Here is a 57,671-nt window from a genome sequence, read left to right as displayed (position 1 = left end):
AGGTAAAATAGAGGAGTCCGGTTTGAAGCTGAGCCGCATAATTTGATCCTTTATCATTGATGCTGTTCTGCAGTCTGTTGATCTTAAACAAACGCGGGAACTTAATTTCATACATGGCGAAGCGGCAGGATGCTATTTCTTGCTTTGCTTTAACTTTATAGTTATCGTTCACATCATACCTGGACAGGAACTCATTAAAAGCTTTGATGGCTTCGGGCATTTTCTGATTTGCCCTTAAAGTTTCACCATACCAAAAATAACTCAATACAAATTTGGGTTTATTAAAGCCGATAACCGTAGCGTACCATTTCTCTGCTTCCGCAAAGTTTTTGTATAACCTAAGCGCTTCTGCCAACTGAAATACTGTATTTTCATAGTCATCCCTTTTGGGACTATCCTCTTTTACCCTATTTTCGAACCCATAAGGCAACACCAGACTTCCACTGCTGTCTGCAGTTAGATTCAGTGCTTTTTTATAGTATTCAGCTGCTGCATAATACGCTCCGTTGTGAAAATACACATCTCCTACCCTTTTATTATTGGTTACAAATTGTGCATGCGCAGCAGCGGTGAATAAACAGAGGACCAGTAGTATCTTTATTTTCATTGGAGTATATTTTTATTTTTTGTGGTATTTTTTAATTGTCGAAGCTATACTGAGCTCCAGCTGAGCTTATAATCGTGGGCAAAAGAAGTTGGGTCCTGTGATTCCTTTCCTGCTGTTAAAGGAAACCGACAATTCCAGTCCACCCTTACTTCCTGTAGCCCTGTTTAAGTTAGAAGTATTGAAATCGTAACTTAATCCAAACACCATGTTTTTCAGGTGGAGGCCAAAAAAAGCAATCGCAGAATCGTCAACTCTATAGTTAGATCCAAACAATAAATCTGCTTCCGGATTTAAAAGGACTTGTGCGTAGGCTCCCGCTGCAATTTCACGAGCATTTCCTTGTTTCATATACAAACCGTTAGGCGTTATGCCGAGCATATCTGTCACCTTAATCCGCAGGCCACCATGAGCGGCATAGCGGATCGGCATCCGCACATCAGTACCCAAAAACTTATCAATAGGACGTGTAAGGTGAGCAGCCATTACGCCTCCAAAAACATTTACCACCTGATCGGGATTGCCATCAAAATACATCACGCCGAAATTCACGTCGGGGACCAAAGTATTGGTCGACGTAAAAGAATCAGAGATTCCAAAATTTGGATCATAACCTGTAACCGGATTAAACTGGCTGCCCAAAGTAATCTTGGAAGCATCAAAACTTTTATTGATTATACCGGCCTGCACACCAAAATTTAACATATTTAAGCCGAGCCGGCCAAACCTAACCCGATAAGCACCAGAAACCAGTGCACTCAAATGGTTATAGCTGATGTCACCGGCATTTTGATTCAATATCATCGCGCCAAAAGCTAAATTTTTAACTGGTGCCATATCAAATGAGGCTCCTGCAGTTAAAAACGAGTTGGGTAATGATCCCCACTGTTGCTTTGCGTTTAAAGACACCCGGTATTCTCCATCGGTAACGCCTGTTAAGGCAGGGTTTAACCAAAGTGGATTTGCGTAGTATTGGGAGAAATGGGGATCTATCTGTGCGGTAACCCTTATGGCACCTAAACATAGAAACGCGCCTACTGCCAGTATTTTGATTAGTTTCTTCATAACAAATTTGTTTTTCATCAGTATGTTTATTTTTCAATGGCTATGAGAATATCCCGGGGCTTAGCCATATGCCCAGGATATTCTCATTGTGACTCTGTTATCGCAATAGTGTAATTGTTCCTTTTTTAGTTGTTTTGGTACCGTCATTGAATTCGGCTTCCACGTAGTAAACATAAACACCGTTTGGCTGTATCTGTCCTTTAAAGGTTCCATCCCATCCACTCTGAATGTTGAGTGATTCGTAGATGAATTGTCCCCATTGGTTGTATACCCTTAATCTCATTTTAGCGATGGTATTTCCATAAACATAGAAGACATCATTTTTACCATCGTTATTTGGCGTGAATGTATTTGGAATAAAAATGGTATTGCCCAACGGATTGTCGCTTTTGCCGTTCAGACTGCTGGCATCACTCAACTGACAAGCCAATTGACCTACAGCCCTTACACTGATATTTACATTCTGATCTGGTTTCAAACCTGCAATCAGATAAGTAGTTCCTTGCGGTCCTGAACTTGGTGCAATCCAGCTTAGTCCACCATCGAGAGATACTTCATAAGCAGTAGCTCCCGGAACCGGTGCCCATGCAAAGATTACACTGGTTGCAGTACGTTCCTGAACAGATACCACTGGTGCAGCAAGTTTAGGCAATACCGTTACCGTAACAGCAGTTCTGCTGGCACTGATACATCCTGTAGTAGCATTTGAACTTTCTACATAGTAAATGGTTGTTGCATTTAAAGCAGGAACGGTAAAGGTATTCCCTACATTCAATGCAGTACCCCCGGTGGCTGAGGCGAACCATGAATATTTCAAAGCTGCATCTGGGTTATTTATGGTCAGCACCGTTCCGGTTCCGGCACATTGTGGTGTACTTGCACCAGTCACTGATGCCGGAGGAAGCGGTATGGTACCTGCATTTACAGTAACCATTGCTCTTGTTGTACTGGTACATGTTGCTGATTTGGCTTCTACGTAGAAGTTTGTTGTTGCAGCAGTAATTGCAGGCGTGGTAAAGCTATTGCCAGAACCCAGTATGGTGGTACTTGCTGCTGTAGCATACCAGTTGTAAGTTACACCTGCAACCGGATTGGAAATGCTTAAGGTTGCTGTGCTTCCTAAACAAGTGTTTACTGAATTTGAGGCGACAGTTGGCACATCCGGTCTGGTTGAAACCGTAACTGTTGCTTTAACCCTTCCTGTTGCATTTCCACAACCAGAAGCACTGGTTGCCTGCACATAGTAATCGGTAGTTGTGGTCAGCGGACCAACTGCAAGCGTTGGGCCGGCACCCAACAAGGTACCGTTTTGTGCCGCACTATACCATTGGTAAGTTACGCCGCTCTGAATGTTTTGAATACTTAATGTTGTACCATCACCAGAACAAATCGTTACTGCGCCGCCATTGTTTACAATTGGTACATCTGGTATGGCACTTACTGTAACCGTAACTGCTTTACCGGTACCTGGAAGATTTTCACATTTGTTAGCCCCTTTTACGGTTACATAATAAGTGGTTGTGACTGTAAGTGTTTTCTCCAGTACTGCTCCCGTAAATATTGCATTGGTTAAAGCAGCATCTGTGTACCAGGTAAATACCGGACTGGTCACTGTAGTACTGTTGGCAGTCAGCTTAACGGTATTACCTGCGCAGACTGGCGTTTCAGCTCCCGACACAATCACATCAGCAGCAGTAGCCGGAGTATTGACAATCAGAGTGACAATCTTTGCATCTCCAATGCTATTTTCGCATTTATTACTACCACGAACGGTTAAATAATAGGTCGTAGTAGTGGTTAATGTTGGTTTAAATACCGGATCATTAGAAGCTACATCTGTTAAAGCTGCATTTGTGTACCAGGTAAATACAGGGTTGGTTACCGTTGTACTTTCAGCGGTTAAAATGGCCTGAGTTCCATTACAGAATGGCGCATCATTACCTTTCACAGTGATATCTGAAGACAAAGCCGGAGGGTTAACAACTAAGGTTACGGCTTTGGCACTTGATTTTGTACTTTCACATCTGTTTGATCCGCGAACGGTTACATAATACGTAGTTGTTGCAGTCAATACAGGCTCGAAAACCGGACCGGTAAATATGGCATTGGTGAGGTCCGCATCGGTATACCAGGTGAAGACCGGATTGTTTACTGTAGTAGTCGTTGCCGTTAAAGTTGCTTTTGTTCCTTTACAGTACGCGGCATTATTTCCAGTAACTGACAGATCTGCTGCAGTTGCAGGTGTATTCACGGTAATGGCAACTACTTTTGCGTTACCAGGATCATTCGGACATCTGTTATCACCACTCACCGTAACATAGTAATTGGTTGTTGCCGTAACGATTGGTTCGTAAACTGCACCTCTGAATACTTCCTGGGTTAAATTGGCATCGCTATACCAGATGAACAGTGGATGGCCAACCAAAGCTGCAGTAGCCGTTAAAGTTGCTTTTGATCCGGCACAGAACGGTGTTCCGTTACCAGTTACCGCAATATCGGAAGGTGTAGCCGGATTATTTACGATGATCGAAACTACTTTCGCATCGGCAGGTAAATTCGGGCATTTGTTGGTTCCGCTAACCGTTACATAGAAATTGGTAGTTACCGTTACGACTGGCTGGTAAACCGCCCCCCTGAATACTTCCTGGGTTAAATTTGCATCACTATACCAAACAAATGTTGGTGTATTTACTGTAGTTGTTGTTGCTGTTAGTGTTGCTTTTGAACCCGCACAGTAAGCATTGGCATCTGCGGTTATGTTCAGATCTGCAGCTGTTGCCGGTGTGTTCACGGTTACAGTTACGGCTTTCGCACTTGCAGGCCCGCCAACGCAAGCCTCATCTCCACTTACTGTGACATAGAACGTGGTAGTTACACTTACTGTTGGTTCATAAATGGCATTGGTAGATACGCTTTGTGTTAATGCCGCATCAGTAAACCATTCAAATTTAGGGTTACTTAAAGCACTGCTCGCTGTTAACTTAGCTTTACTGTCTTTACAAACAGCAGTTTCTGCACCGGTAACAGTAACATCACCTGGCGTTGAGAAACGTTTCACTGTAATAGATATCAGTGTGCGTGCAGCGGTGCTCACACATGAATTTCCATTAGCGGCTTCCACGTAAAAATTGTAAACTCCAGGAGCCAGGTTTGCCGCTGTTGTATAAGTATTTGTATTGGTTGCCAGCTTATTACCAAGCGTTAAAGCATCGTACCAATTGTAGCTTACACCGTTTACAGGAGTAACGGCAAGTGTAACGGCTGTATTAGGGCAAACTGCTGTTGGATTACCAGGAGCAGGTACCGGTGCGTCAGGTGCAGCAAAAATGGTTACGTCTACTCCCGTTTTAGCACTTACGCAGTTGTTGCGGCTGGCAGTAACATAGTATTTATAGGTTCCGGCAGCAAGTGTCGCATCAGTAGTATAGGTAGTACCCGAAGCTATTGGACTGGCATCCGTTCCTTTATACCATTGATAAGTCAGACCTGCTACTGGGTTTAGAACAGATAAAGTAGCACCAGAACCTACACAAGCTGAGGCATTGGCACTTGATACGATTGGTGCCACAAGCACACGCTGTGCATAATTGAAATCCAGCGTAGACAGTACAGAAGCCAGACCAGATCTTAACCTGAGCTCTACACCATCAAATTGTTTTTGAGGAACAAAAGAGAAGATATAATCGCCATCCTGACTTAATACATCCAGTTTAATCAATGGGTTACTGGCCGTAATCATATCGTTATTGCTAACCAGGCCATTATAGGTAGTCAACTCGATAGAAGGGAAGACACCTACTGATAATAATTTACCCGGAGAACTTAATCGTACTCTAATCGTATCTCCGATAGTAGAAGGGCCGTTAAAACCGACCAGTTGATATACCGAAGCACCAAGCGCACCAACCGGCATAACCAGTGAGGAAGCGGTTTCTGTATTGTTATCTACAGCAAATTGTGGGTTAAATACAGCGGTCAGTAGTGCCACTCCGTCTACTCCTGCTCTTTTGCTCACCGTTGCTGGTTCACAAGGCACATCGGTTCCGTTTACAGCAGGTAATACGGTCACGTCTACCGTTGCCGCTGCAGACGCAGGACAGCCACCTGAGGTTTCTGCGGTTACATAAAAAGTATGAATAACAGGAGCATTGGTATTATTGATCAATGGATCTGTGATGTAACGTGAATCTGTAGATTTAACCGTCGTTAATGCCACGTCATCGTACCATTTAAACATTGCGCCGGCAGTACTGGATGTTGCAGTCAAAACTGCTGAGGTTCCCGATTTTATGGTTACCGCCATTGGCGTGATTACCGGTTTATCCAGGGTACCTATTTTAATCTCTGCCTTGGTTTTAGTAGCAGAAGGCACACCACAAATTGTAGTTGTAGCTTCTACATAGTAATCTACATTGGCAGTTACATTCGGAATATCAAATTTAACACCGTCTTTATTTGACTGGTATACATTGTTGCTGTCATACCATTTGTAAGTGATACCGGTTAATGGATTTTTAACTTCAAGCGTAACATCACTTCCTGAGCAGGTATTTACATTTGCGGATACCAGTTGAGGCGCATCCGGAACAGGTGTTACCATCACATCAACCTTAGTTCTGGCGCTTGCACATCCCGATGCAGAAGTTGCTGTAACGTAGAAAGTAACATTTTGTGTTCCTACAGTAGGGTTGTAAGTTGGGCCGGTACTCAATACCGTAGCACCAGTTGCATCGTACCATTTGTAGGTAAGCGCAGGGTTTGCATTTAGAATGCTTAATGCGACTTGTTGATTGGCACAGGCTGTTGGATTAGGTACCTGCAGCGTAGGTGCAACCAAAATGCGTCTTGCATAATTCACATCAACTGTGGAAAGCACTCCGGCCAAACCGGCATTCAGGCGTACTTGTACCTGATCAAAAGTTACTGTTGGCACAAAGCTGATTAAAGCCTGACTATTGTTGCTTAATAACTCCAGTTTAATGAGGTTGTTATTGATCGATACTGCATCGTTGTTGTTCGTTCCACCATTATAAGTACCTACCTGGATGCTGGACAATAAGCCAACAGACAAAAGTTTACCTGGTGCACTTAACAATACCTGTACGGTATCGCCCAACGTTGAAGGAGAACCGAATATGAGATTTTGAGAAACTGAGGCTCCTAAAAGTCCAACAGGCATCACCAGTGAAGAACCCGTCTTGGTGTCGTCATCAACAGCTAGTTGTGGGTTGAACACTGCAGAGAGCAAGGCAACACCATTTACACTGTGGGTTTCAGTGAGCGCCCTTTCGCAAGGAACCGGATTTGGGTTTCCACCATTATTTACATTGATGGTCACTTGTACCCTGCTTACTGAAGTACACCCTGTTACATTAGATTTCGCCTCAACATAATAGGTTGTTGTCACAGTGAGCGGAGGTGTTACATATACGGCTCCGGTATAGATCGGAGTCGTATCCGTTGCTGTAGCATACCAGTTGAAACTAACATCCGGATCAATCGGGCTGGCAGTTAAAATAACGGTCTGACCAGGATCAACGGTAGTGGATGAAGCTTGAACTTGTGGCAAAGCAATCATCGGATTTACTGTAACAGGCACTGCGGTACGTGTAGAAACACCACAACCTGGATTGGCCGCTTCTACATAATAAGTCGTATTGGCTGTTAAGGCCGGCGTAACAAATGTAGGGCCAGTGAAGATTGAGGTTCCACCGTTAGCTACAGTATACCAATTGTAATTTACGCCTGTAACCGGACTGTTTACCGAAATACTGGTTGTAGAACCGTAACAAACTGGCAATACCGTTGCAAATGCTGGTGCTGTTGGCACTGGAGTTACTGTTACTGTCACCGGTATACGTGTTGCATTTGGACAACCGGCTTTACTTACTTCTATATAATAGGTTGTTGTTGCTGCAAGTGCAGGTGTAGTAAAAGTCTCTCCCTCATGTAGTGAAGGTCCACCTGTAGCAGCGGCATACCAATTTAAGGTAGTACCGCCATTTGCTGTGGCGCTTAGGGTTGTGGTATTTCCGGCACAAACAGTCTGGCCTGTTGTGGCCACTGTTGGATTTGGATAGATGATGGTAGCCCCATAAATGTTATAATTACTTAGCAAACCAACTACAGCACCTACGCGAATTTCAACAGCGTCAAAATCGCCTGTTGCAGGGAAAGTTGCCTGGAACCTGTTGCCACTTAAAAGCTGCAGGTTCAACAAAGAAGAATTTAAAGGATAAACTTTAACTGGCGTATTGCCTTTATAAACAGTGATGGTGCCGCCATTGATCAAGCCGATATCGGCGAGTCCGACAGGTATCTCCATATCAATTCGGATGCTATCTGTGGCAGCACCTTGTTTTGAAAACTTCAGTTTCTGATACGCTACTCCAGCTACGTTAACCCCCAGGTTAATGGTAGTAAAAGTTGCAGGATCTGCATCTGTAGAACCAGAAGGATTGGTGATTCCACACAGCAGGCAAAGCAAAGATTCAATCTTAGTTTCCTGACTGGTAGCCGCATTACAATTCGGGTTCACAGGTCCGCTGGTTACGGTAACTGTAACAGGTACCCGGGTTAAACTCACGCAACCCGCAGCATTTTGTGTTTCCACATAATAGGTAGTTGTCGTATTCAGAATTGGTGTGGTATAGGTTGTACTGGTAGACAAGGCATTGCCGCCAGTTGCGGCACTGTACCAGGCCAGGGTATTTCCCGTACCGGCATCAGCCTGAAGCGTTGCCGTTTGTCCGGCACTGATAGACTGTCCCGAACTGACTACAGCCAATGCAGGTGCAGGGCGAACAGTAACTGTTACCGCAGTACGATCACTGGTTTCTGTTCCTGAAACGGCAGCTACGTAATAAGTTGTATTTGTTGTTAGTGCAGCAGTAGTATAGCTTGGCCCGGTAAAAATTGCGGTATTTCCAGTACCCGCATACCAGTTATAAGTTACCCCTGTAATTGTTGGTGCAACGGTTAATGTTGCTGTAGTGCCAGCACAAATTGTAGTAGAAGCTACTGCCGGAGCTGCAACTTTTACCAGAATGCTGAAGTTCGTTGTCGTAGCATTGTTGGCAGCATCTTTAGCTGTGATAGAGAAAGTAAATGTGCCACCCAATGTCGGTGTACCAGACACTTTACGTGTCAGGCGATCAAAAGTCAATCCCGGAGGCATATCGGCTTCCAGATAGGTATAAGGGCCAGTTCCGCCTGAAACTTCAGGTAAGGTTTCTCCAGGATAAACAGTACCTACTGTTCCATTCGCCAGGGCCGCTGTAGGCAAAGACAATGCACCAATCACACGCAGGGTGTAATTGGTAGTTACTGTTTTACCGGTTTGATCTTTTACGGTAACTGGTATAGTGAAAAGACCTGATTGACCTGGTGTACCAGAAATGATACGGGTTACCGGATCAAATTGCAAACCGGCGGGCAATGTTGGTGCAGAATAGGTATAAGGGCCTGTGCCACCAGTTGCAGATGGTAAAGCCTGCGAAGTATAAACTACATTCACATTTCCATCAGGAAGTGTGGCTACCGGTAATACCAATGGATCTTTTACAACAAGTGTATAAGGTGTAGTAACTGTTTTTCCATCCGCATCTTTAACGGTTACCGATACGGTATAGGTTCCGGAAGCAGTTGGTGTACCCGTAATTTCATGCGTAGTTTCATTGAAGATTAAACCATTAGGCAGACCCGTAGCTGTGTAAGCATATGGTCCTACGCCTCCTGTAACTGTAGGAATGGTTTGTGCAGGATAAAGTGTTCCAACAGTTCCCTCTGCTAAAGTAGCAGGAGCTAAGACCAATGGATCTCTTACGATAATGGAATAATCCTGTGTGGCTTTATTTCCATTGGCATCAGTTACGGTTACTTTAACCGGATAGGTGCCGGCTTGAGTTGGTGTGCCTGAAATGACATGGGTATCCGGATCCAGGATCAATCCCGGAGGCAGGTTCGTTGCTATATAATTATATGGACCTGTTCCACCTGTAGCAGCTGGAAGTGTCTGATTGGGATACAAAACATTGGTTGTACCATTTGGCAATATTGCAGTACCAATAGCCAAAGCATCGGTAACCACTAGATTAAATGTTGCAGTAGCGTTACAGCCTTTACTATCGGTAACGATAATAGAGAAAGATGCATTTCCGGCAGTGGTAGGTTTGCCAGTCAGCTCACCGGTACTTGACAACGACAAGCCCGCTGGAAGAGTACTGCCTGATGCAAGTGCATAGGTAAATGCCGGACTTCCACCTGTTGCAGGTGTGATTTGTCTGGTATAATTGGAGCCAATTGTTGCGTTTGTTAAAACAGTCGGTGCAAAAACAATGGCTGGATTAACTGTGACTTTTACAGGCATCCGTTCGGTATTCACACAAGTTCCTTTGCTTACTTCTATATAATAAGTAGTAGTTGCTGTTAAACCTGTTGGTGAATAGGTATTTCCCGTAGCCAGTTCAGTGCCGCCAATTGCATCAGCGTACCATTTTAGTGTGGTACCCGCAACCGGATTTGCAGTAAGGGTTGTTGAACCGCCAGAGCAAATGGCGAGGCCGGTATTCGAAATGGTTGGATTTGGATAAATCACTTCAGCACCGTACACATCCACTGAAGACAAGGCGCCTACGATAGCACCGAGACTAATTTCAACCCGATCATAAGCTGCACCAGCCGGTAAAGTTGCTTTAAATCGGCTACCGCTTAAAAGCTGCAGATTTAAAAGCTGTGAATTTAATGGATATGAATTCACAACTTGCTCTCCGTTCATTACATTCACAGTGATTCCACCTAAAACGCTAAGATCTGCCAGTCCAACCGGAACACCTAAATCCAACCTGATACTATCTGAAGCAACTCCGGCGTTAGGGAAAATTAAACGCTGATAAACGCTTGCTCCAACACTTATTGTTAAATTCAGTCTGCTAAAGTTGGTTGGATTGGCATCCACTGCATTTCCAGGATCTGTTACACCGCACAATAAACACAGCAGGCCTTTGATTCCATTCTGTTGCGCATTGGCTGATTTACAGGTTACCCCCGTAGTTACACCCAATACATTTATGGTAACGGCAATCCGATTGGTACTTGCGCAACCAGACGCACTTCTGGTACCTACATAATAAATTTTATTTGACGTTAATGCAGGGGTAGTAAAAGATGTACCCGCTGCTACTGCTATCCCTCCGTTAGGAAGCTCATACCATTCGATGGTACTTCCGGCAGTCGGAGCTACAGCTGTTAAAGTAGCCGTTTGTCCGGAGGAAATGGTTATGTTATTTGTGGAGACTTGTGCATCGGCAGGAAGGGAGTTGACCGTGATTCTTACCGCAGTACGCGTTGCTACCGAACAATTACCATTTAAAGTTTCAATATAATAGGTTCTATTGGCAGACAATGGTCCCACATCATATGTGGTTCCAGTGAACACAGATACACCACCTGTCTGTTCATTGTACCAATTGTAAGTCTGACCAGCTACGGCATTGTTAATCACAAAAATTCCGTTAGACCCCGCACAGATTGGTGCCGCAGTAGCAGTCGCTGCAACTGCATTGGCAGTAACGGTTACTTTAACACTGTCCAGGTCAGATTCCGCTGTACAGCCTGCTTTCTGTGCAGATAAATAATAGGTATAGACTCCGGGAGTTAATCCTGCCTCAGAAAAAACACCGCTTGCATTTGCTCCGGAAATTAGTGTTTTGGTATCAGTTCCGGTTTTTCTATATAAATTATATGTAAATGCCGCATTTGGTGCCGTTGCCGAAAGGTTAACTTGTGTACCGCAAACTCCGGTAATACCACCGTTGATCCCAGCAAATAAGGGTTTGGCAACCGTGCGTTCTACTTCGTGGATATTTAAACCACCCGATAATATGTTACCTCCTACTGCCACAACCTTGCCCATACTGATTTTAATCCGGTCAAATGGAACACCTGGTCTAAAAAAGACCGGCACAGCCCTGGTATTGGCAAATAACCCCAATAAATCAAGATTTAAAAGGGTACTAATTGAAGATGAGGGGCCAACTGGAGTATTTCCGTCATAAGCTTGCAAGGTCACGTTATTAAATAAATCAAGTGTGAGCAGACTTGCAGGTACAGATAAGGTAACTTTAGCATAATCATCTGTGCCAGACTTCCCGTTGAGGAAAACGGTTTGAGATATCGTAGATCCCACGCCAACCAATCCTGCCTGCAGCTGTGAAGAAGTAGCCAGGTTTTTATCAATAGCGAGGTTTGGAGTTTTAACAAGCTCTGTTAACGATACATTTACTCCGACAACCTCTCCTATATTTGCAAAAATAGATGGAGCACAGTTTTCAGGAGCAACTGTAAAAGCATTATATATTTTCATGCTGACCGTAGCGCCCAGGTTTAGCCCAAGCAGGCCAGTTCTAAATCTCAACCTTACCCTAACTGAATTGTAAGGAACGGTAGAAGTTACCGCGAAATAATTTAATCCGGCTGCATCTTTCACTGTTTGTACACTGATATTTGCATCAGGAATCAGATTACCATTATTTTGAGTATTCCCAACTGCTGCTGCTGCATTTGAATATACCTGAAATTCAACCAGATTATTTTTAAACAGATTGGTCAAATCGCCTACGATTTTTAATGCATCCAAGTTTAATCCTGTAGATGTGGGTGCATCAAACCGAATGAATGTGGTTTGGCCGGCAGCAACAGGTGTAGGATACTTAAGTTGCAACCAGGTTTCGCTTTCAGCACCAAGTACAAGTAAACTGAAGTATTTGGATGTGAGCGTGGCTGCAGTATTGTCTGCAGTTGCTGCATATTCCGGATGATCTATTTCTCCGTCAGCCGGCGCTGTTCCGACTGTAGGTCCTCCTAATCCTCCGCCCAATAATTGAGCATATGTAAAAATTCCGCTTGTTGGCGCAACAGTCGCATATGTCTTCGCCTGTCCATACGATTTCGTATTTATTAGCGTTATTGATATTAGTAATAGAAAGAGAAGAAAAGACTCTTTAAAGAATCGCGTTAAGGTAGATATCCTTTTCATAGCAGATAGGTTGAGATTTGTCTGAGTTTTACTGCTACAATTTTAGTCATTGAAGGCCTGCAATTCTCCGTTCGAATTGTTCATTCGCAATGATTAAAGTCCATTTATCTGTTCATTTTGTTCATTTTAAAAAAAAAGAATACCCCTAATCCCCGAACATGGGCCATTAAAGTCTTGTTAGATAGCTTTTTGATGTTTTTAGGCACTTTTTGTTCATTTCGCCTCAATTTTCCTGATGTTCATTATTCTCATTAAACAGTTATATTAGTTTAGTTGAATGTATTAATGCTCACCGAAAAGGTATATGGATGACGAATTTATCTTAGAAGGATTAAAAAATTTAATTCTAGTGAAGACTGGAATTAAAACAATCACTCCTGCGGATTGTAAAAGAATTTCGATTGAGATCAGTAAAAACTTGAACAAGAACGTTAGTGAAACCACCATTAAAAGATTGTTCGGATTTGCTGTTGCTAAACATAATTTTTCAAAATTCACCATAACCACGCTATCTGAATATGTAAATCGTGAAAGTTCAGGCAATTGGATCCCTCCTACAACTGTACCTATGGATATGTCCAGTTTAAACTGGACAACGATACGTACCCGCGCATCCAGAATTTCGGACTTTACCTTGAGGGGAATTAAAAACCGTTCGGGAATGCCATATCACATGACCGTTAGCCGAAAATTTGCCGAGCATGATTTTGATGATTTCTTAAAAAGCAAATACAATTTTAACGCATTTATATCACAGCCCGGTTATGGAAAAACCATACTGATGAGCCATCTGGCGGACAAGTTTTTCACTACAGAAACCGGATCAAATAAAGACTCTACGCTATTATTTCTACAGGCCAGTACGTTCATCAATAAAGAGCATACCTTCATTAGTTTTGAAGATCAGTTAAAGTCACTGCTGGGTATCCACCCCAAAGAAAATCTGATTGGATATATTGACAACAATTACAAAGCTACTAAAGGTAAATTTGTCATATTTCTGGATGGTTTCTCTGACATTACCTTAAAGCGGGATTTAAAGAAACAGTTGTTTGAAAGCATCATCAATTTCATCTGTACACTGGAAAACGTGGAAACGATCAAGATGGTGATGAGTATGCGCTCTACAACCTGGACCAGGTTTCATGAAATGATCAGGCATTCAGCCTATCTCAAATCAAAATGGTTTCCAGGTAATTACTTCAATCCTTCTGAAATATCCAATGTTCCGGAGTTGACTGAAAAAGAAATCGATATGATCATCTCCAAGATGAATCACAGCGCTATGCAGGAATTAAGTCCGAAGCTCAAAGCGCAACTTAAATTCCCTTTTCATATACAATTGTACTATCAGCTAAAGGAGGAAGAACCTCAGATTAATTACTCTACCAATATCACCTTTCATGAATTAATATCCAGATTCATCCAGGAAAATATATACCGTTCCAATTATTACACAGAAAAAATTCTTTTTTTAAAGAAATTGATCCAGTTGACCAATTATGGAAAAATGAGTGATTCTGTACCAAAGGATAACCTGATCAGCGAATTATCTGCATTTAAAAATGCTTATATGGAACTGCTATCCGATGGTATATTAATGGAAGAGAAACGCTTTGAAGATTTCCATCCAAGAGAGTTTGTTCGTTTTATTCATCCGCATATTTTTGAATATTTCCTGTTCATAGAATTACTGGAAAAGTTTCACTTACAAGTAGATTTTGATTTCTTCGCTTATATACAAAGCGCATTTGAATGCAGTAACATTCGTTTCCAACTATTGCAATGGACAATCAGATTTATTGTCAGAATAGGTGATTTCAAATCGCTGAAGCATATTTTTCAATTGGGCTTAGATCAGTTTGAGTTAAACTATCTCATTCTTTTCATAGCAGAAAACTTAAAATACAGATCAAAGTATAGTCCGGATACCATTCGCTTACTCAAAGAACATGAATTGCATGAGGTTATCATTGCAGAGCTGATTAATTTTGATCTGGTTGACTCCTCTTATAAAGAGTCCATCACGTTACTGGCAGATGTATCTGACTCTGTCGAACACCGAAGCATTTATATCGCCTTATTAACCGTACTCGATATCCTAAGTTTGGATGAGGACAAAATAACTGCGCGCATAGCGGAATTAAAATCCTTCCACCCTACGCAATGGGTAGTGAATCCTCATGAGGCAACCAAATTGATTTATGCCAAGTTGAGCAATAAACCTGTGGAAAGAAGCCAACTTTTAATTGACATTCAAAGTCTCAACCCTGAGTTCTTAAACCATGGACGAGCATTTAATACCCAAACGGGAATCTCTTATTTATTTGCCATTCTTTTGAGTTCATTTTATGGCAACCAGGAGTTCACAGTGAACATCGTCAAAACAATTGCGCAAATACACCCGTATGTGTTTTCTAAGCGCAGCCCTTTTTCAATTTTCATGTTGAGTATCATGGGCGTTTGCAAGGCACAATTCGCACCCGGGCAAAAAACAGATCAACTGGAAAACATATTGTTTAACCTGCACCAAAATAAAACACGTTTTAAAACCACACAGTATTCCTTCTATATTTTAAAGATGATGCAGGCTTATCAATTGCAGACTAATGGTAACCTGACACAGGCTATCCAATATTGTGAAGAATGCATCCAGGTTTTTAAACGCAACCAATTGAACATGAACTGCCTGCTGATGTATAACCTTTTAATTTCGATTTATGCGGAATTGAACAGTTATACCAAAGTGAACGAATTTAAATATGAGCGGCTTTGCTTTATGGAAGAACGAAAAATCTCCAACCAGATTTTGGCCCTGACCAAGGAAACCAAATCTTGTTAAAAAAGAAATCCCCTGACTACGACAGACAGGGGATTTTTTATGGATGAAAAAAATCAGTTTCTACTTTTTATATTCAGCAGCTAATTTTAAAGCATCATAAGCATTAACAATACCACCAGAAACACATAGATCTGCAAATGGAAGTGTTTTAGATGATCCGGCTTCGTCTTTAATTTCTACAGACTGATTTACTTTGACTACCGATTTCATAATGATGTCTTTCACCTGAACAGCACTTAGTTTTGGATAGTAAGAGCGAATCAATGCAGCAAGACCAGCTACAACAGGAGCGGCCATACTGGTACCATTTAATTTCTCATATTTTGAACCCGGCACAGTAGAATTGATGTTTACACCAGGTGCAAATACATCTACTTTGGTTTTACCGTAATTGGAGAAATTCGCCTTAATGGTTCCATCATTTTTATAGTCAGAGGCCCCAACAGTTAGCCAGCTACTTGCGACACCGCCGCTTAGATAGTCAGGATTCGGGTAGTTTGCTTCAACCTCCAAATCTTTATTGTCATTACCCGCTGCATGAACCAGCAACACGTCTTTAGATACGGCATATTTCACCGCTTCGTCTACCACTGCTTTATCCCATGAATATCCTTTACCGAAACTCATGTTGATTACTTTTGCGCCATTGTTTACCGCATAGCGAATTGAGTTGGCAACATCTTTATCACGCTCATCGCCATTAGGCGTGGTGCGAACACCCATAATCACTACATTATCTGCAACACCCTGGATACCTAAGTTATTGGTACGAACTGCAGCAATAATACCGGCAACGTGACTACCATGTCTTGCGTCCGGACCTGCAACATCATTGTTGCCGTAAAAGCGTTCTTTGCTATCATTTGGATTATCACCTACAATTGGTCTTGGATCATAGTCCAGGTTCAGATTGTAATCTACCTGAGATTTAAAGTGATCATATCCAGCTACAATCTGGCTGTTATAAAACTCTTCATAGCTGCTGTCTTTCAATTCAGAAACCATGATCCGCTGGATATTTGCTTCCATATCATTTCCTGGTTTGAAAGCCTGAAAATCGGCCACTGTCGGATTGTCTTTTCCAATTTTCTTGACAACCGCATCAATTGCATTTTTTATTGCTGTGAACCGCTCCAGACCAGTTTTGGCTTCAGCCAATTCTGTTTCCAGTTCAGCTTTGTTTTTCTGGTAAGCTTCAAAAGCAGGAAGCTCTGATGGTTTTACAGAAGTTGCATCTGCATTTGCAAATTTTGCATTATCTCTACGCACCAACCTGGTCAACTCCAGGGTTTCGTTGTTGATAGATCCTTTAGCAGAGCCCAGGAAGTTCCAGCCATTTACATCATCGATGTAACCATTCTTATCATCATCCTTGCCATTACCGGCCTTTTCTTTTTTATTAACCCAGATTATTGCTTTTAAGTCTTCATGATTGATATCTACTCCACCATCTAAAACCGCTACAACAACTGGAACAGATTTTTTACCCTTTAACAATTCATTATAAGCCTTTTCTGTACTTATGCCAAATGTAGAATCTGCTTTTAAATCCAGATTTTGCCAATTTGGTTTTTGAGCAAATGAGACAAAAGGCATGACAGCAATCGCAGCTATGCAGAGCCCTCTGCTCCAGAAAAAATTCATGTTAGTCTTATTCATATATTTAAATTTTGATCAAAGCTAATCAATTATAGCGCCAACATGTTAATGACAGATCAGCCAAACTCACCAGAAACACAAAAACCAGACATTTCTATCTGGTTTTTTACAAAACATAAATAAATAAAGAATATGTTAATCCCCAATAGGGTATTATTCGGCTTCTAAAGTATGATAAAAGTCTCTGATCCTGTAGAAATCAGGATGTAAGGAAACCACATCTCCGAACACCAGTAACGCAGGTGAGGAAATTTGATGATCAGTAATCAGTTCTTCAATGGTATCTACAATGCCAATCCGGATGTGTTCATGCACCGAAGAACCATTTTCTATCACTGCAACTGGTAGTCTGCTTTTACCCTCGGCCTGAAAAATGGCCGCAATTTCTTTGATCCGTTCGACACCCATTAAAACAACTACTGTAGCTTTTGACTTCGCAGCAACATATAAATCCGGCGATATGTCGCCAACAGCATTAGTTCCGGTAAGTACCCAGAAACTTTCACTTAACTTATCATAAGTCATTGGGATTTTATGCAATCCTGGCACACCTATGGCACTCGATATGCCAGGTATAATTTCTGTCTCAATACTGTAAGATTCAGCATAGTCAACTTCCTCAAAACCCCTGGCAAAGACAAAAGGGTCTCCGCTTTTTAAACGAACTACATGACCAAAGTTCAGGGCATAATCAATCATTAATTTATTAACGGCATCCTGAGAAAAGGATTCATCGTCTGACTTTTTGCCTACAAAGATTTTAATGGCAGTTTCGGAAGCATGATTTAAAAGTGCTTCATTTACCTGTGCATCGTATAAAATGACATCAGCCTTCATGATCGCTTTCAGGCCTTTCAAACTGATCAGTTCTGGATCACCGGGACCAGCACCAACCAAGGTAATTTTAGGTTCTTTTACTTTGCTATCAATTTTGTTTAAAATCATGGCCGACTATTTAAAATGAAACACATTTACTTATTTAAAAGCAAATATATAAAAATCTATAGAAATAGTAGGCTTTATTTTAAAATATTCTATTCTATCTGAATATCATCTGTTTCCCTTGCAATTACATCAGCAATTGAGGTTTGTGCAAGGACTTTTAAAGTGGCATCCCTGACATCAATGAATGTCTTGCGGATCCCGCAGGTCACTTCATCATGACATTCGTCGCATTTGCGATAAAACTTCAGACTTGCACATGGAACCATGGCAATCGGACCATCTGTGATTCGCAGTATATCAGCCAAATAAATATCCTTAGGATCTTTATTTAAACTGTATCCCCCTCCCGCACCTTTCTTACTATACAAATAGCCAGCGTTTCGCATATCCAGAAGTATCTGTTCCAGGAATTTCCTGGGTATCATCTCCTGTTCCGCCAAACGTACAATTTGCATAGGTGGATTTTCTCTGTTCTTGCCTAGAGCAACCAGTGCCTTTATTGCATATTTCGTTTTCTTAGACAGCATACTAGCAAAGCTAAGAAAAGATTTATGTATTTGTAAAGCTTTTCTTATCCACAGCGAAGTTGTCAAATCAGTCATTTTGCTTCCTAATTCAACATTATGTGGAATAAGTCTACAATTTCAAACGAAGCTAAATATTTATAAGGCACTATATATCAGCATTATAAATAAAAACTGGCACAGTGGCATCATTGTTCTATATAGCTACATGAAACAATTGAAAAGTAAATTAAAACTATAAGTTATGAAAAAGATCATTTTATCAGCAGCAATCTTAGCTGTAGCAGGATTAACCACAGTAAAAGCGAGTAACAACATTCAATCACCAGTAGCGGTAGTTGCTTATCAGGACAGTGTAACTAAAACTCCGGTAGAACTTAAAGATCTTCCAGACGCAGTAAAAGCAACTTTAGCATCAGATAAATATAAAGATTGGGCACCAAGTGCAGCATTCTTAGTGACTAAGGCTGATAAATCTGAATACTATCAGGTTGACGTTAAAAAACAGGAAGAAAGTGCTTCTTTAAAAATCGGAAAAGATGGCGCTGTAATTGAATAAGCCCATAAACTCCAAAATAATAACAATTTAACACCTTATAAAAGCCGGATTTCGTCCGGCTTTTGTATTTTTGCTATTATTCAAGCGAAATCCCTATGGCAAAAATACTAATCATTGAAGACGACTCCACTTTCTCTCAGTTATTAGAAGGCTTTTTAACGAAGCACGGCCATCAACCCGAAGTCGTTAACGATGTCAAGAAGAGTCTCAAATTATTAGATCAAAAAAGCTTCGACCTTTTACTCATCGATTACCGGCTACCCGATGGTACCGGCCTGGACGTGCTTTCTTATGTACTTCAAAAAAGTGCAATGCAACCCACCGTAATCATGACCAGTTTTAACGACGTGAGGACGGCTGTTAAATCCATGCAACTTGGTGCCTTTGATTACATCACCAAACCGGTAAATCCCGACGAGTTGTTGATGATCATAAAAAATGCATTGGGTAAGAAGGAAAGTCCGGCTTCCTCCTCGTCATCTTCGTCTGTAGAACACAGCGATGCCATTAAGGGAAAAAGTGAAACTGCCGATAAATTATATGCACACATTGCCCTGGTTGCACCAACAGATATGTCTGTGATTATCCAGGGTGAAAGTGGTACAGGGAAAGAATATGCCGCGCGAACCTTACATACGCAAAGCAAACGCAACAATAAACCTTTTGTCGCGATTGACTGTGGTGCATTATCCAAAGATCTCGCAGCCAGTGAATTATTCGGACATGCAAAGGGCGCTTTTACAGGTGCTTTAAACGATAAAAAAGGCCAGTTTGAGGCAGCCGATGGTGGTACACTGTTTTTAGATGAAGTGGGTAACCTGAGTTATGAAGTACAGGTGAAAATGCTCCGGGCTTTACAGGAGCGGGTGATTCAACCTCTTGGGAGCACCAAAAACATAAAAGTTGATGTGCGGATCATCACAGCTACCAATGACGACCTTAAAGCGAGTGTGCTGAATGGCAGCTTTCGCGAGGATCTCTACCACCGTTTGAATGAATTTAAAATACAATTACCGGCATTAAGGGAACGTGGTAAAGATATTGAACTGTTTATCAACCATTTCATTAACATTTCCAATGCAGAACTGAACCGAAATGTCAAAAACATTTCAGCGGAAGCAAAAGAATTGTTGCTAAAATACGATTGGCCGGGCAACTTACGCGAACTCAAGAATGTAATTAAGCGGATGGTGTTGTTAAGTCCGACAGAAACTGCCGAACTCGATTCGTTACCTGAAGAAATGTTCATTTCGATCAATCAACTACCCAAGCCAAATACTTCAGATCTGAAAGCCATTAACGAGGTCAACGAAAAAGCCTTGATCATCGAAACGCTCGTTAAAGTAAAATACAACAAATCAAAAGCTGCTAAACTGTTAAATATAGACAGAAAAACGCTGTACAGTAAGATGGACAGATACGACATCGAGTAAGCCTGGCTTTAGCGTTCTTTTACCAAACGGAGTAAAGCCATTAATTTTTGAAGTAAATCATTGATCTTGTCACTCTCCAAAGCAGTCAGTTCTTTTTGTGTGCTCAATTCCAACTCCATTGACCTGAATGATGCAGCGAGCTTGGCTGCGCCTATTTGAGCAATCCGCCCGGCTAAGCGATGGGTGACCAAACGAAGGCTAGCCATATCGACATGTGTTGAAGCACGCCTGATCTCCAGCGCATCGGCCTCGCAATCTCTCGCAAAGGTATTCAGGATTTTAGCCAATTGCTCTTCATCGCCAAAAGTCATCTTTTTTAGTACTGTTAAGTCCAACTCGACTTCTGCTTCTGAAACTAAAGGTGAATCTTGTACGCCCACTACTTCATAAAACACACTAAGGAGCCCTTCCTCTTTAAACGGCTTCATCAACAAACCGTCGAAGCCATTTTCCAGCAAAAAATCCCGTTCATCGGGTAATACCTGCGCCGTAATGGCGTATATCTTGATATCTTTGCCTATGCTTTCACGCAACTTTTTGCAAAGTTCTATCCCAGACATTTCCGGCATCCGCATGTCCATCAGCACAATTTTCACATCGGCTTCCCATTGGGCATTTAATAACTGGATCGGACTATTGAAACTTTGATAACGGATTCCATTCTTTTGAAGAATGATCCCGCAAAGATCCAGGATAAGCTGGTCATCATCAACAATCCATACCTGTTCGTTAGATTCAAATTTTGGCCTGGCGAGTTCCTTGACCAGAACCGGGCTTTCTGCAATTTCAAAAGTAAGGTATGCTGTAAAAGTGCTGCCCTCTCCCACTTTACTTTTGACATAAATTCTTCCCCCCTGATTTTCGATCAGGGCTTTAACAATATTTAGGCCCAAACCTGCGCCAGCTTGATTGGACGCTTCATAACCAGCTGCATGGATTTGCTCAAATTCATTAAAAATCAAGCTACTTTCTTTTTCAGACATTCCAATACCGGTATCTTTAACTACAAAGGTAAAATGGAGCTGATCAGATTGTCTCTTAAAAAAAACAGATAGCTTAACTTCGCCCTTAGCGGTAAATTTGATCGCATTTCCCAATAAATTGTACAAGATCTGTTTCAATCTAAAAGGATCACCTTTGACATAAGTAATGCCATTCAGTTCAAAATCTGTGACCAGATCCAGTTGTTTAGCACTGGCCTGGGGAATAATCACTGAAGTAACTTCGTTGAGCAGTGCCCGCAAATCAAATGTTCTATCCTGAAAAGTAAATTTACCCGAAATGATGCGGTTATAATCAAGGACCTCGTTGACAATCTGCAGCAAATGTTCGGAGGAATGATAGATGGCGTCGATATCTTTTCGCAAGGGCTTGTCCTGATTTCTGATGATTTCGGCGTAACCTATAATGGATTGCAATGGCGTGCGAATCTCGTGGCTCATGTTGGAAAGAAAACGTTGTTTGGCCCTTCCATGGTACTCGGCTTCATCCCTTGCAAGCTCGAGTTCGTTCCTGTATTTGTTACTGCGGGTGATGTCAGTAAAAATAAAATAGACCAGTAATACGGTTAAAAAGAAAAAGACAAGCATGATCATACCAATTGTTGTAATCCCTGTGTTTACAACCTTTTTAGCCTGTATACCACTCAATTCAATTTGTGCAACGACCTCACTTTCGACCTTGCGCAAAACATCAAGCATTTGACTGATCAATAAGTTGTTCGCATCGGTCAACACTGTTTCTGTGTTGAGGAATTTCGCATTTTTTAAGCGTTGTTCATTTTCAATCGTTTTTAAGGATTTTTCCAGGTTCCTGGTCATTTGTGCCTCAGCAGATAAGGCTATGGTATCCCTTTTTACCTTTTCTTCGTTAACAATTTTAAAAGAATTCTCTTTTTCCTCAGTTTTTTTACGGCCAAATAATTTACTAAAGAAGCCTTTTGGCTTTTCTTCATTGGGATATACCGTAGTTGTAGAGGTTTTTTCTTCTGTAGCCAATATGGTGCTATCTGACTGTTGTGCACCCCGTGATACCAATTCATTGAGTTTTTTTACCTGACCGGAAAAAGCCTTATTGTTTACCATCTTTTCCCTGACTTTCAGATACGTAATAAACTGCTTGTCGCGCTCAGCCAATAAACCTTTTAAGGTTTCAATACGTTCCAGTTGCAGCGAATCCGTATGGTATAAGCTACTGAGGGTATCCAGTAACAAGCGCAACTGCCTGGACTCTTTAAACAATTTGCTATAATTACCTGGATCATCAAAAGCCTGTTTCTTTTGCAGCTGATCAAGGGTACCTATTTTTCTGGAAAGTGCATTGACCAGGCGAAGGCGTTCACTAGGTGCTGAGATATTTTCTACTGTGATGAGCATTTCCTGAAAGGCAACTTTGCTCACTCCCCAGGCTAAAAGCAAGGCCAAACAACCCAGTAATAGGGCAAATATAATTTTGCCTTTGACCGCTTTAACTAAACCTCTTCTGGGGACACTACTCATTCTTTAATTATGCTTTAAAAATTAACAGTTATTGCTGCATTTAAGTTTTACTTCGGCTATTACCCTTTTAAAAAACTCCAGGGCATTTTCCGTACAGAACGTTCCTGTTCTGTTACCAATTGCTTTGCAATCTGGCTTAAACGGCTTTGGTTTTCACTCACCATCCGATCGCCCAGCGCCATTAGCTTTTCAATATTGGCCGGACTTGCCGCGTCCAACCCTTCTTTGATACTTTCCAGACTATCCGGTTCAATACGGATGTAGTTTTCCGATTTACCTACCGAATAAAAAAGCTGTTCCAAAAAGAAATCACTCGTTTCTGCAACGCCGCTCATCATGATGTCAATCAGTGCCGGCACAATGGCCATGGCACTGCTTTTCTTAAAATGATCATAATCATATGATCGTCTGGAACGTCCTGTTCCCAGGGATAACAATTGAATGTCATTAATGCGGGTTTGATTAAAGGCACGCGTTACTTCGATCAGACCACTTAATGCCGGATTTGTAGCAAATACCCCGCCATCTAATAAGGGATAGCGTACATTAGCAAGCGAATGTATTTCTGCTACACTAAAATAAGTTGGCGCAGCAGAAGTTGCGCGACAAACATCCCTGACATAAAAATCACGTGCATCGCCTCTGGAAATCGCATTCTGTTGTCTAAAAAAATGTGTTTTACGCAATTCAATGTTATATGCACTGATGATGCAGGGTTTAATCAGCTGACTGAGTTTGGTATCCTCAAAATAAGTTTTCAGTACACCCTCAAAGATTTCACTATTATAACGCTCGCCCGCCAGTCCCAGTTTGGCCCGGATTCGTTTCATGAAACTCATTTTAAAGATTTCATTGCCATGTTCCAGATACAAATCTAATGCTGCTTTAGCCGTAAATCTGGGCCTGCCTGGATGTTCGATTGAGGGACAAAGCAGTAAACATGTTAGAATCCCTCCCGTACTTGTACCCGCAAAGAAATCGAAGTAATCCACAATAGCAGCTCCAGGATTTTTACTTTCCTCTTTTAATTTCTCTTCCAAAGCCACCAGGAACATCCCGGGTATAATACCTCTTATGCCTCCCCCATCTATAGAAAGTATTTTTTTCATTAGCATATATTTTTTATCGGTGATGAAGTCAACCTAAACCTGTCTACCACCATTCTAATCACTAAGGTTTACAGGTAAATATAGCTTTTAACGTCAAAATAGATTAATACTTAGCCATAATATTTCAATACATTTTGTTCAATTTTATAAATATTTGAATCCCATGCAACAGACCAGACTTTACCTACTGATTTTATTCCTTTGCTATACTTTTAGCGCTGCTGCCCAACAATTAAACAACAAAGCAAATGCCGGAATCGAAATCAGTCCACTGGCTACGCATGTGGTCAGAATAACCGGCGACAGCCTGATTTTGGTGGACGGAAAAACCTATATCTATAGCGTCGATACTCCAGAAGGCCAGGGCATGGTTTCAACAAGACCAGGTGTACAAGCGCTTTTCAAGCAGATTAAAAGCATTGGTAACCAAGCACAAAGCCACCAGATTACAGATCAAAAGGGCAGAATCAAAACATCGGGACAAATTAATGATGGTGATCAATTGCTGGTAAAGACGAATCAGGCTAAGGTCAGCAAAAAATATATGATCAAACTTGAGCCCATGGCCGTAGGCGGAAAGCTTAGTCTGGAGCAAAGCAAAATCACCCTCAATTCCCTGACAGATCTCTGCCTGTATTTTACCGCCGGACAACGAAGCCCGGATGTTACTGTCCGGATTTTTTTACCCCGGGGGATTGATGTCAACCCGAACAACACCAGTGTTAACGTCATAGGCCGTGGCGAGGTCAAATTAAAGGATTTTTCGAGCCAATCTATCGGCCGTGTTGGCAGCGCTTATTCGTATTCAAAAGTTGGTCAGGTAGTTATTGAAAAGCCTGAAGCTGGCGGCTCAATTTTGACATTCAGCCACCTGGATCTCAGGCCGGCCAATGGTCCTGATCTCAAACTCACAATCAGGGGTATCAAAATGAGCAAAGCAGGTATTTATCCCATCCGTTCCAAGTATAGTACCAGTCAACCTGAGAACCTAATTAGCGCAGGTGTAGGCTCAGAAAGCACATTGCTTACAGTAAGCAAGCAAGTATCCGGTTTAATCCGGATTGCAACCAGGGATCTTCAATATCAGGATACCCCAGATCGATATACTAAGATCGATTTAAACTGGGGTAAAAATCCGAACATCCAGCGGGTAACTATAATGGAATCTATGGATCGCGGTAAAACCTGGAAACCCCGTTCTGCTGTTGTGAACTTGAAGGAAGCCAGCGCAAGTATATCTGGCTTACAAAAAAATCAAAACTATTTTTTTAAGCTGCTGGTTACGGATGGTCCAAACAAAGGTTTTTCCAATGAAATCTCTTTTTATTCTGGTAAGATGGACATCAAAAACTTCGGCAGGGCTGGCGATGGGGAGAAAGATGACACCGAACTCATCAACAATGCGATTGAATCCATACACCAAAGCGGTGGCGGAACATTGTTGTTTAACGAGGGCACCTACCTGGTTAGGACGGTACATTTGAAAAGCAACGTATATCTTTATATCAATAAATCAGCTACCATTAAGGCTATTAAAGGTGCTGATGCACCAGAATCAACGTGGTTTAGCGACAAAAAATACCGTTCTGGCTTGTCGCCCACCGATAAAGGCCCCTATGAGGATCCTGAAAACTACCTGACCAAACAAGATGTCGGACACCACTATTTTAAAAATGCCATGTTTTTCGGAGAACGGTTAGATAACGTTAAAATCATTGGCAATGGACTGATTACCGGCAATGGCAACCTGGTGAACGGGGATAAGGTCATGAACAACGAGCCGGATAACCGTGCAGATAAAATGTTCAGCTTAAAGCTTTGCAGCCAGGTGGAGATAGGCGGGATATACCGGCCGGAAGACCTATGGTATGATCCGGAGCAAGACGAACCATATTACATTGGAAAAGATGGGAAAAAGATATTTGACGACAGCAATATGTTAAAAATAGATCGCGCAGGACATTTCGTATTGCTGGCGACAGGTACTGATGGCATCAATGTACACAACACCTATCTGGGCAAAGCATCTTCATCCAATGCCCGGGACATTTATGATTTTATGGGCTGTAATGATGTGAACGCAACGAATATCTATTCAAAAGTCAGTTCAGATGACATCATTAAACCTGGTTCGGATTGCGCATTGGGCTTTACTCGACCAGCACGGAATTATAAAATCCGCAACATCATTGGCGACACAAACTGTAATCTCTTCCAGATTGGCTCTGAAACTGCCGACGACATTAAAGACATTTGTGTAGACAACATCTACGTATTGGGTGCCAATAAGGCTGGGTTTTCCATATCGACTAATGACGGTGCGCACATTAGTGACATCCATTTAAATTGCGGCCATACCGGAAAACTGCATTCCAGATCCAAAATGTACCGTACCCGGGCTCCTTTTTTTATATCCATTTCTAACCGGGCACGTATTCTTGGCGCCACTGCGGGGCGGTATGTATTTACAGAAAATGGGATTAAGCATGATGAATTGCTGATCAACAATGTTAATATTGGCAAGGTTGAGCGGATTATTCTAAATGGCATAGACATCGCTGAAGTCTATGCAGGAAGTTCTTACGGCGGTAGAGATAAGCGTTGGAAAGCATATGATGGCACACAGGAAAAGGCGACACCGATCATAGCTGGCTACGCGCTTCCGGCAACGGAAACTGTAGTTGGAGGACTTAAGTTCCGACTCCCAAATGCTGAACATACGGGCTATATCAGCGGCATCGAATTGAACGATGTGCATGTATTGGTTAAAGGTGGAAACCCCGCCGCAGACACGGCTAATCTTACGCCAGAATTGGGCGTCGGACAATACAATGTGGCCAATTTGAAAACCCAGCCTTCATACGGACTATGGGCCAGACATGTCAAGAACCTAAGCATTAAAAACAGCAGTTTTAACTATGAGTCCAGGGATGGCAGGTATCCGATTTTTCTGGATGATGTGATTGGTGCCAACATAAAGAATGTTAAAGTAGCTGCCACCAAGAGCGATATCTTTATCATCAAAAGTAAACATAGTAAGCACATCAGTTCAGAAGCCATCACTTTTTACGATGAATAGGAAGAACCTTTATTTTTTTCGCAGTACGGAGAAAATAAACGCCAGGCCAAGCACACCAGATATGATGATTCCAAATAGACCAAAGGCTGGTATATTGAAGATTTTAGGAGGTTTGTCGGCCACCATCAACAGTGCAGCAGCTATAGACAGGCCTGCAATAACAATGGCATAGCCCAGGCGGTTAAAACCATTATCAAAACTACTTTTCAGTTCGTTTAAGCCATTTACTTCTTGTATCACCTTCAGTTCGCCATGGTTTAATTTATCGATGATCTGTTTTACATTATCGGGTAAGTCTACCATGCCTTCACTTAAATTACGCAAGGTTTTCAGTCCTTTGTCCAATAAATAATCAGGGCTTAAACGCTGCTGAATAATTTTGGCTACATAGGGTTTGATGTTCGCCACGATATTCATTTCCGGATCCAGCTTTCTACCAATCCCCTCAATCAGTACTATGCCACGAATCAATAAATACAGATGGTCGGGCATTAAAATTTCATTGTCGTTCAATATATTAGAAAAACGGGTAAGTACCACTTTAACATCAATGTGTTGCAAAGCACTGCCATTCAGCAGGTCAAATACGCCATGTATTTCGCGTTCCAGTTTCTTTTCATCTCTGATGTCTGCCCTAATGGCCATTTTCCTAATCGTGGCCACCAATCTTCCAGCATCCTGAGCAATGAAATGCATGATAAAATTTTCCAGCAGTTCCTTTTCAGCCGGCATCATGCTGCCCATAGAACCAAAGTCTATAAATGCAATCTGCCCCGAGGGCAAAACAAACAGATTACCTGGATGGGGATCGGCATGAAAGAAGCCATGCTCTAATATTTGAGTGAGATACAGATCCAGTCCTTTGCGTGCAATTGATCCGGGATCAAGGCCATGTTCCAATAAAGCCTCCCGGTCAGTCACCTTTATTCCGGCAATAAACTCCATGCAAAGTACATTGTCGTTAGACAGCTCACGATAAGATTTCACCGCATACAAATCTTTATTCCCTTCAAAATTACGTGCAAATTGCTCCATATTGGCAATCTCCCTTAAAAAGGAAAGTTCATCGTGTATAGATTTTTCAAAGGCTTCCAAAACCTGCACCAGGTTGATCCTACGCAAACTATCACTATAGGCAACCAATAAGCGGGCTACATCTTTCATGATGAGCAGGTCCGCTTCAATCACTTCACGAATACCAGCCCTCTTGATTTTCAAAATCACAGGTTTTCCATCGCTCAGCGTAGCTTGATAAACCTGCGATATGGAGGCCGATGCCAGTGGTATTGGATTGATGAAACTAAAATATTCATCCGGATCAATACCCAGTTCGTCGGCCATCAACTGTTTAACATCCAGGTCAGCCGGCTCCACCCGATCCTGCAGTTTTTGCAACTCCAAAATCAGCTCTCCCGGCAAAAGATCCTCACGGTTACTAAAGGCCTGACCAAACTTGACATAAGTTGGCCCAAGCTCTTCCAATACCATTCTGATGCGTTCATACACGGTTGTACCAGGAGAATTCAAGGTATCCTCAATCTCAAGTTCAGCTTCCGTACCCAAAATATTTTTAAGGTTGCTCCGGATGATCAGTTCACCGAAACCATATTTACTAAGAATCCGGATCAGTGCTATCGTTCTTTTAATTTTCTTTTTTTGTTTTTGCATAGGGCAGATTTAAACAGAGAAAATAAAACGCTGAGAAACAAAAACATAGATTTAAAAGCCAATACTTCATCCACATTCAGCGTTTGGTAATATACTTCTTTTAGACAATTTGGTATGGTGTTTGTTTCCGGTTTTGCCGAAATAATCATTCTATTAATTAAAAAACAGCTATGAAAAGATTTACAAAGATCCTATCCCTTGCCCTTGTATTGGGTTTAACCCTATTATTTTCTTGTTCAAAAGACAAAGACAATTCCCCTTCAGGATCACACAAAGTTGTATTTAAAGCAATTGGTTCAACAGGGGTGTCAATCTCCAATGCAGTTTACGTTGATGGCTCAGGCAAAACGGAAACATTCACCAGTTTAACTGGCGAAACCTGGACAAGCAATGAGTATACCGTTGACGCATCAGCACATGCAGTTTCGTTTGGCGTATCAGGTACAGGTCCGAATGCAGCATCTACATTGGTTGTAGAAATCTGGGTAGACGGTGTTAAAAAAGCCGATGGAAAATCTACAGGTACCATCCTGTCACCTTCAGCAAGCTACTCGTTCTAATACAAGTTTGTATAAGTAAAACAAAAAAAACGGCCTTCTGAGAAGGCCGTTTTTTTTGTGCCGTCATTTAATTCACAAAGCATAAAAAATTGTATATTTAGTAAATTGCTATCCTACCTGAATAAATATACCATAAAAGGATAAACATTATCGGATTGAAAACCATTATACAAGGTAAATCCGGTTATACCAGAGCAAGATAAAGGATATGGAGGAGGGAGACTAAAGTATGCCCATTCTACAACGTTAGTTAAAAACAAGCCAAATTGATTTGGCATTAGGCACACTTAGTTTACATCCATGAAAATGATTATAAGGGTCTTGTTTATGTGCTTTTTAGGGCTTCCTACCCTAAGTTTGGCACAGCAGAACGACCACACAACCGCAGCGATAATAACTAAGCTGAGCGGCCAGGTATTAGATGCAACATCACTCCTGCCCCTACCCAATGTGACTATACAATTTGTTGGTGGCCACAAAGCTGCCCAAAGCAATGCCGAAGGTAGATTTACATTAAGCAGCCCTACAGCCATTTCGGAGGTAAAGTTTGCCTATGTGGGCTATCAAACAATCGTCAAAGCCATTCGTCCAGGTGAAACACAGGTCTTAAACGTGCACATGGAAAGTACCAAAACACAGCTAGAGGAAGTAACTGTACATGCTGGTAAAAAAATCCAATACCGAAACAAAGACAATCCTGCCGTAGCGCTGATCCAGCTGGTGATTAACCATAAGGAAAGCAATCGTATGCGCAACACCGATTATCTGCAATACAATCAATACGAAAGAATTGGCTTTTCCTTATTTGACTTGTCGGGCAAATTCCTGAATGGTAAATTGTTTAGCAAATACCGGTTTCTCTTAGATACCGGCATGGTCATCAACGATAGTATAAAAACAGCTTTACCAATTTACATGTCCGAAAAATACCTGGAGGTATACTCGCGGAAAGCACCTGCAAAAAAAATTAACATACTTAAAGCACATCAGGAAGTAAATTATAGTTCTTTTGTAGATACGGCAGCAGTAGATCTTTATCTGAATCGCCTTTACGGCAATCCGGATATTTATGCCAATAACATTTTCATTTTAACGTATCAATTTTTAAGTCCGATAGCTGATCATGCCCAGGACTTTTACAAGTTTTTCATTACTGACACCATACAAACCCCAACAGAAAAGCTGGTAGAAATCAGCTTTACCCCAAGAAATCTGGGTGATCTTTTATTTGAAGGTCGCTTATACATTACTATGGATGGCAGGTATGCTGTAAAGTCCAATTACCTTAAAATCAACAAACGCATCAACATCAATTTTGTGCGCAGGATGGACATCCGGCAGGATTATAAGCAATATCCAGATGGGCGCTTTTACCTGGTTAAAACCAATATCCAGTCAGACTTTGGCTTAATGAAGGAAAAGGGCATGAAGATTTTCGGCGATCGGACGGTATTCTTTACCGATTACCAAATACAGGTTGCAAAAGCAGCCGGATTCTACGAGGGGAAAAGTAACCAGACCATATTGTACGAAAATCAAAACAAGGGTAATTTCTGGACCGAACACAGGACCGATACCTTACGACTCGCCCAGGCCCAGGTATATCAGCACATTGACAGTTTGCAAAAAATGCCCTCTTTTAAAAGGGCATTGTGGATTACCAAATTGATAACAGGCGGGTATGCCGACTTGGGGCCTGTCCAGCTTGGCCCCTTGGGCAGCTTTTACGCTGTCAACAGCCTGGAGGGTAATAGAATTAATGTTGGCGGCCGCACAACGTCTCAGTTTAACCGGAATATTTATCTGAATGGTTTTACTGCTTATGGCTTTAAAGACCAGAAATTGAAGTATAACCTGGGCCTGGCCTATGCATTCAATCAGGTTGCCCCCATAGGGTATCCAAATGATTACCTCAAAATCAACTATCTATATGACACAGACATCCCCGGGCAAACCTTCCTGGTTGATAAATTTCAAAGTGCATTGGGATCCATTACACGTGGAAGAAGCGATTTATGGCAGTACAACCGGATTCTTACCCTCAACTATGTCAAAGATCTGGAAAACCACCTATCGTATAACCTGGGTATAAAATTTTGGAGTCAGCGGCCTGCCAACCGCCTGATTTTCCAACCTGCGGATCAGTCTGCACCGGTAAACCGGTTAACCACTACAGAAATACAATTGGGCCTCCGTTATGCCCTTAACGAGCAAATTTTTAAAGGAACCGAAGGTCGCCATACCATAATTAGCAAATATCCCATACTTAACCTGCAGGCCAATTATGGTGTAAAGGGATTACTTGGCGGCTCATATGAATATTTAAACCTGAGTACAGAGATCGGTAAACGTTTTTATATGTCGCAACTGGGCTATACCGACATTACCCTATTAGCCGGAAACTTATTTGGACAGGTGCCTTTTCCCTATTTGTCTATTTTGCCAGCTAACCAAACTTACCTTTACGATAAAGATGCTTACAACAGCATGAATTTTCTGGAATTTGTCGGCGATCATTATGTGGGGCTAAATGCAACGCATTCCTTTAGTGGCTTTTTACTGAACAAAGTCCCCTTAATCAAGCATCTTAAACTCCGGGAGTTTTTGTCTTTAAAAGTTATTTACGGTGGCTTGCGCGATGAAAACAATCCAGCCTTTCACCCAAAACTATTTGCACTACCACTGTCAGCTGATGGCACACCCTGGACTTACCCATTGGGAGATAAGCCTTATACCGAAGTCGGCGTTGGTATTGGGAATATTTTTAAAGTACTCAGAATTGACCTGATCAAGCGCTTCAATTATCTGGATCATTCCGGTGTAAAATCACTGGGTTTAAGATTTACGGTCAGTCCGGAGCTGTAAAAGCAAAAAAGCCGCTCTACTTTCGTAAAGCGGCTTTCGTAGCCCGTAGGGGAATCGAACCCCTGTTTCCAGAATGAAAATCTGGCGTCCTCACCCCTAGACGAACGGGCCATTTTAAAGATTGCCTCAGCTATTTAAAGCTGCGAACCTTTTGGTAGCGGGGACCAGACTCGAACTGATGACCTTCGGGTTATGAGCCCGACGAGCTACCAACTGCTCCACCCCGCACTATATACAATTCTTTCGTTTTTGTTATTTGATTAACTCTTCTTCCGAATTGGAATGCAAAGATATAATTCGTTTCTTTGTCCTGCAAATTTATTTTAAAAAATATTTTCATGTCACATAAAGCAGGTTTTGTAAGTATCATCGGTAAGCCCAATGTGGGCAAATCCACTCTAATGAATGCCCTGGTGGGCGAAAAGCTTTCTATCATCACACCAAAAGCCCAGACAACCCGTCACCGGATTCTGGGAATTGTGAACGAAGAAGACTATCAAATTGTTTTTTCTGACACCCCGGGCATCATAAAACCATTGTATGGTTTGCAAGATTCGATGATGAGTTCAGTAAAAGGTGCATTAACTGACGCGGATTTAATCATTTTTGTAACCGATATTAATGAGCAGCATGATGAGAACGATGTGCTTGAAAAAATCATCAATACCGATATCCCATTGGTGGTACTTTTAAATAAAATTGACAATGCTACTCAGGAACAAGTGGATGAGAAGTTTGCATACTGGCAGGAGAAATTAAACCCCAAACATATTTACGCCATTTCGGCCTTACACCAGTATAACCTGGAAGGTATTTTACCCATGGTATTGAGTTTTATTCCGGAGCACCCTGCTTATTATGATAAAGAAGAATTAACAGACCGCAGTCAGCGTTTCTTCGTTTCGGAAATCATCAGAGAGAAGATCTTTTTGAACTATAAAAAAGAAATCCCTTACAGCACAGAAGTTATTGTTACGGCTTTTAAAGAAGAACAGAGCAAGAGCGGACCGATGGTACGAATTACTGCAGAGATTGTGGTGGAACGTGATTCTCAAAAGAACATCCTGATCGGTACAGGCGGTGCCATGTTGAAAAAGGTAGGCATGGAATCCCGTAAGGACATTGAGAAGTTCCTGGATCAAAAAGTATTTCTGGAAACTTTTGTCAAAGTAATCCCAGACTGGAGAAGTAAGAAAAATTACCTGAAAAACTTCGGTTACGAATAGAGAATAAACAGTATAAAACTAATCACCTCCCATGTCAATGGGATTGTGTATCTTTGTGGCCTTTAAAATATTACTAGCGTAAAAAAACACCCATGTCAAATATTATTGCAATTGTCGGAAGACCAAACGTAGGCAAATCTACCCTTTTTAACCGCTTAACAGAAAGTCGCAAAGCCATTGTTGATGATTTTAGCGGTGTAACACGTGACAGGCATTATGGCGTATCCGAATGGACCGACAAACAGTTTACTGTCATTGATACTGGCGGTTATGTAGCCAATTCTGAAGATGTATTTGAAGCTGCGATCCGCGAACAAGTAGTTATAGCTATAGAAGAAGCAACCGTATTGTTGTTTATGGTTGACGTAACTACAGGCATTACTGATCTTGATGATGAGATTGCACAATTGCTAAGGAGAAGTAAAAAACCAGTTTTCACTGTAGTGAACAAGGTTGACAATACCCAATTGCAAAATGAAGCTGCTGTATTCTATGGTTTTGGTTTAGGAGAAATCTACCCGATCTCTTCCATGACCGGTTCTGGCACCGGGGACTTACTCGATGATGTGATTACCCATTTCGAAGATGTTCCGGAAGAAGAAAATGCCCTTCCTAAAATCACCATTGTTGGTCGCCCTAACGTAGGAAAATCATCATTGATCAATGCGCTGATTGGAAAAGAAAGAAACATTGTGACACCAATTGCCGGAACTACCCGCGATTCCATACACATTCACTACAACCAGTTCGGACACGAGTTTATGTTTATTGACACGGCCGGATTGCGTAAAAAAACCAAGGTAAAGGAAAACATCGAGTTTTACTCCGTAATGCGTACCATCAAGGCTTTAGAAGAAGCTGATGTTGTCGTTTTAATGATTGATGCTGTAGAAGGCCTGGAATCTCAGGATGTAAACATTTTCCACCTGGCAGAAAAGAATAAGAAAGGTATTGTAATCCTGGTAAACAAATGGGATTTGATTGAAAAGAACTCCAAAACAATTAATGCATTTGAAGATCAGATCCGTCAAAAATTACAACCTTTTACAGATGTACCGATCATCTTTGTTTCTGTGCTGAATAAACAACGTATCTTCCAGGCGGTAGAAACAGCCTTAGAAGTACACAAAAACAGAAGTAAGAAAATCCCTACTTCGAAATTAAATGATGTGATGCTGCCGATTATTGAAAATTATCCGCCACCGGCTCTGAAAGGTAAATACATTAAAGTAAAATACATTACACAGATCAATGGCACTTCACCAATGTTTGCCTTCTTCTGTAACTTACCTCAGTACATCAAAGAGCCTTATAAGCGTTTCATCGAAAACAAATTACGTGAGCACTTTGATTTCAGCGGCGTACCGATTCAGATCTACTTCAGACAAAAATAAGATTATTGCAGGGTAGTAATGGCCTGCTTTACCATAGGATCACTTAGGTTGATTGCCCTGTAATAACCGGCATCACCTAAGTGATACTTACACAACAATCCCTTTACATCGTTACAGATTACCGGCTTCGCGGCCATCAGCTGCTTTGGATCCAGCTCAATGTTGCGTCCATGAATGTATTTTAGCAAATCCTTATAATCGATTTCACTGATGGCAAAAGTAGCCAGGTGATTGTCCAGATAAGCTGCGGTATACCTGTTGGCCAATACATCATACACAAAATCAAACAATACCTTTTTAGAAATTAGTTTGTTGTATAAACGGTTATAACCTGTGGTATCCATCTTCACATAAATATCCGGACGAATGCCGCCAGGAGTAAAGTCCTTACTTTTCAAGCTATCCTTTAGCAGCGCAGTCTTTGTCAACTCCCCATCATTGAAACGATCTTCAATTTCATTTTGATAAGCGGTATATCCCTTTTTATACGATTTCTGAATGCTTCTACCCAACGGTGTGTAATAACGGGCGATGGTTAAGTTTAAAGCGGATCCGTCTTCAAAAGGAAATTGTTCCTGCACCAAGCCCTTGCCAAAAGAGCGTCTGCCAATAATGACCCCTCTACCCCAGTCCTGTATGGCCCCAGCCAGAATTTCACTTGCCGAAGCGGAGTTCTCATTAATCAGCACGGCCAGTTTGCCCTGCTCAAACTCCCCCCCACCAGTCGCTATATAATCCGTTCGCGGTTCATGTTTACCTTCTGTATATACAATCAGTTTATTTTCCTGTAAAATTTGATTGGCCAGCCCCGTAGCAGCAGTTAAATAACCGCCCCCGTTATCTCTCAGGTCCAGAACCAGTTTTTTCATTCCCCTTGCTTTCAGATTTCGCACCGCGTCTACAAAGTCTTTATCTGTCTCGGTGCCAAATTTACTGATCCGCACATAGCCAACATCTGCATTTAACAGGTAACTGGCATCGATACTACTCAGCTTTACCCGATCGCGGTTCACATTCAATACCAGCGGAATCCGATCCCCCTGTCGCACAATGGTCAGCTTCACAGCAGTACCTTTACGTCCTTTAATCCGGCCAATCATCTGATCCCGGGGCAAAGATCGTCCGCTAACTGTGGCGGTATCTATTTTAATAATCCGGTCGCCCTGTTTAATACCAGCCAAAAAAGCAGGTCCATCTTTCACCACGTTGGTAACCAGTAAGGAATCATTTAAGATGTAATACTCCACACCAATTCCCTGAAATTCACCACCGAGCGTCTCCGTCAGCTCATTGGCTTTTGCAGGTGGCAAATACATACTGTGTGGGTCTAATGAATGGAGTAAGCTATCAATCGGCAAATGGTGCAGGGTATCTGCATTTACATCGTCTACATAATTTCCATTGATGATGTGGATAATTTCATCCACCTTTTCGGTATTGTTGTAGGCAACCTGTGTAGTTTTCTGAAATTTATACCCCTGGTCTTTTAAAAATTTAAAACCTAAAACCATCCCCCCTATTAAGGTAACTGAATAAGTAAGGGCAATTAAAAGATTATATTGGGTATTCTTTTTCATGGAGGTAAATACTGCGTAAAGTTACGAAATAACCCGATTAATAATAAATTAAACCACATTCATTTGCAATTGTTTCTGATATTTCGCAATCCTTAAGATTATAGCCCGATTGCTGATAATTTTGTTGATTTTTGGCTATTATTTCGGGTTTAAAAAGAAATTGACGAATTTTATAAAATCAAAATTGAAAGCCAGGCTTTAAGGCCAGGGATCACAACTAAGGAAAAATATATGATAAGAGTTACCGAGCAGGAATCAAAGTACCATGATATAGACCAAATGTCTGTACTTGAAATTCTACAAGGCATAAATAATGAAGACAAAACTGTACCAGACGCTGTCGAAAAATCCATTCCACAGATTGAAAAACTAGCTTCTGCAGTTGCAGCACGTATGGTTAATGGCGGCCGGTTATTTTATATCGGAGCAGGGACCAGCGGTCGTCTGGGTGTGGTAGATGCCTCTGAGTGCCCGCCAACTTTTGGTGTCCCGTTCGACTGGGTGGTTGGGATCATTGCTGGTGGCGATACAGCCATCAGGAAGGCTGTGGAGAATGCGGAAGACGATCCTGATCAGGCATGGATTGACCTGCAGGAATTCAACATCAATGAAAAAGACTGTCTGATTGGTCTTGCTGCCTCAGGCACCACACCCTATGTAATTGGCGGACTACACACTGCACGTGCGAACGGCGTATTAACTGGCTGTATTGTATGTAATGAAGGTGGTCCCATTGCCGCAGAAAGTGACTTCCCCGTGGAGGTTGTTGTCGGACCCGAGTTTCTTACTGGTTCTACGCGTATGAAATCAGGCACGGCACAAAAGCTGGTTCTCAACATGCTCAGTACCACAGTAATGATCCGCTTGGGCCGCGTTAAAGGCAACAAAATGGTAGACATGCAACTTACCAACCATAAATTGGTTGATCGTGGAACGCAAATGGTCATGGAAGAACTGAACATTGACCACGACAGTGCCGCAGCACTCCTGATACGTTATGGCAGTGTACGTAAAGCAGTAGAAGCAAGTAGGTAATTTAAATCCAGGTCATGCACGAAATTGAACCTTTTTATCTTTGGCGGGACGATTATATAGCGGCCGAAGATGAACGTTCTCCATTTTACAACACAGAATACTCCGAGTTCTATTTCGATAAGCAGTTGTACAACTTCCTGATTCATCCGCAATGGGATGATTTTGGTTCGAATACACTTTACATCAAAGTGCTGTATGTCGATTATGACCGTCAGTATGCGATCATCGAGTTTATCGGGGAATGGAATGATGCCATCAGCAATGACATCATGCTACTCAAACGAGAGATTCTTGAACTGATGATGGATGAAGGTATCAATAAATTTATCCTCATTGGTGAAAACATCCTCAATTTTCATGCTTCAGAGGACAGTTATTACGAAGAATGGTTCCAGGAGGTTGAAGATGGCTGGATTACAGGCATCAATTTCCAGGAACATGTCATCAGTGAGCTGCGGGCAAGCAATATCGATTACTACATTAACGTAGGCGGCGCACTTGACGATTTGGCATGGCGAACGCTAAAACCCCTTCAATTATTTAAAAAAGTTGAAGAAACGCTGACAAAAAGGCTCGGGGCATAGCTTTTGTAGATATAAAACTATTAGTATCTTTAAATAAATTTAAAACAAATGGATAACAACAATAATTACGATTGGGCACAAAAATCAGTTTTTGTGCAGGAACAAACCGGAATGGTTGCCAAGAAATTCTTTGCAAATGTATTTATGTGGATGTTTGTGGCATTAGCATTGTCAACCGCAGCAGCCGTTTTTGTATCTTCTTCCGAAGCCGCATTACGTCAATTGGTTAATTTTGAAACTGGACAAAGAACCATATTGGGTTATATCGCTATGTTCGCCCCACTTGGCTTAGTTTTAATCATGGGCACTGGCTTTAGCCGACTTTCTTACGGAGCTATCTTAGGTGCTTTTGTATTATTCTCCATCTTATTGGGTGTAAGCTTAAGCTTTATTTTGGTTTATTATAAAATAGGATCTATAGTTGCCTGCTTTGCCGCAGCAGCGGGTATATTTGGTATCATGGCTGTTTTGGGTTACACTACAGATGTAGACCTAACTAAATTCGGCCCGATATTAATGGTCGGTGTGGTTGGTTTATTCATCGCCAGTATCATCAATATGTTCCTTGGAAGTCCAACTTTCAGCTATGTGATGAGCTTCTTTGGTGTAGCTATTTTTACTGCATTGACTGCTTATGATGTACAGAAATTGAAACGCATTGGAGCAGGTATCGAAGAAGATGGAAGTCAGATTGCTGCAACTGATGCTAAAAAAATGGCGATCATGGGTGCTTTATCTCTGTATTTAGACTTTATCAATATCTTCTTATTCCTATTACGGATTTTTGGAGGAAGAAAATAATTCTTAAATAGAACACGTCTTAAGGCTTCTGAATTTCAGGAGCCTTATTTGTTTACACTACCCTGTAGAACACTCCGGATTACAGCATATAAGTACACAGGTCTTGCTCAAGCATTTCTGAGGCTAGGATTTCAACAAGGCTCCATCAACGCCTGCTGACCAGCCCTGTGTTAGCGAACTGAACAACAACTACCTTCGCACCAAATCAACAAAAAACAGAATATAATTCCAATAAAGAACTTAAAAAACTACGTCTTTGCAATATTATATGCTTTAAGCTTCATTTTTTTGGAAATGATTTTTCTTTGTTGCACCTTTGTAGAGCTTATAGAGAAAGACGGAGGGATTAGACCCGGCGATGTCTTAGCAACCTGTGCTTACAAGGTGCTACATTCTACTGGAACCAAAGGACTGGTTCCCGAAAGATAAGTTGGTTAGTACCACATGCTAGTTTCATATAGCTGGACCGCAATCTTCTCTTAGGCTTTGTATGTAATGAGTTCGGCACTTGTTTAGGCTTTCGCCTCTATCAAAAATAGCTTATTACCTGCTCATATGATTTTTTTTAAATGAACATTAGAGAAGAATTAGAAAAACGAATCCTAATTATCGATGGTGCAATGGGCACTATGATACAGCGTTACGTTTTAACTGAAGAAGATTTTAGAGGCGAGCGCTTCAAAGATCACCCATGTGATGTAAAAGGGAACAACGATTTACTAAATTTAACCCGCCCTGACATCATTAAAGAGATACATACCGAATACCTGAAGGCCGGTACAGATATCATCGAAACCAATACTTTTAGTACGCAGCGTATTTCACTGGCCGATTACCAGATGGAAGAGCTGGACTATGAAATGAGTTTTGAAGGCGCTAAAATTGCCAAAGAAGCCACAACTGAATTTATGGCCGCCAATCCTGGCCGTACTTGTTTTGTGGCAGGTGCAGTGGGCCCAACCAACAGAACACTGTCTATATCTCCGGATGTGAACGATCCTGGCTTTAGGGCCATCACTTTTGACGAGCTTGTAGATGCCTACGATCAACAGGTCCGCGGTCTGGTTGATGGCGGTGCTGACCTGCTGTTAATTGAAACTATTTTTGATACTTTAAATGCCAAGGCCGCCATATTTTCCATTAAAAAATATGAGGCGGAAATTGGTAGAAAAATTGAGATCATGATCTCAGGGACCATTACCGACGCGTCGGGAAGAACACTTAGCGGACAAACTGCAGAGGCCTTCCTGAACTCGGTAATCCATGCCAACCCAATCAGCATTGGCTTTAACTGCGCATTGGGTGCTAAAGACATGCGCCCACACATTGAAGAACTTTCTGCGAAAGCCCCGTGTTATGTATCGGCCTATCCTAATGCAGGTTTGCCAAACGAATTTGGTGCTTACGATGAAATGCCGCATGAAACCGCGCATTTGGTTGAAGACTTTATACAACATGGGTTTGTAAATATTGTAGGCGGCTGCTGTGGTACTACGCCAGAACATATCGGCTGTATTGCCGCTAAAGCTAAAAATGTAGCTCCGCGTAAAATCCCTGCACTGGAGCCTTACATGCGCCTAAGTGGTTTAGAACCGGTTACCATTACACCAGAAAGCATCTTTGTAAACATTGGAGAGCGTACAAACATTACCGGATCTCCAAAGTTTTCTAAATTAATCTTAAGTGGAGATTTTGAAGCGGCCCTGACTGTTGCCCGTCAGCAGGTAGAGGGTGGCGCACAGGTGATCGACGTGAACATGGACGAAGGAATGATTGATTCCGAAGCGTCGATGACCAAATTCCTGAACCTGATTGCTTCTGAACCTGATATTTCCAAATTACCAATCATGGTCGATTCGTCCAAATGGACAGTAATTGAGGCCGGATTAAAATGCTTGCAGGGAAAAGGTATTGTCAACTCGATCTCCCTGAAAGAAGGTGAAGATAAATTCAGGGAAAGTGCACGCAAAATCATGACCTATGGTGCTGCCGTAGTGGTCATGGCTTTTGACGAGCTGGGACAGGCTGATAATTTTGAAAGAAGGAAAGAGATTTGTAAAAGATCTTATGACATTTTAGTAGATGAAATAGGTTTCCCAGCTCAGGATATCATTTTTGACCCGAATATCCTGACTGTTGCAACAGGTTTGGAAGAACACAATAACTATGCAGTGGATTTCATCAATGCGACCCGCTGGATTAAAGAGAACCTGCCACATGCCAAAGTAAGTGGTGGGGTATCTAACATATCCTTCTCTTTCAGAGGAAACAATACTGTACGTGAAGCCATGCACTCGGCCTTTTTATACCATGCCATCCAGGCTGGTTTAGATATGGGGATCGTCAATGCGGGTATGCTGGAGGTTTACCAGGAAATCCCACCAGAGCTGTTGGTGCTGGTAGAAGATGTCTTGTTAAACCGCAGGGACGATGCGACTGAACGTTTGGTAGAATTTGCCGATACCATCAAAACCAAGGGAAAAGAAATTGTAAGAGACGAGGAGTGGCGTAAAACGTCTGTAGAAGAAAGATTATCACATTCCCTGGTTAAGGGAATTATAGAATACCTGGATGCTGATGTTGAAGAAGCACGCCAGAAATATGCCCGTCCGATACAAGTGATTGAAGGTCCTTTAATGGATGGGATGAATATTGTTGGTGACTTATTCGGTGCCGGAAAAATGTTCCTGCCGCAGGTGGTAAAATCGGCCCGGGTAATGAAAAAGGCAGTGGCCTACTTACTGCCATTTATTGAACAGGAAAAGCTAGACAATCCGGATCAGGATCAGAACTCTTCTGCAGGCAGGATCTTAATGGCTACTGTAAAGGGGGATGTTCACGATATCGGAAAAAATATTGTGGGTGTTGTTTTGGCCTGTAACAATTTTGAAATTGTAGATATGGGCGTAATGGTTCCTGCACAGGATATCATTAAAAAAGCCAAAGAAATTAATGCCGACATCATTGGTTTAAGTGGCCTGATCACTCCTTCACTAGACGAGATGGTTCATTTTGCCAAGGAAATGGAGCGTGAAGGCTTCACCATTCCATTGATGATTGGTGGCGCTACAACATCCAGAATCCATGCGGCAGTCAAGGTGGCTCCCAACTACTCCGGACCAGCGATCCATGTGTTGGATGCGTCCAGAAGTGTAACGGTAGCCAGTACCCTGATGAATCAGGATACCCGCGAAGCCTATATTGCAGGCATTCGTGCAGAGTACGACAAAGCACGTGAAGCCCATTTAAACAAGCGCTCAGATAAACGTTTCAAAACACTGGAAGAAGCCAGAAAAGACCATTTTAAAATTGATCCAGCCCTGGTGGCCCCTGCTCCTGCTTTTACGGGAACACGGGTATTTGAAAATTACCCCCTGGAAGAATTGGTACCTTATATTGACTGGACACCATTTTTCCAGACCTGGGAATTGCGTGGCAGTTATCCAAGAATACTGGAGGATAAAACAGTTGGCGATGAAGCGCGTAAATTATTTGATGATGCACAGACATTGCTGAAACGAATTGTGGACGAGAAATTACTAACTGCCAAAGCGGTAATTGGTTTCTGGCCGGCAAATGCTATTGGTGATGATATTGTTTTAGATGTAGAAGGGAAAGAAGTGGTGATCCATACTTTACGCCAGCAGGCAGAGAAAGTAGATGGACAACCTTATTATGCTTTGTCTGACTTTGTTGCACAGAAAGAAACGGGTATCCCTGATTATTTTGGTGGCTTTGCACTAACAACTGGTATCGGTTGTGATGAACTGGTGGCTGAATTTGAGGCCGTATATGACGATTACAACAGCATCATGGCAAAAGCATTGGCCGACAGGTTAGCAGAGGCTTTTGCTGAAAAGATGCATGAACTGGTGAGGAAAGAATACTGGGGTTATGCCAAAGATGAAAACCTGAGTAATGAAGCCTTGATTAAGGAAGAATATGCAGGGATCAGACCGGCACCAGGTTATCCTGCTTGTCCGGAGCATACCGAAAAAGGGACGCTGTTCGAGTTACTCGATGCTGAAAACAGGATCGGACTCCGGTTGACCGAAAGCTATGCCATGTATCCTACTGCTGCAGTAAGCGGTTTTTACTTTGCACATCCGCAATCCAGATATTTTGGTTTGGGTAAAATCACCAAAGATCAGATCGAAGATTACGCCATCCGTAAAAACATGCCAATTGAAGAAGTTGAAAGATGGCTTAGCCCGAATTTAGCTTATTAAGAGAACCACCTCAATCACCAAACCAAGAATACAAAACCATTACGAATGAAAATTACAGACCATATCAATAACGCACAGGGCAAAACCTTGTTTTCTTTTGAACTGTTACCGCCGATCAAAGGACAAAGCATTAAAGGCATTTTTGACGCCATTGATCCGCTAATGGAATTTAACCCGCCTTTTATTGATGTAACCTATCTTCGCGAAGATTATATTTACAAACAACACACCAATGGCCTGCTGGAAAAAGTTGCCTATCGCAAACGTCCAAGTACGGTAGCTACTTGTGCAGCCATCATGAACAAATATAAGGTAGATGCTGTACCACATTTGATTTGCGGTGGTTTTACAAAGGATGAAACAGAAAATGCACTGATCGACCTGCAGTTTTTGGGTATCGATAATGTACTGGTATTGCGTGGCGATGCCCGAAAAAGCGACAATGCCTTTATTCCTACACCAAATGGGCATGCCTATGCTTCTGAATTGTTACAGCATGTAGTTGACATGAACAATGGCAAATACTTACATGATGACATCGAAAACAATGAAAAAACAGATTTCTGTATTGGTGTAGCCGGCTATCCGGAAAAGCATTTTGAATCCCCAAACCTAGACACAGATTTCAAATGGTTGAAACACAAAGTAGATTCAGGGGCTGATTTTATCGTGACTCAAATGTTTTTTGACAATCAAAAATATAAAGCTTTTGTAGATAAATGCCGTGCAAATGGCATCAATGTACCGATTATTCCGGGATTGAAACCCATTACCAATACCAAGCAGCTGATCAGTTTACCGAAGATATTTCACCTGGACATTCCATTGGAACTGAGTGAGGCCATACAAGCCTGTAAGTCGGAAAAAGATGCCAGGGAAGTCGGTATCGAATGGATGATCCATCAGTGTAAGGAGCTAAAAGAAATGGGTGCACCAGTACTACATTTTTACACGATGGGCAATCCGGAGCCGACTAAAAGAATCGCAAGAGCAGTGTTTTAACGTTTTTTGGAATACTCTTTGTATCTTCAATAATCTTTACATCATAAAAGAATACAAATGAGAAGATTGATGCTATTTACGGTGGTTATTGCCAGCGCTTTAACAGCTTGTACGACGATGAAATCAGGATCGGTGAGTAACGGTGGCTTATCACAATTGAGCGGCACCTGGGAATTGAATTACATCTCCGGCCCAAGAATAGCATTTAACGGACTATATCCGGGTAAAAAACCCACCATCAAATTTGAAGTAACAGAGAAACGCTTTAGCGGGAATACCAGCTGCAACTCTTTCTCCGGCATATTGATCGCAGATGATTCCACGATTAATTTCACCAAGCCCTTTGCCATAACCAGGATGGCTTGTCCCGGTGAAGGTGAAAGTACTTTTGTAGAGATGCTGAGAAAAGCCAGCTCTTATTCCATTACTGGCGACAGTACGCTAAACTTCCTGATGGGAGATATTGCGATCATGCGGTTCCACAAGAAATAGAAATTTAGCCTGTATACAATCATGCAGGCTAAATTTATCTTAGTACTGGTTCAGATACTTTTTAAAAGAATCGAAAGCTGCATCCATTTCAGTAGCGTGTTTTTGCTTAGCAGCCAGACTCCTGACCTGTTCCGGAATTTCGATCTTTGCTTTGATGGCCTCAGGAAATACATCCGGAAATTTACAGGCATGGGCAGTGGATAAGAACACACCTTCAAAATCCTCGTGCGGATGTGATTTCCGATAATCCTGTAAAGCCAGCCAGGCAATCGCGGTATGCGGACAAGCAATATAATTTAAGTCTTCGTATAAGTGGTTCATACCCACTAAAGTCTGCTCATCCGTATACACATAACTTTGCAACACTTGCTGTAATGCGGCTTTATCGTTGTTAAACAAATCCATAATCCGCACCCAGTTACTTGGCGCACCTACATCCATGGCATTGGCATAGGTTTGTACCGAAGGCCTGGTTTCATAAATACCGGTTTCCAGAAAGCGTGGCACCGTATCATTCACATTGGTAGCTGCAATAAACTGCTTTACAGGAAGTCCCATCTTATAGGCAAGCAATCCCGCAGCAATGTTACCAAAGTTACCGCTGGGTACTACAAATACCACATCCTTCTTACCTGCTTTAAGTAACTGTGCATAAGCGTTGAAATAGTAAAAAGTTTGAGGGATTAACCTCGATATATTGATCGAATTGGCAGAAGTTAATCTTAGCTTTTCATTCAATTCAGCATCTGCAAAAGCCTGTTTCACCAAGGCCTGGCAATCGTCAAATGTACCATCCACCTCAATGGCATGAATATTCTGTCCGTTGGTACACAATTGCAGTTCTTGTATGTCGCTCACCTTTCCTTTAGGATAAAGAATGGTTACGCGGGTATTGGGTACCCCAAGGAAACCCAGAGCTACCGCTCCCCCGGTATCACCGGAAGTCGCCACCAGCACATCCAGTGTTTTCTCATTGTCTTTTAAGAAGTAAGCCATAATGCGGCTCATAAACCTGGCACCAAAATCTTTAAAAGCTAAAGATGGTCCATGGAACAGTTCAAGTACATATTCATGGTCCTTAAGCGGCACGATTGGTGCCTCAAAATTAATGGCATCGTCAATGATGCTTTTGAGATCGGCAGCGGGAATGGTATCTCCCAATAAAGCTGAAGCTACATGAAAAGCAATTTGTGGCATGCTGTATTCATCCAGATGCTGAATAAATTCAGCTTCCAGTTGCGGGATCTCCACAGGCATATATAAACCCTTATCCAGGGGCATGCTGTTGAAAACAGCAGTAGGAAAATCTACGTTTAAATCGTGGTTGTTGGTGCTGTATAATTTCATTTGGTTTAGTCTAAAATTACTGGTCCTTTTTTATTTACTTCAGACACGAAAGCCAGGCTATTGATGGCTAATTTTTGTAAGTGCTGCTGCAGCTTTTGCGTAATCGCTGTTGCAGTCTCGCGGTCTTTGGTTAATGCAAAAACAGAAGGTCCGGAACCAGAAATACCAAAACCTACGGCACCTGCTTCCATAGCCAGCACACGCAGGTTATAAAAATCAGGAATCAGAATGGAACGGGTCGGCTCTACCAAAACATCCGTCATGCTGTTGCCAATCAATTCATAATCGTTCATAAACAAACCACTAACCAAACCAGCTACATTTCCCCATTGGGTAACCGCATCTTTCAGCAATACTTTAGAACGAATCATCTGACGGGCATCTTTTGTAGGCACATCTACTTCTGGATAAACGATGGCGGCATGCATACCTTGTGGACAAGGTAAGCTGATGATGTCTAAAGGCTCATAGCTTCTGATCAACACAAAGCCGCCCATCAAAGCCGGAGCAACGTTGTCGGCATGGCCATAACCGCAGGCCAGTTCTTCACCCTTCATGGCAAAAGGAACCAGCTCTTTATTGGTCAGCAGGTTGTCCATCAGTGTATTGATGGCAAATAAGCCACCTACAGTGCTGGCAGAACTCGATCCCAGACCACTACCTATCGGCATTTTTTTGTGGAGTTCAATTTCAACGCCTATGTCCTGGCGACCTACATGGTTCAGGTAATGCTTAACTACCGCACTCACGGTGTTTTTATCCGGATCTAAAGGCAAACGGCCTTCATCTCCCGTAATTTTCAAAAGCGAAACACCAGGTTTATCGTTTAGGCGCATGATCACCTCATCTCCAGGTTCATCAACCGCAAAACCCAACACATCATAACCGCACACAACATTGGCCACTGTGGCCGGGGCAAATACTTTTACTGATTTCATCTTTTTCCTACGTTTATTATGTCGGCAAATACACCTGCGGCAGTGACTTCGGCACCGGCGCCCGGGCCTTTAATCACCAATGGACGTTCTTTATAGCGATCTGTAGTAAACGAAATGATGTTGTCACTACCCGAAAGCATATAAAAAGGATGGTTATCATCAACCATTTGTAAGGTAATTGCAACCTTACCACTTTCCAGTTTCCCTATATATCTCAATACTTTATTGCCTGTTGCAGCTTCCTGTTTCAATTTCTCAAAAAATGAAGCGTTGTTTTCCAGCTCCTGGTAAAAATCAGCTACAGTAGCCGCATTTAAGGCCGCCTCCGGAAGCATGCTTTCAATCGTCACATCACGTTCTTCCAAGGCGTAACCCGCATCACGGGCCAGGATCAGCATTTTTCGCATGAAATCTTTGCCGTTCAGGTCATCTCTTGGATCGGGTTCGGTATAGCCCTTATCCTGAGCTTCTTTAACCACTTCATGAAATAAACGATCCCCTTTAAAGCTATTGAAGATATAAGAAATGGTACCCGATAAGATGGCTTCAATGCTGGCAATACGGTCGCCACTCATCATCAGGTCTTTCAAAGTACGGATAATCGGTAATCCGGCGCCCACATTAGTCTCATAGTAAAAGTCTACACCATGTTTTCTCGCCGCGTTTTTAAAGGCAGCATATTGTTCGTATTCTGCAGAATTACCAATTTTATTACAAGTCACGACAGAAATGCTGGACTGCAGGATATCGCGATAGAATTGGATTGGGTTGTGACTGGCAGTATTGTCTACAAATACACAATTCGGCAGGTTCATCGCCTTCATTTTTTTAACAAAGTCCGCCAATTCTGCCGGCTCTCCATGCGCCTCTAAATCGGCTTCCCAGTTTTCCAGACCGATTCCCTCTGCATTTAAATACATTTTTCGGGTATTGCTCAGGCCCATCACTTTAACCTGCAAATCGTTGTTTTTAGCCAGGAATGGCATTTGATGCTGTAACTGTGCAAACAGCGTTTTACCAATATTCCCGGTACCCAGACAAAATACGTACAAGGTTTTTTTAAGGTCGGCATAAAATGCATCGTGTACTGCATTTACTGCTTTAGACAAATCGGAATGAGATATGATTACAGAAATGTTGTACTCTGATGAACCTTGTGCAATGGCGCGGATGTTTACACCATTACGTCCCAAAGCACTAAACAAGCGACCAGAGATCCCTGGAGTACGTTTCATGTTTTCGCCTACAATGGCCAAAATGGACAATCCATTTTCTACCTCTGGGTATTCCAGCTTACGTGCCTGGAGTTCCAGTTCAAATTCCTTATTGATCAATGCCAGCGCTTTCAGTGCATCAGAAGGCTTAACAGCAAAAGTGATGCTATGTTCGGAAGAACTTTGTGTAATTAACACCACATTAACCTGTTCGCGGGATAATAAAGAAAACAAACGGCCGCTAAAACCAGCCTTTCCCACCATGCCACTACCTGAAAGGTTCAAAATACTGATTTCATCAATAGAAGAAATCCCCTTGATTGGCAGATTGGAGACCTGCGTTCCGTGTTTGATATATGTACCTTCAAAATCAACATTAAAAGTATTTTTAATGACAATTGGAATGCGCTTTAAAAACGCAGGTGTCATGGTAGGCGGATAAATTACTTTGGCGCCAAAGTAAGAAAGCTCCATGGCTTCGGTATAGCTCAGTTCCGGTAAGGAAAAAGCTTTTTTTACGATACGCGGATCGGCAGTCAGCATTCCATCTACATCAGTCCAGATCTGGATTTCTGCAGCATTTAAAGCAGCCCCCCAAATGGCAGCAGTGTAATCGCTACCGCCGCGGCCCAGCGTAGTTACCCGACCTTCTTCATTACTGGAAATGAAACCGGTAACAAACAAAAGTTTATCCGTGTTGGACTGGTAAAAGTCCTGTATTAAAATCTCTGTCAATTGGGTATTGACTTTAGCCTGTCCGAAATTGCTATCTGTTTTGATCAGTTCAGCGCCATCAACATAAATAGCATTGGCAAAATGTTGTTTCGCAATGTGGCTGATCATCACATTAGAACAGCGCTCACCATAACTCAGAATCAGGTCTTTGGTTTGGAGACTCAATTCACGGAGGTTGTAAACCGATTGCAAAATATCTTCCAGCTCATTAAAATAGATCTTGAGTTTCGTCAGTACCGGATTTTGCGCACCTGCCGGCAATAAAGCCCGGATCACGTCAAAGTGCTTTTTTTCTACTTTTTTAAGCTCCTCTACATAGTCTGCCGAGTCTTTTGCAGCTTCGGCCATGGCCAGCAGGGAGTTGGTTACGCCCCCCATGGCTGACAAGACGACGATCGGGTTTTCCGCTCCTTTTTCTTGCTTCAGGATCTCAATCAGCGCCTTGATGCTCTCTACAGAACCTACCGATGTGCCTCCAAATTTTAAAATATTCATAGTTCTTGGTTAAAAAAAAAGCGCCTTCCCTGGTTAGAGGAAGGCGCTTTTTGTGGTTTTTATATTTTTATTTTTTTACCCCACTAGCTTACCTTCCTCCGTGCTGCGCCGGTGGTTGTGGTAATCGTAGTAATGGTCGAATAGTTGTACATTGTATATTTTACACTTATTGTGCGGTGGCGTAAAGTAAGTACATATTTTTCTAATTAACAAATGATTGCAAAAATATTTATCTGATTATTAAAAATACTTTAACCAAGCAGCCAAATTCACATAAATAGCTGCACTTTACCTCAAAAATGTTAATGCCTTACAAAGCATCATTAGGCTAAAACAATTTCTTACCTTTACCCCATTATATGCAAGGATTAGTTATAAAATCAACAGGAAGCTGGTACCAGGTACACGGATCGGACGGCGTCGATTACGATTGCAGGATTAAAGGTAAGTTTCGGATTAAAGGCATTCAGACCACTAATCCCATTGCTGTTGGCGACCAGGTAGAATTTGAAATGGAGCCCAATTCAGACAAAGGGGTGATCAACAAACTGCATGAAAGGCGCAATTACATCATCCGTAAATCGATCAATCTGTCTAAACAAGCGCAGATCATTGCTGCAAATCTGGATCAGGCATTTCTTGTAGTTACACTCGCCTCGCCCCGTACTTCTCTGGGTTTTATAGATCGTTTTTTAGCTACTGCCGAAGCTTATGATATTCCAGCTACGCTGATCTTTAATAAGCTGGACCTGTTTAATGAAGATGGCCTGGAAGTATTGGATGCTTACAAAAGTATTTATGAAAACATTGGCTACCCTTGCTATGCAGTATCGGCACTGGAAGGTACCAATATCCCATTGATCATCGAATTATTGAAAGATAAAACAACTTTATTTTCAGGGCATTCAGGCGTAGGAAAATCAAGTTTGATCAATGTTCTGTTGCCTGGACACAACATCAAAACCGGTGAAATTTCAGAGTCGAGCGATAAAGGACAGCATACCACAACTTTTGCTGAAATGCATGCCTTGCCTTTTGGCGGTTATTTAATTGATACACCGGGCATCAGGGAACTGGGAATTTTTGACATCCGGCCGGAAGAATTGGGACACTATTTCAGAGAAATGCGTGCACTCATGAATCAATGTCGTTTCAATAACTGCCGACACGTGAATGAACCTGGTTGTGCAGTAATCAAAGCCGTTGAGGAAGGCGAAATAGAGCTCAGCAGGTATGAAAGTTACCTGAGTATTTTTCATGGCAACGAAACCAGGGCCTGATCATTTTTCAGCACCTATAAACTCCCTGAAATAACCACACTCCGTTGCTGCAATTTTATAAAATGCCGTATGGCTATACTTTAATTTCATTTGCCTGAAATAAGGATTGTTATAATTTAAAGCTAAAAATCTTTTATAACTCAGGTCATAATCTCCCTGATACCAGGCTATTTTATCATAATTTAAATTGATGATCTTTTTTTGCTCACATTTGGCAAGCATAAAAGTACACTTCGCTTTGAAGTTCGAATCTTTACTTAATGTTCTGGCTTTCAGATACCACATTTTCGCGGTCTGTGCCAATTTGTAATCGAAATCATAGCTATACTTAGCTTTCTTATGGATATCATAAGATACCCAGTCATAGCTGATTAAAAACCAGGAATTACCATAATATCCAGTTTGATAAACAGCATTTGCCATTCGGTAATAATATTGTGCAGCATGCTTTTGATCCGTTTTGATCAATTTCTGTATCCGTAGCATTTCTTTTGCGAAAGTTTTCTTGTTTAGTCCAGGAGCAGCCTTACCATATTGCTTCGGATAATCGTTCACGCGCTCAATAAATGCCTGGGCATATGTTTTCTGATTTGCATTGTCGCTGTACCAGTCGCTCGGCGTCTGATAAACATAAGCTTTCGAAACGCGGTCAAAACAGCTGATTGCTTTTGCATATTGATGGGTACGCAAATAAGTAGTACCAAATAATTCATAAAAATCATCATTGCTGATTTTACTTAAATCCTTGCTTAGCCAGCTTCTAAAACTTCCAGTCGCAGGTTTGGCCTTAAGAACAGCTAAATTTCTCATCGTAGCTGGACTCAAGCTATTTTGCCAAAACACTGTGGTTTGGTAGCTCATGTTTTTCCTGAATGACTGGCCACTAATGGTGCGATACTTAAGGTCCGCTTTAAACATGGCAACCGCAGCCATGGCCGTATCCCCCATTTTCAAATATGCAGGTGCCAATACCTGCTGATAAAAATTCCGTGTTGTTGCGGTAAACCGGCGATCCGAATCTCCCCATACTTCATCGTAATAATCCTGATCCTTTGGTTGCAGTTTATTTTCAGCAAAACGTTTTTCATCGAGCCACTTTAAGGCGGGCAGCAACGTGTTTGGATTAAAAGAGCCACCTTTTTTGATTTGATTGGCTTTAATTAACAGCTCAATAATTCTATACTGATCTTTTAATTTTTCTGGTAATTGATCTGGCTTTAAAGCCGCCAGGTAATTTAAGCCCTGTACATCTTTATTCTCCATCCAGGACAAATAAGCCGCAGTTAAGGTACCCAGTTCTGGATGAGGATATTTCTTTTCGCTAGCCATCCGAAGGGCAAAATGCTTAATTTTTAGCAGGTGTTTTAAATAAACATCCTGAGTGCTGTCCTGCTTTTGCTTGTCGACGTCAAAACGGGAAAAATAACTGGCATAATAGTTCCTGGCGATATCCTTCCCTTTAATTAAGTTTTCCTCCAGCTTATTGACTTCCCTGACCAGCAAAGCTCCGTTCATCAAACTGCCGGGATCATAATGATAAACTTGTTCCAGGCTCTCCACATCAGCAGCAGGATTGCCAAACCCCTGGAGCGCAAAAACATGAGCTTTCTCCCGCTCATTTTTAGTGAACTTCAATACGCTTTCCAAAGAAGATCTACAGGCAAAGTAATTCCGATAAGCCTGTATTCTTCTCTCCGGACTGGCGGCAAAAACCCTGGAAAACAAATACGCAGCTTCCGCTGGATTTCCTGTATACCGAATAGCACCTGCATAAAGCGATAGTGCCCAACCCTGAACTGCACTTGCCGTTTTCAATGGACTGATCAATTGTTCATAGGTTGTCTTGCAGGCTTCATAATTGTGTGCATAATGCTGTAGCCTTACCGCCTGAAAGGCATAGCGAAGTTTCAAAAACTGATCCTTTTCTTTTGCAGCCAAGGCAGTAGCTTCCGTCGCTTTCCTGCCCATCATCACGCTATCACGTGCTACAGGATCCCAACTATCGTAATATGAGCGGGTAAAGGGTTCGCAGCTTTTGGCAAAAAGGAAATATTTTAAAGCAGCTTCTTGTTTGATCAATCCCAATAAAAATGAATTTTGCTTTAGCGCGACAGGCAAAGCTTCAAGTGATCTTTTTGAAAAATTAACCAGTTTGCCTTCAAAAGTACTATCGGCATCATACATGACCTTAAAAACATCATCTTTCTTCACCTGCAGATATTTTGCCCATTCCAAACTATTGATTTCAGGTTCATTTGCTACTTCTTCAGTGGCATATAAGTAAACCATTTTATTGAAAGCAAATGGCGAATAAGCATCCCCTTGTACATTATTATGAAAATAAGAAATGTAATAATCATAAGGATCCTGTTCAGGGCCACAGGCAATATTGACGGCCGTTTCAGTAAAGAAAATAATCAGGAAACTAGCGCAAAAGATTATTGATTTCTTCCAGTTCATTGAATTGATAGTTTTTAAGGAGGTGATGATCTAAATGATAAAACAACAAATTAAAAGGTTTTCCAGGCAAATGAGCAGATAAATACTGTGCAACTGATTTAATATCATTCAAATTACTTTCTTCATACCTTAGTACATCATTTTTCTGCAGCCCTAAATTTGTCTGGGTATTTCTGGATTGATATAAACCATTTTTTTGTCGCAGAAACATAGCTGTATCTATCAGGTCATTCCATTTTACCCGCTTTGAAATACCGATATATTGCTGATCTCTAAAAACAACTGTCCAGGAAAACAAGGGCAAAGCAATATCCATATCCTTCGGGTACCGGGCTAGATTCTCTCCTGCATATTTTTTAAATTCTGCCAGGTCTAAAATGGAGTTTTGATTTCCATATTGTCTCAAATTCCCCATGTTGTAACACATCAGCAAAACTTTATCTACTGGAGGAATACCACTTTTACCTTGATTTTTCAGCTGATGCAACCTAAGTGTTGAAGATAGGACCTTATCTTTGTTTACCTTACGAAGTTCTTCAAGTAATTTAAAATAGTGATCACGTGTAGTTGCTGTCCAGTCACAGTCGATTTGTAATTCCTGGTACCCCCGCTTGCCTGCCTGCAATGTTTTTGCCTTTACGAAACTGGTAATCTTTCTTGCCAACTCTTTTATTTGTGGTTCAGTACGTTCCTTTAACACATCATTGGCAATAAATACAACCGGTATCAATGCTAAAGTACCAGGTACTGAATCTGCAAAACTTATTGGTGCAACCGGAACCGGATTCTTGCTGTAATTGTTGTCAAGATCGACATCCATGATTCTTACATACAGTTTCTGACTATGAAATTGCTTTAAATAGGCATTTTCAAGTGTATCGGATTTATAGACTGTTTTCCAATAATAAAAGGATGGACTAACCACCCGCTTCTGTTTGCAGGCAGTGATTAACATTATAAACAGCAGGATATACTTGTATTTCATTAAATTTAACGCCAGAAATCAGTATTGATTTTCTTTGCTAAATTAACATTTAAACTTAAGAATATGAGAGCGGTTGTTCAGCGGGTTACGGCAGCAAGTTGTACGGTTAACGGAGACGTAACGGGAACTATCGGAATTGGTTTCCTGGTTTTACTGGGCATTGAGGATGCCGATACTGCTGAAGACTTACAATGGCTTGCAGCTAAAATTACCGCAATGCGGGTATTTGGTGATGAGCAAGGCCTGATGAATAAAGCTTTGGCTGATATTGGCGGTGACATTTTATTGATCAGCCAGTTCACTTTGTTTGCCAGCACAAAGAAAGGCAACCGCCCGGGATTTACCAGGGCGGCAAGGCCTGAAAAGGCTATTCCTTTGTATGAGGGCATGATTGAAGAACTTTCCCGACTATTGGACAAACCGGTACAAACCGGAGTTTTTGGAGCAGATATGAAAATCAGCCTGGTTAACGACGGGCCGGTAACAATCACCATCGACAGCAAAAACAAAGAATAAAAACAGTTCGGGCGTACAATGATGTTCTGGCCCGGGCCAGGTTAGGCCCTAGTTCTTCACAAGAAAGTAAATCCTTCACACCTGGTTCACACTTCCTTCACACAAAACCCACAAACAGGTACCTTTTTGTGAAGAAAGTGTGTAGAATGTGTGAACTATGTGCGGACTTGCCCTTATTGAGTAGGCACGATGACCCTAAGGTAGGCTAAACAAGCAACACCTGACAATTACACTGTATATCTTTATATTTGGAAAAGCATACATTAAACACACAAGAAATGACCATTAAAGAAGCACAAGAAACCGTAGATCAATGGATTAAAACCACTGGAATCCGTTATTTCAATGAATTGACCAATACGGCTATTTTGATGGAAGAAGTTGGAGAAGTGGCCAGAATCATGTCGCGTAAATACGGCGAACAATCTTTCAAAAAAAGTGACGAAACTGTTGATTTGGGCGACGAAATGGCCGATGTGCTATTTGTGCTCATTTGCCTCGCAAACCAGACCGGCATAGATCTGACTGCAGCTATGGAAAAAAACCTGGTTAAGAAAAGCATCCGTGATGCAGACCGGCATAAGAACAACGAGAAACTGAAATAGACTAATCTGTTTTTAAACATTGCACCGGATTGACATGTGCAGCCTTTAAGGCTTGCATGAATACGGTTAATAAAGAGATAAACAGGGCCAGTAAACCTGCAACCAGGAAATACCAGAATTGCAATTCTATCCGGTAAGCAAAAGTATTGAGCCAGTACCTGGCCAGCAAGTAACTGATGGGCAAGGCAATGACAATGGCTGTGATTACGGGCCGGGTAAAATCTCTGGACAAGGTGTAAACTACGTTCCATGCTGATGCGCCCAGCACTTTTCTGATCCCGATTTCTTTGAGCCTGCGCTCGGCCGTAAATGTAGCCAGACCAAACAAGCCCAGACAAGAAATGACAACAGCAAGTATGGCAAAATACCGGGAAAGTAGCGCTACCCTGGTTTCTGCGAGGTATTGCGCCTGGAAATCCTGATCCAGGAATTTATAATCAAAACTATAACCTGGATTATAGGTTGAATTTAAACGCTGGAGCGACTGGATCACCTCTTTTTCTTTTCCTGCATCCATGCTGACCATAATCCTGTTGGTTGTTTTTGGTGCATACAACATAAACATCGGACTTACAGACTTATGTAACGATTCAAAATTAAAGTCTTTGACTACACCTATAATCTGATAGTCTTTACCCCATAATTTAAAGAGCTTACCAACCGGATCCTTTAACTGCATGACTTTAATCCCGGCTTCATTAATGATGATCTTATCGAAATCAGCACCCAGTTGACTGGAGAAACTCCGTCCTGCTGACATTTCCATCCCCATTGTTTCGATAAAGCCGCTACTGACTTCTGCCTTTTGGAATTTGATCACCTCTTTAGGGTTTCTTCCCTCCCAACTGAAATCGCCAAATGTAGCTTTTAAATCGCCGAGAAATTCACGATCGATGCCTGCTGCATGACGAACACCTGGTATTTGTTTAATCGCATCGATTGCAAACTCAGAATTTCCTTTGAATCTACCCTCTGTTTCAAAGTACAGGACATTGTCTTTTTGATAACCGATGCTTTTGTGCTGCACATATTCGATTTGCTTGTATACAATCAGTACTGCGACAATTAGTAATACCGAAAGTGCAAACTGAAAAACGACCAATCCTTTACGGGCCCAGGAAGCTAATGGCGTAGCATTAAGCCGTCCTTTCAGTGCATTAACCGGTTTTAATCCTGAAAGGTAAAGCGCCGGATAACTGCCGGAAACCAGCCCGGTGAAAATGGCAATGCCCAGTAATATCCCGATTGCCTGGAAGTTAAAATGGAGCGTCAACTGCTTGCCGACAATGGTATTGAACTGGGGCAACAACAGTTCTACAGCAAGAAGAGAGATGAACAATGCTAAAAAAGCAAGGATCATGGATTCTGCCATGTACTGAACGATCAGAGATTCCCGCCTGGCTCCCATCACTTTCTTAATGCCCACTTCTTTTAAACGACGCGAGGCTTTGGCAGTAGACAAATTCATGAAATTGATGCAGGCAATGATCAGGATAAAAATGGCAATCAGGGAAAAGAGGTTCACATAATCGATCCTTCCCCCAGAAAGCTTTCCATTGTCATACTTGTTGTGCAGATAGCCATCGGCATATTTTCTAATGAATAGTTTTTCATTTGGCTGTCCCTTAGCCTTCATAAAATCGTAGAGCTTTTGATTGAAAAGCTCAGGATCGGCACCTTTCTTTAATAAGACGAAGGTATTTGGCCCGTAATTCCCCCATTTCGTATAATTTTCGCTAATGGAGAACAATACATCGATAGAAATTAAAAAATCAAACTGATCAGAAGAATTTGCAGGGATATCTTTAAATACCCCGGAAATTAAGACATGGTTATCTTTTGCAATCTCCGCATTTTTAAAATTTAGTTCTTTGCCCTGTACTGCCGTAGTATGAAATAATTTCATCGCCAGTCGTTCTGATATGACGATCTTATTTTTACCGTGTAATACGTCATCTGCACGACCGGAAATCAGTGGATAAGAAAATACTTTAAAAAAATTTGCGCTGGCAAATTTACCTGCGGCTTTAACAGGCGTATGGTTTTCCGCAGCGATCTTCGTATTTTCCAGCCAGTAACTGGGTGAGGTTGTCACCGCCTGATCTACTTCGGGCATTTCCCTCGCCAGCGCTTCTCCCAATACACCTACTGTTCCGTCGGTAGTAAGGACTGATGCCGCAGTTATTTGGTTTTGCATCACCTGATAAATTTCATTTTCATGAAATTTATCCATTTGAACCTCATCATTTACCCACAGGTAAATGAGTAAGGCACAGGAAAGCCCTGCTGATAGACCAATCAGGTTAATGAG

33 protein-coding genes, 2 tRNA genes and 1 riboswitch (2 of these 36 running past the window's edge) are annotated in these 57,671 nt (G+C 41.8%); of the genes, 17 read left to right on the top strand and 18 right to left on the bottom strand.

Translation table 11 applies throughout. The features are described 5' to 3' along the window. From IM797_RS10270 to IM797_RS10260, 3 genes are all read right to left on the bottom strand, one after another. Positions 1–607, bottom strand: partial view of an OmpA family protein gene (locus IM797_RS10270; protein ID WP_194127022.1) — the beginning only. The gene continues 1,394 nt to the left of window position 1, outside the view; 607 of the gene's 2,001 nt are visible here — the first part of the coding sequence; its start codon is at positions 605–607; its stop codon lies beyond the left edge, outside the window. Between the two features lie 66 nt (positions 608–673). Further along, positions 674–1,669, bottom strand: a complete 996-nt coding sequence (locus IM797_RS10265; RefSeq protein ID WP_228098788.1) for a PorP/SprF family type IX secretion system membrane protein — start codon at positions 1,667–1,669, stop codon at positions 674–676. A gap of 97 nt (positions 1,670–1,766) precedes the next feature. Further along, positions 1,767–12,704 carry a putative Ig domain-containing protein gene (locus IM797_RS10260; protein WP_194127020.1) on the bottom strand — a complete coding sequence of 3,646 codons (10,938 nt, stop codon included), beginning with the start codon at positions 12,702–12,704 and terminating at the stop codon, positions 1,767–1,769. 349 nt (positions 12,705–13,053) lie between these two features. On the opposite strand from IM797_RS10260, the gene IM797_RS10255 reads away from it, so the two are divergent. Continuing rightward, complete coding sequence (locus IM797_RS10255; protein ID WP_370583075.1) at positions 13,054–15,546, top strand: hypothetical protein; 2,493 nt, start codon at positions 13,054–13,056, stop codon at positions 15,544–15,546. A gap of 60 nt (positions 15,547–15,606) precedes the next feature. On the opposite strand, the gene IM797_RS10250 is transcribed toward IM797_RS10255, so the two are convergent. The 3 genes from IM797_RS10250 to IM797_RS10240 form a co-directional block, all read right to left on the bottom strand. After that, entirely contained in the window at positions 15,607–17,205 is a 1,599-nt protein-coding gene (locus IM797_RS10250) for a S8 family peptidase (RefSeq protein ID WP_194127018.1), read from the bottom strand. Positions 17,206–17,358: 153 nt separating this feature from the next. Further along, positions 17,359–18,150 carry a uroporphyrinogen-III C-methyltransferase gene (gene cobA, locus IM797_RS10245; RefSeq protein WP_194127017.1) on the bottom strand — a complete coding sequence of 264 codons (792 nt, stop codon included), beginning with the start codon at positions 18,148–18,150 and terminating at the stop codon, positions 17,359–17,361. Positions 18,151–18,239: 89 nt separating this feature from the next. Continuing rightward, complete coding sequence (locus IM797_RS10240) at positions 18,240–18,677, bottom strand: Rrf2 family transcriptional regulator (RefSeq protein WP_194127016.1); 438 nt, start codon at positions 18,675–18,677, stop codon at positions 18,240–18,242. A 241-nt stretch (positions 18,678–18,918) separates the two neighbouring features. On the opposite strand from IM797_RS10240, the gene IM797_RS10235 reads away from it, so the two are divergent. Next, positions 18,919–19,233 (top strand): hypothetical protein, encoded by a 315-nt coding sequence (locus tag IM797_RS10235; protein WP_194127015.1) that lies wholly within the window; start codon positions 18,919–18,921, stop codon positions 19,231–19,233. 95 nt (positions 19,234–19,328) lie between these two features. Then, positions 19,329–20,666, top strand: coding sequence for a sigma-54 dependent transcriptional regulator (locus tag IM797_RS10230; RefSeq protein WP_194127014.1), 1,338 nt, complete (start codon positions 19,329–19,331; stop codon positions 20,664–20,666). Positions 20,667–20,674: 8 nt separating this feature from the next. Here IM797_RS10230 and IM797_RS10225 read toward each other — a convergent pair whose 3' ends face one another. Together IM797_RS10225 and IM797_RS10220 are read right to left on the bottom strand one after the other, a co-directional pair. Beyond that, positions 20,675–23,164, bottom strand: coding sequence for a hybrid sensor histidine kinase/response regulator (locus IM797_RS10225; protein ID WP_194127013.1), 2,490 nt, complete (start codon positions 23,162–23,164; stop codon positions 20,675–20,677). Positions 23,165–23,223: 59 nt separating this feature from the next. After that, a complete protein-coding gene (locus tag IM797_RS10220) occupies positions 23,224–24,273 on the bottom strand; it encodes a patatin-like phospholipase family protein (RefSeq protein ID WP_194127012.1) in 1,050 nt (349 codons plus the stop codon). A 163-nt stretch (positions 24,274–24,436) separates the two neighbouring features. On the opposite strand from IM797_RS10220, the gene IM797_RS10215 reads away from it, so the two are divergent. Next, a complete protein-coding gene (locus IM797_RS10215) occupies positions 24,437–27,352 on the top strand; it encodes a glycosyl hydrolase family 28-related protein (RefSeq protein WP_194127011.1) in 2,916 nt (971 codons plus the stop codon). A 9-nt stretch (positions 27,353–27,361) separates the two neighbouring features. On the opposite strand, the gene IM797_RS10210 is transcribed toward IM797_RS10215, so the two are convergent. Beyond that, the gene (locus tag IM797_RS10210) at positions 27,362–29,020 is read right to left on the bottom strand and encodes an AarF/ABC1/UbiB kinase family protein (protein ID WP_194127010.1); all 1,659 of its coding nucleotides are present in this window, start codon (positions 29,018–29,020) and stop codon (positions 27,362–27,364) included. Positions 29,021–29,190: 170 nt separating this feature from the next. Between IM797_RS10210 and IM797_RS10205 the strand changes: the two genes are divergently transcribed. Continuing rightward, complete coding sequence (locus tag IM797_RS10205; RefSeq protein WP_194127009.1) at positions 29,191–29,580, top strand: hypothetical protein; 390 nt, start codon at positions 29,191–29,193, stop codon at positions 29,578–29,580. Positions 29,581–29,880: 300 nt separating this feature from the next. Next, entirely contained in the window at positions 29,881–32,445 is a 2,565-nt protein-coding gene (locus IM797_RS10200; protein ID WP_194127008.1) for a DUF5686 and carboxypeptidase-like regulatory domain-containing protein, read from the top strand. A 39-nt stretch (positions 32,446–32,484) separates the two neighbouring features. On the opposite strand, the gene IM797_RS10195 is transcribed toward IM797_RS10200, so the two are convergent. Further along, positions 32,485–32,556 (bottom strand) — tRNA-Glu (locus IM797_RS10195). Positions 32,557–32,597: 41 nt separating this feature from the next. Beyond that, positions 32,598–32,673 (bottom strand) — tRNA-Met (locus IM797_RS10190). A 110-nt stretch (positions 32,674–32,783) separates the two neighbouring features. On the opposite strand from IM797_RS10190, the gene era reads away from it, so the two are divergent. Both era and der read left to right on the top strand, forming a co-directional pair. Continuing rightward, positions 32,784–33,671, top strand: a complete 888-nt coding sequence (gene era, locus IM797_RS10185) for a GTPase Era (protein WP_194127007.1) — start codon at positions 32,784–32,786, stop codon at positions 33,669–33,671. Between the two features lie 92 nt (positions 33,672–33,763). Beyond that, positions 33,764–35,065: a ribosome biogenesis GTPase Der gene (gene der, locus IM797_RS10180; RefSeq protein ID WP_194127006.1), complete on the top strand. Its 1,302-nt coding sequence runs from the start codon at positions 33,764–33,766 to the stop codon at positions 35,063–35,065. A gap of 2 nt (positions 35,066–35,067) precedes the next feature. On the opposite strand, the gene IM797_RS10175 is transcribed toward der, so the two are convergent. Further along, entirely contained in the window at positions 35,068–36,642 is a 1,575-nt protein-coding gene (locus IM797_RS10175) for a S41 family peptidase (RefSeq protein ID WP_194127005.1), read from the bottom strand. Positions 36,643–36,873: 231 nt separating this feature from the next. On the opposite strand from IM797_RS10175, the gene murQ reads away from it, so the two are divergent. The 6 genes from murQ to IM797_RS10145 all read left to right on the top strand — a co-directional run bounded on the left by murQ (position 36,874) and on the right by IM797_RS10145 (position 44,785). Continuing rightward, on the top strand, positions 36,874–37,677 hold the full coding sequence (gene murQ / locus IM797_RS10170; protein WP_194127004.1) for an N-acetylmuramic acid 6-phosphate etherase: 804 nt from the start codon (positions 36,874–36,876) through the stop codon (positions 37,675–37,677). 14 nt (positions 37,678–37,691) lie between these two features. Next, the gene (locus IM797_RS10165) at positions 37,692–38,261 is read left to right on the top strand and encodes a hypothetical protein (protein ID WP_194127003.1); all 570 of its coding nucleotides are present in this window, start codon (positions 37,692–37,694) and stop codon (positions 38,259–38,261) included. Positions 38,262–38,309: 48 nt separating this feature from the next. After that, positions 38,310–39,062 (top strand): Bax inhibitor-1/YccA family protein, encoded by a 753-nt coding sequence (locus IM797_RS10160; protein WP_194127002.1) that lies wholly within the window; start codon positions 38,310–38,312, stop codon positions 39,060–39,062. Positions 39,063–39,384: 322 nt separating this feature from the next. Continuing rightward, a riboswitch (SAM riboswitch) is annotated at positions 39,385–39,494 on the top strand. A gap of 137 nt (positions 39,495–39,631) precedes the next feature. Next, positions 39,632–43,291: a methionine synthase gene (gene metH, locus IM797_RS10155; protein WP_194127001.1), complete on the top strand. Its 3,660-nt coding sequence runs from the start codon at positions 39,632–39,634 to the stop codon at positions 43,289–43,291. A 45-nt stretch (positions 43,292–43,336) separates the two neighbouring features. Continuing rightward, the gene (gene metF / locus IM797_RS10150) at positions 43,337–44,293 is read left to right on the top strand and encodes a methylenetetrahydrofolate reductase [NAD(P)H] (protein WP_194127000.1); all 957 of its coding nucleotides are present in this window, start codon (positions 43,337–43,339) and stop codon (positions 44,291–44,293) included. Positions 44,294–44,350: 57 nt separating this feature from the next. Beyond that, positions 44,351–44,785, top strand: a complete 435-nt coding sequence (locus IM797_RS10145; RefSeq protein WP_194126999.1) for an META domain-containing protein — start codon at positions 44,351–44,353, stop codon at positions 44,783–44,785. A 39-nt stretch (positions 44,786–44,824) separates the two neighbouring features. Here the strand turns inward: IM797_RS10145 and thrC are convergent, their stop codons facing one another. Genes thrC through thrA form a run of 3 tightly spaced genes read right to left on the bottom strand, consistent with a single transcriptional unit; the run spans position 44,825 to position 49,514 of the window. Further along, positions 44,825–46,132, bottom strand: coding sequence for a threonine synthase (thrC, locus tag IM797_RS10140; protein ID WP_194126998.1), 1,308 nt, complete (start codon positions 46,130–46,132; stop codon positions 44,825–44,827). A 5-nt stretch (positions 46,133–46,137) separates the two neighbouring features. Further along, positions 46,138–47,070 carry a homoserine kinase gene (locus tag IM797_RS10135; RefSeq protein WP_194126997.1) on the bottom strand — a complete coding sequence of 311 codons (933 nt, stop codon included), beginning with the start codon at positions 47,068–47,070 and terminating at the stop codon, positions 46,138–46,140. After that, positions 47,067–49,514 carry a bifunctional aspartate kinase/homoserine dehydrogenase I gene (thrA, locus tag IM797_RS10130; RefSeq protein ID WP_194126996.1) on the bottom strand — a complete coding sequence of 816 codons (2,448 nt, stop codon included), beginning with the start codon at positions 49,512–49,514 and terminating at the stop codon, positions 47,067–47,069. The genes IM797_RS10135 and thrA overlap by 4 nt, the downstream gene beginning before the upstream one ends. 359 nt (positions 49,515–49,873) lie before the next feature. Between thrA and rsgA the strand changes: the two genes are divergently transcribed. Then, positions 49,874–50,794, top strand: a complete 921-nt coding sequence (gene rsgA / locus IM797_RS10125) for a ribosome small subunit-dependent GTPase A (protein ID WP_194126995.1) — start codon at positions 49,874–49,876, stop codon at positions 50,792–50,794. Here rsgA and IM797_RS10120 read toward each other — a convergent pair whose 3' ends face one another. Both IM797_RS10120 and IM797_RS10115 read right to left on the bottom strand, forming a co-directional pair. Further along, positions 50,795–53,254: a hypothetical protein gene (locus IM797_RS10120; RefSeq protein ID WP_194126994.1), complete on the bottom strand. Its 2,460-nt coding sequence runs from the start codon at positions 53,252–53,254 to the stop codon at positions 50,795–50,797. Then, a complete protein-coding gene (locus tag IM797_RS10115; protein WP_194126993.1) occupies positions 53,220–54,239 on the bottom strand; it encodes a hypothetical protein in 1,020 nt (339 codons plus the stop codon). Before IM797_RS10115 ends, IM797_RS10120 begins: the two co-directional genes overlap by 35 nt. 63 nt (positions 54,240–54,302) lie before the next feature. Between IM797_RS10115 and dtd the strand changes: the two genes are divergently transcribed. Beyond that, positions 54,303–54,755, top strand: coding sequence for a D-aminoacyl-tRNA deacylase (gene dtd / locus IM797_RS10110; protein ID WP_194126992.1), 453 nt, complete (start codon positions 54,303–54,305; stop codon positions 54,753–54,755). A 278-nt stretch (positions 54,756–55,033) separates the two neighbouring features. Then, positions 55,034–55,360 (top strand): nucleotide pyrophosphohydrolase, encoded by a 327-nt coding sequence (locus tag IM797_RS10105; protein ID WP_194126991.1) that lies wholly within the window; start codon positions 55,034–55,036, stop codon positions 55,358–55,360. A gap of 1 nt (position 55,361) precedes the next feature. Here the strand turns inward: IM797_RS10105 and IM797_RS10100 are convergent, their stop codons facing one another. Further along, positions 55,362–57,671, bottom strand: partial view of an ABC transporter permease gene (locus IM797_RS10100; RefSeq protein WP_194126990.1) — the 3' portion only. It continues 60 nt past the right edge of the window; 2,310 of the gene's 2,370 nt are visible here — the last part of the coding sequence; its start codon lies beyond the right edge, outside the window — the gene reads right to left on this strand; its stop codon occupies positions 55,362–55,364.

The sequence above is a fragment of the Pedobacter sp. MC2016-24 genome (assembly GCF_015223055.1).
Classification (GTDB): domain Bacteria; phylum Bacteroidota; class Bacteroidia; order Sphingobacteriales; family Sphingobacteriaceae; genus Pedobacter.
The sequence above is the reverse complement of the archived record's forward strand: the minus strand, read 5'-3'. Positions and strand labels throughout refer to the sequence as shown.

Bases quoted from the DNA above. Each gene is read 5' to 3' on its own strand.
- IM797_RS10265 (WP_228098788.1), bottom strand. From the start codon at position 1,669: ATGAAGAAACTAATCAAAATACTGGCAGTAGGCGCGTTTCTATGTTTA.
- IM797_RS10260 (WP_194127020.1), bottom strand. From the start codon at position 12,704: ATGAAAAGGATATCTACCTTAACGCGATTCTTTAAAGAGTCTTTTCTT.
- IM797_RS10250 (WP_194127018.1), bottom strand. From the start codon at position 17,205: ATGAATAAGACTAACATGAATTTTTTCTGGAGCAGAGGGCTCTGCATA.
- cobA (WP_194127017.1), bottom strand. From the start codon at position 18,150: ATGATTTTAAACAAAATTGATAGCAAAGTAAAAGAACCTAAAATTACC.
- IM797_RS10240 (WP_194127016.1), bottom strand. From the start codon at position 18,677: ATGCTGTCTAAGAAAACGAAATATGCAATAAAGGCACTGGTTGCTCTA.
- IM797_RS10235 (WP_194127015.1), top strand. From the start codon at position 18,919: ATGAAAAAGATCATTTTATCAGCAGCAATCTTAGCTGTAGCAGGATTA.
- IM797_RS10230 (WP_194127014.1), top strand. From the start codon at position 19,329: ATGGCAAAAATACTAATCATTGAAGACGACTCCACTTTCTCTCAGTTA.
- IM797_RS10225 (WP_194127013.1), bottom strand. From the start codon at position 23,164: ATGAGTAGTGTCCCCAGAAGAGGTTTAGTTAAAGCGGTCAAAGGCAAA.
- IM797_RS10220 (WP_194127012.1), bottom strand. From the start codon at position 24,273: ATGAAAAAAATACTTTCTATAGATGGGGGAGGCATAAGAGGTATTATA.
- IM797_RS10215 (WP_194127011.1), top strand. From the start codon at position 24,437: ATGCAACAGACCAGACTTTACCTACTGATTTTATTCCTTTGCTATACT.
- IM797_RS10210 (WP_194127010.1), bottom strand. From the start codon at position 29,020: ATGCAAAAACAAAAAAAGAAAATTAAAAGAACGATAGCACTGATCCGG.
- IM797_RS10205 (WP_194127009.1), top strand. From the start codon at position 29,191: ATGAAAAGATTTACAAAGATCCTATCCCTTGCCCTTGTATTGGGTTTA.
- IM797_RS10200 (WP_194127008.1), top strand. From the start codon at position 29,881: ATGAAAATGATTATAAGGGTCTTGTTTATGTGCTTTTTAGGGCTTCCT.
- era (WP_194127007.1), top strand. From the start codon at position 32,784: ATGTCACATAAAGCAGGTTTTGTAAGTATCATCGGTAAGCCCAATGTG.
- der (WP_194127006.1), top strand. From the start codon at position 33,764: ATGTCAAATATTATTGCAATTGTCGGAAGACCAAACGTAGGCAAATCT.
- IM797_RS10175 (WP_194127005.1), bottom strand. From the start codon at position 36,642: ATGAAAAAGAATACCCAATATAATCTTTTAATTGCCCTTACTTATTCA.
- murQ (WP_194127004.1), top strand. From the start codon at position 36,874: ATGATAAGAGTTACCGAGCAGGAATCAAAGTACCATGATATAGACCAA.
- IM797_RS10165 (WP_194127003.1), top strand. From the start codon at position 37,692: ATGCACGAAATTGAACCTTTTTATCTTTGGCGGGACGATTATATAGCG.
- IM797_RS10160 (WP_194127002.1), top strand. From the start codon at position 38,310: ATGGATAACAACAATAATTACGATTGGGCACAAAAATCAGTTTTTGTG.
- metH (WP_194127001.1), top strand. From the start codon at position 39,632: ATGAACATTAGAGAAGAATTAGAAAAACGAATCCTAATTATCGATGGT.
- metF (WP_194127000.1), top strand. From the start codon at position 43,337: ATGAAAATTACAGACCATATCAATAACGCACAGGGCAAAACCTTGTTT.
- IM797_RS10145 (WP_194126999.1), top strand. From the start codon at position 44,351: ATGAGAAGATTGATGCTATTTACGGTGGTTATTGCCAGCGCTTTAACA.
- thrC (WP_194126998.1), bottom strand. From the start codon at position 46,132: ATGAAATTATACAGCACCAACAACCACGATTTAAACGTAGATTTTCCT.
- IM797_RS10135 (WP_194126997.1), bottom strand. From the start codon at position 47,070: ATGAAATCAGTAAAAGTATTTGCCCCGGCCACAGTGGCCAATGTTGTG.
- thrA (WP_194126996.1), bottom strand. From the start codon at position 49,514: ATGAATATTTTAAAATTTGGAGGCACATCGGTAGGTTCTGTAGAGAGC.
- rsgA (WP_194126995.1), top strand. From the start codon at position 49,874: ATGCAAGGATTAGTTATAAAATCAACAGGAAGCTGGTACCAGGTACAC.
- IM797_RS10120 (WP_194126994.1), bottom strand. From the start codon at position 53,254: ATGAACTGGAAGAAATCAATAATCTTTTGCGCTAGTTTCCTGATTATT.
- IM797_RS10115 (WP_194126993.1), bottom strand. From the start codon at position 54,239: ATGAAATACAAGTATATCCTGCTGTTTATAATGTTAATCACTGCCTGC.
- dtd (WP_194126992.1), top strand. From the start codon at position 54,303: ATGAGAGCGGTTGTTCAGCGGGTTACGGCAGCAAGTTGTACGGTTAAC.
- IM797_RS10105 (WP_194126991.1), top strand. From the start codon at position 55,034: ATGACCATTAAAGAAGCACAAGAAACCGTAGATCAATGGATTAAAACC.